This window comes from Pantoea sp. Ap-870, assembly GCF_011752515.1.
GTDB classification, from domain to species: domain Bacteria; phylum Pseudomonadota; class Gammaproteobacteria; order Enterobacterales; family Enterobacteriaceae; genus Pantoea; species Pantoea dispersa.
The window spans coordinates 170,728-223,279 of the sequence record NZ_VWXG01000009.1; the positions used below are offsets into that span (position 1 = coordinate 170,728).

At 58.2% G+C, this 52,552-nt stretch carries 46 protein-coding genes, 4 tRNA genes and 2 rRNA genes (1 of these 52 cut by a window edge); 24 read left to right on the forward strand and 28 right to left on the reverse strand.

Annotated elements, in window-relative coordinates; genetic code table 11:
* The 7 genes from hflX to nnr form a co-directional block, all read right to left on the reverse strand.
* Window positions 1–150, reverse strand: partial view of a ribosome rescue GTPase HflX gene (gene hflX / locus F3J41_RS19635; RefSeq protein WP_021509763.1) — the 5' portion only. The gene continues 1,131 nt to the left of window position 1, outside the view; the window shows 150 of its 1,281 coding nt (coding positions 1–150); it begins with the start codon at window positions 148–150; its stop codon lies beyond the left edge, outside the window.
* An 80-nt stretch (window positions 151–230) separates the two neighbouring features.
* A complete protein-coding gene (hfq, locus tag F3J41_RS19640; protein ID WP_010618006.1) occupies window positions 231–545 on the reverse strand; it encodes an RNA chaperone Hfq in 315 nt (104 codons plus the stop codon).
* Between the two features lie 110 nt (window positions 546–655).
* Window positions 656–1,597, reverse strand: a complete 942-nt coding sequence (miaA, locus tag F3J41_RS19645) for a tRNA (adenosine(37)-N6)-dimethylallyltransferase MiaA (protein ID WP_031280158.1) — start codon at window positions 1,595–1,597, stop codon at window positions 656–658.
* A complete protein-coding gene (gene mutL, locus F3J41_RS19650) occupies window positions 1,590–3,449 on the reverse strand; it encodes a DNA mismatch repair endonuclease MutL (RefSeq protein ID WP_166712165.1) in 1,860 nt (619 codons plus the stop codon). Before mutL ends, miaA begins: the two co-directional genes overlap by 8 nt.
* A gap of 42 nt (window positions 3,450–3,491) precedes the next feature.
* The gene (gene amiB / locus F3J41_RS19655) at window positions 3,492–5,150 is read right to left on the reverse strand and encodes an N-acetylmuramoyl-L-alanine amidase AmiB (protein ID WP_166712167.1); all 1,659 of its coding nucleotides are present in this window, start codon (window positions 5,148–5,150) and stop codon (window positions 3,492–3,494) included.
* On the reverse strand, window positions 5,147–5,623 hold the full coding sequence (tsaE, locus tag F3J41_RS19660; RefSeq protein WP_059012451.1) for a tRNA (adenosine(37)-N6)-threonylcarbamoyltransferase complex ATPase subunit type 1 TsaE: 477 nt from the start codon (window positions 5,621–5,623) through the stop codon (window positions 5,147–5,149). Before tsaE ends, amiB begins: the two co-directional genes overlap by 4 nt.
* Before the next feature lie 6 nt (window positions 5,624–5,629).
* The gene (gene nnr / locus F3J41_RS19665; RefSeq protein WP_166712170.1) at window positions 5,630–7,144 is read right to left on the reverse strand and encodes a bifunctional ADP-dependent NAD(P)H-hydrate dehydratase/NAD(P)H-hydrate epimerase; all 1,515 of its coding nucleotides are present in this window, start codon (window positions 7,142–7,144) and stop codon (window positions 5,630–5,632) included.
* Here nnr and queG point away from each other — a divergent pair.
* Window positions 7,143–8,282: a tRNA epoxyqueuosine(34) reductase QueG gene (queG, locus tag F3J41_RS19670; protein ID WP_166712172.1), complete on the forward strand. Its 1,140-nt coding sequence runs from the start codon at window positions 7,143–7,145 to the stop codon at window positions 8,280–8,282. The two genes, nnr and queG, sit on opposite strands and share 2 nt — an antisense overlap.
* A gap of 431 nt (window positions 8,283–8,713) precedes the next feature.
* Here the strand turns inward: queG and F3J41_RS19675 are convergent.
* The 4 genes from F3J41_RS19675 to orn all read right to left on the reverse strand — a co-directional run bounded on the left by F3J41_RS19675 (window position 8,714) and on the right by orn (window position 10,016).
* Window positions 8,714–8,789 (reverse strand) — tRNA-Gly (locus F3J41_RS19675).
* A 199-nt stretch (window positions 8,790–8,988) separates the two neighbouring features.
* A tRNA-Gly gene (locus tag F3J41_RS19680) sits at window positions 8,989–9,064 on the reverse strand.
* A 91-nt stretch (window positions 9,065–9,155) separates the two neighbouring features.
* A tRNA-Gly gene (locus F3J41_RS19685) sits at window positions 9,156–9,231 on the reverse strand.
* 236 nt (window positions 9,232–9,467) lie between these two features.
* Window positions 9,468–10,016, reverse strand: a complete 549-nt coding sequence (gene orn, locus F3J41_RS19690; RefSeq protein ID WP_166712174.1) for an oligoribonuclease — start codon at window positions 10,014–10,016, stop codon at window positions 9,468–9,470.
* Window positions 10,017–10,118: 102 nt separating this feature from the next.
* Between orn and rsgA the strand changes: the two genes are divergently transcribed.
* The 3 genes from rsgA (at window position 10,119) to mscM (ending at window position 15,511) form a co-directional block, all read left to right on the forward strand.
* The gene (rsgA, locus tag F3J41_RS19695; protein ID WP_031279822.1) at window positions 10,119–11,168 is read left to right on the forward strand and encodes a small ribosomal subunit biogenesis GTPase RsgA; all 1,050 of its coding nucleotides are present in this window, start codon (window positions 10,119–10,121) and stop codon (window positions 11,166–11,168) included.
* 93 nt (window positions 11,169–11,261) lie between these two features.
* Window positions 11,262–12,158 (forward strand): archaetidylserine decarboxylase, encoded by an 897-nt coding sequence (gene asd, locus F3J41_RS19700; protein ID WP_021508134.1) that lies wholly within the window; start codon window positions 11,262–11,264, stop codon window positions 12,156–12,158.
* Between the two features lie 17 nt (window positions 12,159–12,175).
* On the forward strand, window positions 12,176–15,511 hold the full coding sequence (gene mscM, locus F3J41_RS19705) for a miniconductance mechanosensitive channel MscM (RefSeq protein WP_127834644.1): 3,336 nt from the start codon (window positions 12,176–12,178) through the stop codon (window positions 15,509–15,511).
* Window positions 15,512–15,557: 46 nt separating this feature from the next.
* Here mscM and mdh read toward each other — a convergent pair whose 3' ends face one another.
* The gene (mdh, locus tag F3J41_RS19710; RefSeq protein WP_132464060.1) at window positions 15,558–16,493 is read right to left on the reverse strand and encodes a malate dehydrogenase; all 936 of its coding nucleotides are present in this window, start codon (window positions 16,491–16,493) and stop codon (window positions 15,558–15,560) included.
* A 420-nt stretch (window positions 16,494–16,913) separates the two neighbouring features.
* Here mdh and argR point away from each other — a divergent pair, with 420 nt between their 5' ends.
* The 4 genes from argR to yhcN (F3J41_RS19730) all read left to right on the forward strand — a co-directional run bounded on the left by argR (window position 16,914) and on the right by yhcN (F3J41_RS19730) (window position 18,867).
* Window positions 16,914–17,384: a transcriptional regulator ArgR gene (gene argR / locus F3J41_RS19715; protein WP_021508137.1), complete on the forward strand. Its 471-nt coding sequence runs from the start codon at window positions 16,914–16,916 to the stop codon at window positions 17,382–17,384.
* A 492-nt stretch (window positions 17,385–17,876) separates the two neighbouring features.
* Complete coding sequence (gene yhcN, locus F3J41_RS19720; RefSeq protein ID WP_021508138.1) at window positions 17,877–18,140, forward strand: peroxide/acid stress response protein YhcN; 264 nt, start codon at window positions 17,877–17,879, stop codon at window positions 18,138–18,140.
* A gap of 90 nt (window positions 18,141–18,230) precedes the next feature.
* Window positions 18,231–18,497, forward strand: coding sequence for a YdgH/BhsA/McbA-like domain containing protein (locus F3J41_RS19725; protein WP_021508139.1), 267 nt, complete (start codon window positions 18,231–18,233; stop codon window positions 18,495–18,497).
* 103 nt (window positions 18,498–18,600) lie between these two features.
* On the forward strand, window positions 18,601–18,867 hold the full coding sequence (gene yhcN / locus F3J41_RS19730; protein WP_021508140.1) for a peroxide/acid stress response protein YhcN: 267 nt from the start codon (window positions 18,601–18,603) through the stop codon (window positions 18,865–18,867).
* 59 nt (window positions 18,868–18,926) lie between these two features.
* On the opposite strand, the gene F3J41_RS19735 is transcribed toward yhcN (F3J41_RS19730), so the two are convergent.
* The 5 genes from F3J41_RS19735 to aaeX all read right to left on the reverse strand — a co-directional run bounded on the left by F3J41_RS19735 (window position 18,927) and on the right by aaeX (window position 23,883).
* Complete coding sequence (locus F3J41_RS19735) at window positions 18,927–19,196, reverse strand: hypothetical protein (protein WP_021508141.1); 270 nt, start codon at window positions 19,194–19,196, stop codon at window positions 18,927–18,929.
* A gap of 15 nt (window positions 19,197–19,211) precedes the next feature.
* Complete coding sequence (locus F3J41_RS19740) at window positions 19,212–20,666, reverse strand: NAD-dependent succinate-semialdehyde dehydrogenase (protein ID WP_166712176.1); 1,455 nt, start codon at window positions 20,664–20,666, stop codon at window positions 19,212–19,214.
* A 111-nt stretch (window positions 20,667–20,777) separates the two neighbouring features.
* Entirely contained in the window at window positions 20,778–22,730 is a 1,953-nt protein-coding gene (gene aaeB, locus F3J41_RS19745) for a p-hydroxybenzoic acid efflux pump subunit AaeB (RefSeq protein ID WP_150059491.1), read from the reverse strand.
* An 11-nt stretch (window positions 22,731–22,741) separates the two neighbouring features.
* Entirely contained in the window at window positions 22,742–23,671 is a 930-nt protein-coding gene (gene aaeA, locus F3J41_RS19750) for a p-hydroxybenzoic acid efflux pump subunit AaeA (RefSeq protein WP_058759877.1), read from the reverse strand.
* A gap of 8 nt (window positions 23,672–23,679) precedes the next feature.
* A complete protein-coding gene (gene aaeX, locus F3J41_RS19755) occupies window positions 23,680–23,883 on the reverse strand; it encodes a p-hydroxybenzoic acid efflux pump operon protein AaeX (RefSeq protein ID WP_021508145.1) in 204 nt (67 codons plus the stop codon).
* 258 nt (window positions 23,884–24,141) lie between these two features.
* Between aaeX and aaeR the strand changes: the two genes are divergently transcribed.
* Window positions 24,142–25,059, forward strand: a complete 918-nt coding sequence (aaeR, locus tag F3J41_RS19760) for an HTH-type transcriptional activator AaeR (RefSeq protein WP_031279824.1) — start codon at window positions 24,142–24,144, stop codon at window positions 25,057–25,059.
* Window positions 25,060–25,209: 150 nt separating this feature from the next.
* Here the strand turns inward: aaeR and tldD are convergent, their stop codons facing one another.
* From tldD to csrD, 8 genes are all read right to left on the reverse strand, one after another.
* Window positions 25,210–26,655: a metalloprotease TldD gene (gene tldD, locus F3J41_RS19765; protein ID WP_021508147.1), complete on the reverse strand. Its 1,446-nt coding sequence runs from the start codon at window positions 26,653–26,655 to the stop codon at window positions 25,210–25,212.
* A gap of 64 nt (window positions 26,656–26,719) precedes the next feature.
* The gene (yhdP, locus tag F3J41_RS19770) at window positions 26,720–30,538 is read right to left on the reverse strand and encodes an AsmA2 domain-containing protein YhdP (protein ID WP_166712178.1); all 3,819 of its coding nucleotides are present in this window, start codon (window positions 30,536–30,538) and stop codon (window positions 26,720–26,722) included.
* A gap of 47 nt (window positions 30,539–30,585) precedes the next feature.
* Window positions 30,586–32,055, reverse strand: coding sequence for a ribonuclease G (gene rng / locus F3J41_RS19775; RefSeq protein WP_021508149.1), 1,470 nt, complete (start codon window positions 32,053–32,055; stop codon window positions 30,586–30,588).
* Window positions 32,045–32,638, reverse strand: coding sequence for a nucleoside triphosphate pyrophosphatase (locus F3J41_RS19780; protein ID WP_058775723.1), 594 nt, complete (start codon window positions 32,636–32,638; stop codon window positions 32,045–32,047). Before F3J41_RS19780 ends, rng begins: the two co-directional genes overlap by 11 nt.
* A gap of 8 nt (window positions 32,639–32,646) precedes the next feature.
* Window positions 32,647–33,135, reverse strand: coding sequence for a rod shape-determining protein MreD (mreD, locus tag F3J41_RS19785; RefSeq protein ID WP_031279826.1), 489 nt, complete (start codon window positions 33,133–33,135; stop codon window positions 32,647–32,649).
* Window positions 33,132–34,166, reverse strand: a complete 1,035-nt coding sequence (mreC, locus tag F3J41_RS19790; RefSeq protein WP_021508152.1) for a rod shape-determining protein MreC — start codon at window positions 34,164–34,166, stop codon at window positions 33,132–33,134. Before mreC ends, mreD begins: the two co-directional genes overlap by 4 nt.
* Before the next feature lie 268 nt (window positions 34,167–34,434).
* The gene (gene mreB / locus F3J41_RS19795; protein ID WP_003855260.1) at window positions 34,435–35,478 is read right to left on the reverse strand and encodes a rod shape-determining protein MreB; all 1,044 of its coding nucleotides are present in this window, start codon (window positions 35,476–35,478) and stop codon (window positions 34,435–34,437) included.
* A gap of 311 nt (window positions 35,479–35,789) precedes the next feature.
* Complete coding sequence (gene csrD / locus F3J41_RS19800) at window positions 35,790–37,736, reverse strand: RNase E specificity factor CsrD (RefSeq protein WP_058759881.1); 1,947 nt, start codon at window positions 37,734–37,736, stop codon at window positions 35,790–35,792.
* Window positions 37,737–38,042: 306 nt separating this feature from the next.
* Between csrD and msrP the strand changes: the two genes are divergently transcribed.
* From msrP to F3J41_RS19875, 15 genes are all read left to right on the forward strand, one after another.
* Window positions 38,043–39,047 carry a protein-methionine-sulfoxide reductase catalytic subunit MsrP gene (gene msrP, locus F3J41_RS19805; protein WP_021508154.1) on the forward strand — a complete coding sequence of 335 codons (1,005 nt, stop codon included), beginning with the start codon at window positions 38,043–38,045 and terminating at the stop codon, window positions 39,045–39,047.
* Window positions 39,048–39,650, forward strand: a complete 603-nt coding sequence (gene msrQ, locus F3J41_RS19810; RefSeq protein WP_021508155.1) for a protein-methionine-sulfoxide reductase heme-binding subunit MsrQ — start codon at window positions 39,048–39,050, stop codon at window positions 39,648–39,650.
* Window positions 39,651–39,882: 232 nt separating this feature from the next.
* Window positions 39,883–40,335: a type II 3-dehydroquinate dehydratase gene (aroQ, locus tag F3J41_RS19815; protein WP_021508156.1), complete on the forward strand. Its 453-nt coding sequence runs from the start codon at window positions 39,883–39,885 to the stop codon at window positions 40,333–40,335.
* A 21-nt stretch (window positions 40,336–40,356) separates the two neighbouring features.
* Complete coding sequence (gene accB, locus F3J41_RS19820; protein WP_058759883.1) at window positions 40,357–40,824, forward strand: acetyl-CoA carboxylase biotin carboxyl carrier protein; 468 nt, start codon at window positions 40,357–40,359, stop codon at window positions 40,822–40,824.
* 11 nt (window positions 40,825–40,835) lie between these two features.
* The gene (gene accC / locus F3J41_RS19825; protein ID WP_021508158.1) at window positions 40,836–42,185 is read left to right on the forward strand and encodes an acetyl-CoA carboxylase biotin carboxylase subunit; all 1,350 of its coding nucleotides are present in this window, start codon (window positions 40,836–40,838) and stop codon (window positions 42,183–42,185) included.
* 71 nt (window positions 42,186–42,256) lie between these two features.
* Complete coding sequence (locus F3J41_RS19830; RefSeq protein ID WP_166712188.1) at window positions 42,257–42,499, forward strand: YhdT family protein; 243 nt, start codon at window positions 42,257–42,259, stop codon at window positions 42,497–42,499.
* A complete protein-coding gene (gene panF, locus F3J41_RS19835; protein WP_104093876.1) occupies window positions 42,489–43,934 on the forward strand; it encodes a sodium/pantothenate symporter in 1,446 nt (481 codons plus the stop codon). The genes F3J41_RS19830 and panF overlap by 11 nt, the downstream gene beginning before the upstream one ends.
* Before the next feature lie 12 nt (window positions 43,935–43,946).
* Window positions 43,947–44,828 carry a 50S ribosomal protein L11 methyltransferase gene (prmA, locus tag F3J41_RS19840; protein WP_021508161.1) on the forward strand — a complete coding sequence of 294 codons (882 nt, stop codon included), beginning with the start codon at window positions 43,947–43,949 and terminating at the stop codon, window positions 44,826–44,828.
* Window positions 44,829–45,023: 195 nt separating this feature from the next.
* Window positions 45,024–45,752 (forward strand): carbonic anhydrase, encoded by a 729-nt coding sequence (locus F3J41_RS19845; protein WP_031279827.1) that lies wholly within the window; start codon window positions 45,024–45,026, stop codon window positions 45,750–45,752.
* A 308-nt stretch (window positions 45,753–46,060) separates the two neighbouring features.
* A complete protein-coding gene (gene dusB / locus F3J41_RS19850) occupies window positions 46,061–47,026 on the forward strand; it encodes a tRNA dihydrouridine synthase DusB (protein ID WP_040679767.1) in 966 nt (321 codons plus the stop codon).
* 24 nt (window positions 47,027–47,050) lie between these two features.
* Window positions 47,051–47,347, forward strand: a complete 297-nt coding sequence (gene fis / locus F3J41_RS19855; RefSeq protein WP_003855228.1) for a DNA-binding transcriptional regulator Fis — start codon at window positions 47,051–47,053, stop codon at window positions 47,345–47,347.
* A gap of 537 nt (window positions 47,348–47,884) precedes the next feature.
* The gene (locus F3J41_RS19860) at window positions 47,885–48,910 is read left to right on the forward strand and encodes an amino acid ABC transporter substrate-binding protein (RefSeq protein WP_058759887.1); all 1,026 of its coding nucleotides are present in this window, start codon (window positions 47,885–47,887) and stop codon (window positions 48,908–48,910) included.
* A gap of 66 nt (window positions 48,911–48,976) precedes the next feature.
* On the forward strand, window positions 48,977–50,155 hold the full coding sequence (locus F3J41_RS19865) for an amino acid ABC transporter permease (protein WP_166712180.1): 1,179 nt from the start codon (window positions 48,977–48,979) through the stop codon (window positions 50,153–50,155).
* Window positions 50,156–50,170: 15 nt separating this feature from the next.
* Entirely contained in the window at window positions 50,171–51,271 is a 1,101-nt protein-coding gene (locus tag F3J41_RS19870; protein WP_021508166.1) for an amino acid ABC transporter permease, read from the forward strand.
* 8 nt (window positions 51,272–51,279) lie between these two features.
* Window positions 51,280–52,041, forward strand: a complete 762-nt coding sequence (locus F3J41_RS19875) for an amino acid ABC transporter ATP-binding protein (RefSeq protein ID WP_058759889.1) — start codon at window positions 51,280–51,282, stop codon at window positions 52,039–52,041.
* A 152-nt stretch (window positions 52,042–52,193) separates the two neighbouring features.
* Here the strand turns inward: F3J41_RS19875 and rrf (F3J41_RS19880) are convergent.
* The 3 genes from rrf (F3J41_RS19880) to rrf (F3J41_RS19890) all read right to left on the reverse strand — a co-directional run bounded on the left by rrf (F3J41_RS19880) (window position 52,194) and on the right by rrf (F3J41_RS19890) (window position 52,547).
* Window positions 52,194–52,309: ribosomal RNA gene (gene rrf, locus F3J41_RS19880) — 5S ribosomal RNA — on the reverse strand.
* 32 nt (window positions 52,310–52,341) lie between these two features.
* A tRNA-Thr gene (locus F3J41_RS19885) sits at window positions 52,342–52,417 on the reverse strand.
* 14 nt (window positions 52,418–52,431) lie between these two features.
* Window positions 52,432–52,547 (reverse strand): 5S ribosomal RNA (gene rrf, locus F3J41_RS19890).
* Window positions 52,548–52,552: the final 5 nt, after the last annotated feature.

A 52,552-nucleotide genomic window follows, 5' to 3' on the forward strand; every position in this document is an offset into this window, starting at 1 on the left:
TTTACGACTGCCGGTAATCACTTGCAGCGCATCGACGCCCGCAGAAGAGACAAGAGTTTCAAACTCCTGCAAATCTTCCAGCTCTTTGTCTTGGGAGAACCAGATGTGTACCAGTACGGCCTGCTCACCGGCATCATAACGGTCAAACAAGCTATAACCTCGCTAAAATAAAATAACCAGGACGGGAAAACGCACTCGCTCCCCAGCCCTGGCTTTACGGCCGTGCAGAATTACTCTGCGTTATCGCCGTCTTGTTGTGGCTGCGACTGAGCGCCCTGGTTGCTTCCGCCATGGTGGTAGTTACTGCCACCGCTGCCGCCCGCGTTGTTGCTATGGTGCGAAACCGGACGAGAAGGAACCACTGTAGAGATGGCGTGCTTATACACCATCTGGCTTACCGTGTTTTTCAACAGAATGACGAACTGATCAAAGGATTCAATTTGTCCCTGCAGCTTAATACCATTCACCAAATAGATCGAAACCGGTACACGTTCACGACGCAATGCGTTCAAAAACGGGTCTTGTAATGATTGCCCCTTAGCCATTCTATCTTTTCCTTATATGCTTGTTGTTTGTTACTTTGTGAACCGTGGTTCAGAAAAACTGCGTAAAAATTTGCGCACGATAACGGACCAATTGTACACAATCATCCCTGCTACGCACTAACAACCTGAAGCACCGCATTACGCGCTAATTCTGGCGCGTCACTGTCTAACCAGTGGACGTCGGGCCAGCCACGTAACCAGGTCATCTGGCGTTTAGCGAGCTGCCGGGTGGCGCAAATTCCCCGATAAACCATTTCGTCGTAATCGATTTCGCCAGACAGATAAGACCACATCTGACGGTAACCAACACAGCGAATGGAAGGCATGTCCGTATGCAAATCACCTCGTGCAAACAGTGCCCGAGCCTCCGCTTCAAAACCTGACGCTAACATCTGGTCGTAACGCAACGCGATGCGCTGGTGTAACAGTTCGCGGCTCGCCGGAGCGATAGCAAACTGGTACACATCGTAGGGTAACGCTTCACCGGCCGTTTTTGTCAGTTCCGTTAAAGTTTTACCCGAAATAAAAAAAACTTCCAGTGCTCGCGAAAGTCTCTGCGGATCATTCGGATGAATACGACTACCGGCGACCGGATCGATTTCACACAGCTGGCGGTGCAGGGCTTCCCAGCCTTTTTCCGCCGCCATTTGCTCTATTCGCTGACGCACTTCCGGATCGGCCGAGGGCAGCGGCGACAATCCTTCCAGCAACGCTTTGAAGTAAAGCATGGTTCCACCAACAAGCAGCGGAATCTTACCTTTTTGGGTAATCTCCGCCATTTCTGCCAGCGCATCGCGACGAAACTCAGCAGCGGAATAGCTCTCCGCCGGGTCGCGAATGTCCAGCAAGCGATGGGGTGCCTGCGCCAACTCCTGTGCCGACGGTTTCGCCGTGCCAATATCCATCCCGCGATAGATTAAGGCAGAGTCAACGCTAATAAGTTCCACCGGAAGTTGCTGACGCAGCGCAATGGCTAATGCCGTCTTACCGGAGGCGGTCGGCCCCATCAAAAAAATTGCCTTTGGCCGGCTAGCCTGGTTCAGTTCACTCATGCTTCAACGCGTTTAGCGCGCTCTCAATCTCAAGGGTCTGTAACAGACCTGAAGGCGGCGATTTCAGCAGATGCGGACAGAGCCGTTCGAGCTCTGCCAGCAGCGTGATCGCCTGCGAGTGATTCCAGTGAGGTTCTGCCGCATCGTCGCGTCGCGCCAGCCACTGGGCCAGTGCGGAAGCAGAAACCTCTTGCTGCCGGGCGAGATAGCCTAACAGGTCTGGAATCAAGATTTGTAAATTTTGTGTTCGTAACGGTAAAGGGACAGCGCGCAGCGTCACATGCTGTCCTTCCCGTTGTAAATCAATGCCCATCTGGCTTAACAGCGCCGCCTGGGCATCAATCACGCTTAACTCTTCGTGAGCGATTTTCAGCCGTACCGGGATCAGCAGCGGCTGCGGTTTGAGCCCCTCATCGCCGGGTTGCAGCTGGGCCTGTTTGAGCCAGCGCGCCGCCACGCTTAATGACAGCAGCTGCAACGTCTCCCCGCGCTCCAGCAGCGCATAGCGCTCGCGTACCACGCTGAGCACCCGGCCAAAACTTTGCGTATGGGCGGCCAGCGGCGCTTCACGCGCGGGTGCCGGGCGTGGCGCGGGCGCGGGTTCAGCGGCCGGTACGCGTGGCGTCTCCGCCGCCGGTGTTTTTATCAGCTGCTGATAAACCGCCCCTTCACGCGCGCGATAGCCCGGCTCTTTCGGCTGCCACTGGCCGCCCGTGCCGCCGGATGCCGCGCTGCCACCGCTGCGCGCGCCGGTTGCCGGCTGGGCAAAGTGATTCGCCCCGGCGGCCTGGCGGTTCTCTGGCTGCCACTGCGGCGGCGGCTCTTCGGCATGGGCCAGCGGCAATTCGGCGCTGCGACTGGCCTGCAGCACGCTCATCACGCCCTGCCAGATAAAGTCATGCACCAGACGCGACTGATGAAAACGCACCTCATGCTTCGCGGGATGCACGTTGACATCCACCTGGTGCGGGTCAATCTCCAGATACAGCACGTAGGCTGGCTGCTGATCTTCACCGAGCTGGGTTTGATAGGCCTGGCGGATGGCGTGATTAATCAGCTTGTCGCGCATCATGCGACCGTTAACGTAGCAGTACTGCAGGTCGGTAACCTGACGCGACCCCGCCGGATCGGCCACCCAGCCGCGCAGCGCCAGATCGTCGTGCTGCCAGTCAATGCGTAGCGCGTGCTGCATGAAAGGTGTCCCGCAGATGGCGCCCAGACGCCGCTCGCGCTGCGCCTCCTGCGTCACGCCGCGATACTGGCGCATCAGCTTGCCGTTGTGCGTCAGCGAAATGGCGACGTCGAAACGCGCCAGCGCAATGCGGCGAATCACCTCATCAATATGGGTGAACTCGGTCTTTTCGGTGCGCATGAATTTTCGGCGGGCAGGCGTGTTGTAGAACAGATCGAGCACTTCCAGCGAGGTTCCCACCGGGTGGGCGGCGGGTTTGACCGTCACCGCCATATCGCGCCCTTCGGCATAGGCCTGCCAGGCTTCCTGCTGATCGGCGGTGCGCGACGTTAGCGTCAGGCGCGACACCGAGCTGATACTCGCCAGCGCTTCGCCGCGAAAGCCGAGGCTGACAATCGCCTCCAGATCATCCAGCGAGGCGATCTTGCTGGTGGCGTGGCGGGCCAGCGCCATCGCCAGTTCATCTCGGGCAATGCCGCAGCCGTTGTCGCGGATGCGGATTAGCTTTGCACCGCCCTTCTCAATATCGACCTCAATGCGCGTCGCTCCGGCATCAAGGCTGTTTTCCACCAGCTCTTTTACGACCGAGGCCGGGCGCTCAACCACTTCGCCAGCGGCAATCTGGTTCGCCAGCTGAGGCGGTAAAATCTGTATTGGCATGGTGGTGATCCTTATCAGGTATGGGCTGCGCGCAGCCCCTCATCAGGATTGTGGAATCTTTAAATTTTGCCCCAGCATCACGTTGCTCGACTTCATGTTATTCGCCTGCATGATGGCTTTCGGGCTGACGCCGTACTTCGCGGCAATCGCCGTCAGCGAATCACCGCGCACCACTTTGTGCCGCGCCGGACGGCTGGCCGCGCTGCTGGCGCCGGAACCGGCCGGCACTTTCAGCCGCTGGCCGACCCACACCACATCGCGCTTCAGGTTATTCAGCTCGCGCAGCGTCGCCATGCTGACACCGTATCGCGCGGCAATACCAGACAGCGTCTCGCCGCGCGTCACGGTATGGCGCTGGGTAGCACCGGTGTACTGCACGGTGCCGGTCGCCGGGTTGCTGGCAACGCTAACCGCTGGTGCGCGATCCAGCGGCCGGTTTTCCTCCTTTGGGACCGATTGCAGCGGATGCGCGAGGAAATAGTTACGCAGTCCTTTGTAAATCGACTGGGCAATCTTTTCCTGATACGCGCTGCTGCCTAGCAGCCGCTCCTCCCCGGCGTTACTGATAAAGCCGGTTTCAACCAGTAAAGAAGGGATGTCCGGCGAACGCAGCACGCCGAGGCTGGCATGTTCCGGCAGACGTTTGTGCAACGGCGTCACGCCGCGCAGCTGCTGCAGCACTTTAACCGCCACGTCATAGCCGACGCGCTGTGAATGGCCAAACTGCAGATCCAGCACCGCCTGGCTCAGGTAGGGATCGGCCTGGCTGTTCGCCAGCAGATCGCCCGCGCCGCCCAGCAGCTCAGACTGTTTCTCTTTCTGCTCCAGCCAGTTAGCCATTTCGCTGTTGGCGCGACGGTTGGACAGCACCCAAACCGAAGCCCCGGTGGCAGAGTGATTCGGTGCGGCGTCGGCGTGAATCGATACCAGCAGGTTAGCGTTCTCTTTACGCGCCACCTCGGAACGGCCCATCACCGAAATAAAGTAGTCGCCGTTACGCGTCAGCACCGGTTTAAACATCGGGTCCTGATCCATCAGCGCCTTGAGCTTCCGCGCGATGGCGATGGTGACATTCTTTTCATGTAAGCCGTGCTGGCCCGACGCGCCAGGATCCTGACCGCCGTGACCGGCATCAATCGCCACGATCACCGCATCATTACGGCTGACAGCACCGCCCGGACGCACCGTGGTGTTGCTGCTGGTCACCGCCGTCACCGGATTGGCGTTGAACGGATTGCCCTGGCTGGTCGTAGCGCTGTCGCTCTGGCGCGCACGCGTCACCGGTGCCGCCGCGGTGCTGCGTCTGGCCGGCTGAGTGCCGCTGATGGTGAAGACCACGCGGTACTGATTGCCGTCGCGCTGCGTACTGGCGCGCGTTTTCGCCGCCTGGGTCAGCTCAAACACCAGCCGGATGCTCTGCTTATCCTTCGGCTGGCTATTACGAATCCGTTTAACGATGTTTTCGCCGCTAAAGTTGAGCGGCAGCCCCTGTATATTGCCGCTCTGGCGAATATCCAGCACCACCCGGTTCGGGTTGTGTAGCGGAAAGAAGCCATACACCGGCTGGCCGTTGAAGCTCAGGGTCACCGTCGCCTGGCTGTCGCCGTTATCGACTTTGATATCCGATAGTGTCGCGGCCAGCGCCGACGAGGAGAACAGACACAGCAGGGCGAGCATCATCCCGGTAACGCGTGACATCATGCCGGTTCCCTGCCCTGCTGAAACTGCTGCAGCAGCGTGTCGCCGAGCGGCGAATGCGCGCTGATTTCCGCTGCGCGCGCGCTGGCGACGTAGCTTAGCGTCAGTGCCAGATCTGGCTCTGGCAGCACACCTGCGCCCTGCTGCGGCCACTCAACCAGGCACAGCGCGTCGCCGCTGAAGTAGTCACGGATGCCCATAAACTCCAGCTCTTCCGGGTCGGCGAGGCGATAGAGATCGAAATGGTACAGGCTGCGGTCGCCCAGCTGATAGGGCTCAACCAGCGTATAGGTTGGACTTTTGACGTTGCCCTGATGGCCAAGCGCCTGCAAAAAGCCGCGGCTGAAGGTGGTTTTACCGGCACCCAGATCGCCATACAGATAGATCACCACCGCGCTGCTGCAAACGCGGGCCAGTTGCGCACCCAGATTCAGGGTTGCCGCCTCATCGGGCAAAGGAATAACACAGGTCTTCATGCTTTATTATTGGATCATCTCTGGATTAACAAACTGCCACAGCAGTGCGAACAAATCAGTGGCTAACATGCCGCGCGTCCCGCGCTGTCGCGCTACCGCATCCGCCGCGGCACCGTGCGCGACACAGCCCGCACAGGCGGCGTCAAACAGCGTGGCCTGCTGGCCCAGCAGGGCGGCGATAATACCGCTCAGCACATCGCCCATACCGCCGGACGCCATGCCTGCATTGCCGACATCCGCAATCGCCATGTCGCCCGTCGCGCTGGCAATTACCGTACCGGCACCTTTCAGCACCACCACGCCGCCATAGCGGTTTGCCAGGGTTTGCGCGGCGTGTAAGCGGTCACTCTCAATCTCTGCGGTTTTCACCCCGAGCAGGCGTGCGGCCTCGCCGGGATGCGGCGTAATGATGCGATTCTGACGGTTATCTGCATTGATTGCCAGCAGGTTAAGCGCATCAGCATCCCAAAGCATCGGCTTTTCACTCAGTGCCACCTTTTTCAGTGCCTTCTGAGCCCATTCACGCTGGCCAAGACCGGGGCCGATGGCGATGACATCCGCCCACGCCAGCGCGTCGTCCAGCCGCGCGTCGCTCAGGGCATCCACCATCAGCTCCGGCCGTGCGCTGAGAATCGGACCAATATTATCTTCATGCGTTAACACCCGCACAAGCCCGGCACCGCTGCGCAGCGCCGCTTCGCCGGTCATGCGGATCGCGCCGGCCGTGCCGCTGTCGCCGCCGACCACCAGCAAACGGCCGTGATCGCCCTTATGCGAGGTGGCTTTGCGCGGCTTCAGCCAGCGCGGTAAATCTGCTGCAGCGTAGCGATGAATCGGCGCCGGCTCGCCAGCCAGAAACGCGTCCAGGCCAAGCGTCGCGCAATGCAGCACGCCGACGTGGTCACGCGCTTTGCCGGTGAGCTGACCGGGCTTCAGCGCAATCATACTTAACGTGCAGTCCGCCACGACCGCCGCCCCTGGCGTGGTGCCGGTCGCGGCCACCAGCCCGGAAGGAATATCGACGGCAAACACCGGCGCGGCGTGCGCATTGATCTGTTCGATCAGCGACTGATAAGGCGCGGCAGGCGCGCGATTCAGCCCGGTGCCCAGCAGCGCATCAACAATCACGTCGATGTGTTCCGGCCAGGCAGCGTCGGCGGCATGAATCACGCCGCCCGCCGCCAGCCAGCCGTCGCGCGCCTGCTGTGCTTCTTCCGGCAGCGGACGTTCGCTGTCACAGGCCAGCAGCGTCACGCTTAGCCCGGCGGCCAACGCCAGCCGCGCCACCACATAGCCATCGCCGCCGTTATTACCGTGGCCGCATAAAATCAGCCAGTGCTGCGCCTGCGGCCACTGCTGGCGAATCCGTTCATAACTGGCCTGCCCGGCGCGCTGCATCAGTTCATACAGCGTCAGGCCCAGGCTATCGGCGGCGTCGCACTCCAGTTGCGGCATGGCCTGCGCAGGCCAGACAGAGTGTGGTAAACTGCGTGCGTTTGCTTCAATTGCCTGGTCTCTCATGTCATACCCTCTCGATCTTCAACAGCTCGCTCAACAGATTAAACAGTGGGGGCGCGAACTCGGTTTTCAGCAGGTGGGTATTTGCGATACCGACCTGAGCGCCGAAGAGCCGAAACTGCAGCAGTGGCTGGAGAAACAGTATCACGGCGAGATGGACTGGATGGCGCGTCACGGCATGATGCGCGCCCGTCCGCATGAACTGCTGCCCGGCACGCTGCGCGTGATCAGCGTGCGCATGAACTATCTTCCGGCCAAAGCCGCGTTTGCCAGCACGTTAAAAAACCCACAGCTGGGTTATGTCAGCCGCTACGCGCTGGGCCGCGATTACCACAAAGTATTGCGCAATCGACTGAAAAAGCTCGGAGAAAAAATCCAGGCCCACTGCGGCGAACTCAATTTTCGTCCGTTTGTCGACTCCGCGCCGATTCTGGAGCGGCCGATTGCCGTCAAAGCCGGACTCGGCTGGACCGGCAAACATTCGCTGGTGCTGAATCGCGAAGCCGGCTCGTGGTTTTTCCTCGGCGAACTGCTGATTGATCTCCCGCTGCCGGTGGATGAGCCGCAGCAAGAGCAGTGCGGCCGCTGCGTCGCCTGCATGACCATCTGCCCGACCGGCGCCATCGTCGAACCTTATGTCGTCGATGCGCGCCGCTGCATCTCCTATCTCACCATTGAACTGGAAGGCGCCATTCCCGAAGCGCTGCGTCCGCTGATCGGCAACCGCATTTACGGCTGTGACGACTGCCAGCTGATCTGCCCGTGGAACCGCTATGGTCAGCTGACCGATGAAGAGGATTTTTCGCCGCGCGCGGTGCTGCACGCGCCGCAGCTGGTCGAACTATTCGGCTGGGATGAAGCCCGTTTTCTGCGCGTCACGGAAGGCTCCGCCATTCGCCGCATCGGCCATCTGCGCTGGCTGCGTAACGTAGCGGTGGCGCTGGGTAATGCGCCCTGGGCACCCGAGAATCTCACGGCATTAGAACAGCGGCGCGGTGGACATCCGCTGCTGGATGAGCACATTGACTGGGCGATCGCGCAGCAGCGGCAAAAGCGCGCGGCGCAGGCGGTAGAGGTGCAATCGGCACAGCAGCAGCGGCTGGTGCGCGCCGTCGAGAAAGGGTTACCGCGTGATGCATGATTGAGCAATCGCGCAGGATATTATGCTTTTCCACATGCTGTGAATAAAATTATTTCCCCGAATAGTGACGTGGATCGTTATTTCGTCTAAAAGGGGCATTCACAGTCTGAAATATCATTTACCCAATAAAAAACATAGAGTTAGATAATTACTGTAAACATTTACGTCGGGTTTTGCGCGCAGGGGCTTGTCCAGAGCTTGTGGATAACTCTGTTCAAAACGGTTTTGCAGATAGGGTAAAACGCCGTCAGCACGTTGCGGGCGCATTGTGGATAACCTGTAAGATTACTGCAACAGACGCAGACATCCTGGGCACTCACGCGGCGTGCAAAATTTCCAGATAACAAACGGAACCGCACAGGTAAAACGACTGCAGCAGTTGTATGTCTGATTGTGCCCGCGGGCAAATAACTTTAGTGAATATGAAAATCTGGAGCGGGAAACGAGACTCGAACTCGCGACCCCGACCTTGGCAAGGTCGTGCTCTACCAACTGAGCTATTCCCGCATAATCTTCGTATTTTAGTCTGCCACGGCGTTGGCTGCCTTCGCTCACCCAGGTCACTTACTCGTGTAAGCTCCCAGGGATTCGCTCAGTTGCCGCCTTGTTGCAAACTCAAATACTCGATTATGTACCGGCATTCTTAAGTCACAACAACCGCAAAAAGACTAAATCCGTGATTTGGATGGCGTACTGCAACAGAGACTGGAGCGGGAAACGAGACTCGAACTCGCGACCCCGACCTTGGCAAGGTCGTGCTCTACCAACTGAGCTATTCCCGCATAATCGTCGTCTTTCATTGCGCTGCGGCTTTAACGGCCTGGACGCAGTTGAAATCCTTAATTCTGATGCATTACTTTTTACTGCACGTTCTGGAGCGGGAAACGAGACTCGAACTCGCGACCCCGACCTTGGCAAGGTCGTGCTCTACCAACTGAGCTATTCCCGCATCATTGTCTTTCAATCTGCTGCGGCGTTGACCGCCTTAGCGCAACTGAACTACCTGATTCAGAACATTTGTTACTTTTACTGCACCGTACCTGTTGTAAATTCTTCACCGGTACGGGGTGCGCATTATACGAGAAATCCTTCCCGCCGCAAGCGTTGCAAAGCAAAATTTTGCGCTTTGCGCGCGTTTGCTGTTTTAATCGGCAAACTGCTGCTTTCCTGCGCACCCGCGTTGATTTACAGCTGCAGGAAGTGCTCGCGGTAGTAGGCCAGCTCGGCAATGGACTCGCGAATGTCGTCCAGCGCCTGATGCGTACTGGCTTTTTTAAAGCCCGGCAGAATCTCTGGCTTCCAGCGGCGCGCCAGCTCTTTCAGCGTGCTGACATCGAGATAGCGGTAGTGGAAATAGGCTTCCAGCTCCGGCATGTACTTAAACAGGAAGCGGCGATCCTGGCCAATGCTGTTGCCGCAAATCGGTGAGGTGTTGGCCGGAACCCACTGCTGCAGAAACGCAATCGTCGCCTGCTCCGCCGCACGATCGTCATGCTGGCTGGCCTTCACGCGCGCAACCAGCCCGCTATTGGTGTGGGTGCGTACGTTCCAGTCATCCATCAGCGCCAGCTGCGCATCGGACTGATGCACCGCCAGTACCGGACCTTCGGCCAGAATATTAAGATTGGCGTCCGTTACAATCGTGGCGATCTCAATAATGCGATCGCGCTCCGGATCCAGTCCGGTCATTTCCAGGTCGATCCAAATCAGATTGTTTTCATTTCCCGCTGTCATGCATTTCCCGCCTGTTGCCAAAGTCGTCATTAGCCTGAATTAAGGTGTATCATAGACGTTTTGCCCAGCGGGGCGAAGCCTGGCGAAAGCGTGAGAGGATGCGTGAGCAAAAATAAATTGTCGAAGGGTCAACAACGTCGCGTCAGCGCCAACCATCAGCGTCGTCTGCAGCAACGGAACGAAAAGCCGGAACCGGACGACAGCCTGTTTGGTGAAGCCTCTGAGGGCGTAGTGATCAGCCGCTTTGGCATGCACGCGGATGTGGAAGACAGCGCCGGCGAGGTGCATCGCTGTAATATCCGCCGCACCATTCGCTCGCTGGTCACCGGTGACCGCGTGGTGTGGCGCGCCGCCGGCGAAAACGGTGGCAAAGGAATTGTTGAAGCCGTGCACCCGCGCCAGACGGTGCTGACGCGCCCGGACTTCTATGACGGCGTGAAACCGATCGCCGCTAACATTGATCAGATCATAATTGTGTCGGCGATCCTGCCGGAGCTGTCGCTGAACATTATCGATCGCTATCTGGTGGCCAGCGAAACGCTCGGCGTGGAACCGCTGCTGGTACTGAATAAAACCGATCTGCTGGATGACGACGCGCGGGCGTTTGTCGATGAGCAGATGGATATCTATCGCCACATTGGCTATCGCGTACTGATGGTGTCGAGCCGCGCCAAAGATGGACTGAAGGATCTGGAAGCGGCGCTCACCGGCCGGGTCAGCATTTTTGCCGGCCAGTCGGGCGTGGGTAAATCCAGCCTGCTGAACAACCTGCTCGGCCTCGACCTGGCAGGCGATGAGATCCTGACCAATGATGTATCGGATGTGTCCGGCCTCGGCCAGCACACCACCACCGCCTCACGGCTGTATCACTTCCCGCACGGCGGCGATGTCATCGATTCACCTGGCGTGCGCGAGTTCGGTTTGTGGCATCTGGAGCCGGAACAAATTACCCAGGGATTTGTCGAATTTCGTGAATTTCTCGGCGGTTGCAAGTTCCGTGACTGCAAGCACGACAACGACCCAGGCTGCGCCATCCGCGAAGCGGTGGAGAACGGGATCATCGACATTTCACGCTTCGATAACTACCACCGTATTCTGGAGAGCATGGCGCAGGTAAAAACGCGTAAAAACTTTTCCGCCAGCGAAGATTAACGGGTACAACGGCACATTCGCCAACTGACCGGGGCGCTGCTACAATCCGCCCCCTTTTGTGTAAACCAAACGTTATTAAGCCAGGAGGCAACGGTGTTTGATCGTTTTAAACTCGGCCTGAATCACATTCTGCCTAAAAAAGCGCTGACCGAACTCGCCGGTTGGGGCGCCAGCCGCCGCGCTGGCTGGCTGACCAAAGCGGTCATCGACATTTTTGTCTGGTTCTACAAAGTGGATATGGCGGAAGCCAGCAAGCCGCACACCGGCAGCTACCGCACCTTTAACGACTTCTTTGTACGCCCGTTAAAAGAGGGGGCACGCCCTATCGATCCGGACGCTTCGCTGCTGGCCTTGCCAGCGGATGGCGCCATCAGCCAGCTGGGCCGTATTGCTGGTGATCAGATCTTCCAGGCCAAAGGCCACACCTACTCGCTGCAGGCGCTGCTGGCCGGCAATGACGATCTGGCGGAAAAATTTGTCGACGGTGAGTTCGTTACCACGTACCTTGCGCCGCGCGACTACCACCGCGTGCACATGCCGTGTAACGGCATCCTGCGCGAAATGATCTACGTGCCGGGCGATCTCTACTCGGTTAACCCGCTGACCGCGCGCAACATCCCGAACCTGTTTGCCCGTAACGAACGCGTGATCTGCGTATTCGATACCGATCACGGCCCGATGGTGCAGATCCTCGTGGGCGCCACCATCGTCGGCAGCATCGAAACCGTCTGGGCCGGCACCGTGACGCCGCCGCGCGAAGGGGTGATCAAACGCTGGCGCTACCCATCGGCCGATCATGATGGCGCGGTCGTGCTGCTGAAAGGTCAGGAGATGGGCCGCTTTAAGCTGGGCTCGACGGTGATCAACCTGTTCGCGCCGAACCGCGTTAAGCTGGCTGAAAGCCTTGAAGCCGAAAGCAAAACCCGCCTGGGTCAGCCGCTGGCTATCGCCCTGCCGCAGCCCGGCGACAGCGCTCCGCTCATCGACTAATTCCGGGAAACACCGCCGTGCGCGCCTCTCTTTTTCTGCTGCTGAGCCTGGTGCTCAGCAGCACCGTCTTTGCCGCCACCGTTCCACCCGCCAGCCAGCTGAAACAGGATCTGGAAACGGCGAAATCCGCGAAAAGCTCGCCCAGCCAGGCCGAACAGGTGCAGGCGCTGGAAGCAGCAATTAACTTCCTGTCCGAACGCGACGACTCGCTGGAACGGGCGAAACAGTATCAGCAGGTGATCGATGATTTCCCGCGGCTGGCGCGCGAGCTGCGTCAGCAAATCGCCACGCTGACTGACAGCAGCAAGCCAGTGCGCAGCAACATGAGCAATGCCGAGCTGGATCAGGAGATCCTGCAGGTTAGCAGCCAGCTGCTGGAGGAGAGCCGCCAGGCGCAGCAGGAGCAGGATCGCGCCCGCGAAATCAGCGATTCTCTGTCGCAGCTGCCGCAGCAGCAGACCGATGCGCGGCGCGCCATGACCGAAAGCGAACGGCGCGCACAGGGCGTGGCGGCTGCCGCTACCCCGCTGGCACAGGCGCAGATTTATGCGCGTCAGACCGAGAGCGCTGCCAGTAAAGCGCGGGTAGACGAACTGGAGCTGGCGCAGCTGTCGGCCAATAACCGTCAGGAGCTGGCGCGCATGCGCGCGGAAGTGCATCAGCGCAAAGCGACCCAGCTGGATAACTATCTGCAGGCGCTGCGCAATCAGCTCAACAACCAGCGTCAGCGCGAAGCCGAACTGGCGCTGGAGCGCACCGAACAGCTGGCGGAAAACAGCGGCGACCTGCCGGCCTCCATCAGCGATCAGTTCCGCGTTAACCGCGAGCTCTCCGCCGATCTGAATCAGCAGGCGCAGCGTATGGATCTGGTGGCCTCGCAGCAGCGTCTCGCCACCAATCAGACATTGCAGGTGCGCCAGGCGCTGAGCACGCTGCGCGAGCAGTCACAGTGGCTGGGCGTGTCGAATCTGCTGGGTGAAGCGCTGCGCGCGCAGGTGGCGCGCCTGCCGGAGATGCCGAAATCCCAGCAGATCGACAGTGAAATGGGCCAGCTGCGCGTGCAGCGGCTGCATTATGAAGACCTGCTGGAGCGCCAGCAGGCGCTGCGCAAAGAGAAACAGGCGGACGGCACGCCGTTCACCAGTGAACAGACGCGCATTCTGGATGCCCAGCTGAAAACCCAGCGTGAACTGCTGAACTCACTGATTTCCGGCTGCGACACGCTGATTCTGGAAATCACCAAGCTGAAGGTTTCCAATACGCAGCTGCAGGACGCGCTGAGTGAAGTCAAAGAGGCGACGCACCGCTATTTGTTCTGGACCGCCGACGTCAGCCCGGTTGGCCTGAAATATCCGCTGGACGTGGCCACCGATCTGACGCGCCTGCTGTCGCTGGACACGCTGGGCCAGTTGGGCAAAGCGCTGGCGATGATGTTCACTAACCGCGAAACGGTGCTGCCGATCATCGGCGCCATTCTGCTGGTGGGCTTTAGCATCAGCACGCGTCGTCACTACAACGCCTTTATGGCGCGCGCAGCCAGCCGCGTGGGGAAAGTGACCCAGGACCGCTTCAGCCTGACGCTGCGCACCGTCTTCTGGTCGATTCTGGTCGCGGTGCCGCTGCCGGTGCTGTGGGCCGCGCTCGGCTTTGGCCTGCAGCACGCCTGGCCTTACCCGTTTGCCGTGGCGATTGGCGATGGCATCACTGCCACCCTGCCACTGCTGTGGGCATTCATGATCAGCGCGGCGTTTGCCCGTCCTGACGGCCTGTTTGTCGTGCACTTCCGCTGGCCGCAGGCGCGGGTCGCGCGCGCCATGCGTTATTACTCGCTGACGGTCGGCCTGATCGTACCGCTGATTATGCTGCTGATTGCTTTCGCCAATCTCGACGATCCGCAGTTCTCCGCCACGCTGGGGCGCCTGTGCTTTATTCTGATCTGCGGGGCGCTGAGCATTGTCACCGTCAGCCTGAAACGCGCCGGTATCCCGCTCTATTTAGATAAAGAGGGCGACGGCGACAACTTCGTTAACCGGATTCTGTGGAACCTGATGATCGCCATTCCGCTGGTGGCGGCGCTGGCCTCCTGCATTGGCTATCTGGCCACCGCGCAGGCGCTGCTGGCGCGTCTGGAAACTTCGGTCGGCATCTGGTTCTTCCTGCTGGTGATTTATCACATCATTCGCCGCTGGATGCTGATTCAGCGCCGCCGCATCGCCTTTGACCGCGCGCGTCAGCGTCGTGCCGATATGCTGGCCAACCGCGCGCGCAGCGAAGAGGAAAAAGAGCAGCAGTCTGCCGTCAGCACCGATACCGTGGAAGTCGAAGAGCCGATTATCGATCTGGATGCGATCAGCGCGCAGTCGCTGCGGCTGGTCCGCTCGATTCTGACGCTGATTGCGCTGGTGTCGGTGATTGTGCTGTGGTCTGAGATCCACTCCGCGTTCAGCTTCCTCGACAACATTCCGCTGTGGGATGCCAGCACCACGGTGCAGGGCGTCGAGAGCGTACAGCCCATTACGCTGGGTGCCGTGCTGATCGCCATCCTGATCTTTATCATTACCACCCAGCTGGTTCGCAATATGCCGGCGCTGCTGGAGCTGGCGCTGCTGCAACACCTCAGCCTGTCGCCCGGCACCGGTTACGCCATTACCACCCTGACCAAATACGCGCTGATGCTGGTCGGCGGTCTGATTGGCTTCTCGATTATTGGCGTGGAGTGGTCAAAACTGCAGTGGCTGGTAGCGGCGCTGGGTCTGGGACTGGGCTTTGGGATGCAGGAGATCTTTGCCAACTTTATCTCCGGCCTGATCATCCTGTTTGAGAAACCAATTCGTATTGGCGATACCGTGACCATTCGCGATTTGACCGGCAGCATCACCCGCATCAATACGCGCGCCACCACCATTACCGACTGGGACCGCAAAGAGATTATCGTGCCGAACAAGGCCTTTATCACCGAGCAGTTCGTCAACTGGTCGCTGTCGGACTCGGTGACGCGCGTGGTGCTGACCATTCCGGCACCGGCCCACGTTAACAGCGAAGAGGTGACGACCATCCTGAAGCAGGCGGCCGATCGCTGTACCTACGTACTGGATATGCCGGCGCCGGATGTGTTCCTGGTGGACTTGCAGCAGGGCATTCAGCTGTTTGAGCTGCGCGTGCACGCGGCGGAGATGGGCCATCGTATGCCGCTGCGTCATGAGCTGCATCAGCTGATTCTGCGCGGCTTTGAAGAGCATGGCATTGAGATGCCGTTCCCGCCGTTCCAGGTACGGATGGAAACGCTGGGGCGCAAAACGCCGGCCAGCAACGGTTCGGCTGCCAGCCGGACCTTCAAATCCGGTGGCCTGTAAAACAAAACGCCCGGCATGCGCCGGGCGTTTTTTCTTTACGCGCGGGTTACTTCACAAACTCTTCGCCCTGCGCGATATCTTTTTTCAGCGTCTCCAGCATGCCGTTGAGCGCCTGCTGTTCGAAATCACTGAGCGGCCCGAGCGGACGGCGTTCGGCGATACCGTTTTTGCCCAGCAGCAGCGGCTGCGAGAAGAAGCGCGCGTACTCGCCGTCGCCTTCCACATAGGCGCACTCTACGACATTGGCTTCGCCCTGCAGGGCACGAATCAGCGACAGACCAAAGCGCGCAGCCGCCTGGCCCATTGACAGCGTCGCCGAGCCGCCACCGGCTTTGGCTTCCACCACTTCGGTACCGGCATTCTGAATACGTTTCGTCAGGTCGGCGATCTCCTGCTCGCTGAAGCTGACGCCTTTAACCTGCGACAGCAGCGGCAGAATTGTCACGCCTGAATGCCCGCCGACCACCGGCACTTCAATCTCCGTAGGCTGTTTGCCCTTCAGGGCAGCGACAAAGGTGTTGGCGCGAATCACATCCAGCGTCGAGACGCCAAACAGCCGGTTTTTATCGTACACCCCGGCTTTTTTCAGCACTTCGGCGGCAATCGCCACCGTGGTATTTACCGGGTTAGTGATGACGCCAATCAGCGCTTTTGGCGCAGAGGTTGCCACCTGTTCAATCAGGTTACGCACGATACCGGCGTTGACGTTAAACAGATCGGCGCGGTCCATGCCAGGTTTGCGTGCCACACCGGCCGAGATCAGCACCACATCGGCGCCGTGCAGAGCCGGCGTGGCATCTTCGCCACTGAACCCTTCGACTTTCACGGCGGTAGGAATGTGGCTGAGATCAACCGCGACGCCTGGCGTCACCGGGGCAATGTCATACAGTGAGAGGGCTGAACCTGCGGGTAATTGGGTCTTGAGCAGCAGAGCGAGTGCCTGGCCAATACCACCAGCTGCACCGAGAACGGCAACTTTCATCCTGAACTCCTTATTAAGGTGGGGCAGAGATATGCCGGAAATCCATCAGGTTACGAGTTTAATCAACTTCTCAGGCGATAGCGACACACCTGTCGCGCAATAACATTACGCCGCAATCGGCTCCCGAGACATCTCCACTTCAGAAGTCGCCTGAATGATCCAGTCGCAGCCAGAAGACTATGGACGGCAATGATCATCGTTTTGTTGTTACCACTTCAATAATATAACAACTTTGCAACCTTCGCTTTGCGCGCCAGCGCGCGATTTTGGTGCAGGATAAAACTCTGTTATCATGCCCGCCCCACACGCGCATGCCGTGAATTCACGCATCCGCTTATTGCATAAAAATTCATCTAAATGCATAATAATTTATCTGCGACGGGCCTGTTGCCTGCTGCAACCCTCTTTTATTGGTAGCTTATGCGAAACCCATCTAAACAAGACGATCTGATAAAGGCGTTCAAAGCCTTACTGAAAGAAGAAAAGTTCAGCTCTCAGGGCGAAATTGTCCAGGCGCTGCAGGAAGACGGCTTCGGCAACATCAACCAGTCAAAAGTTTCTCGTATGCTGACCAAGTTTGGTGCGGTGCGCACGCGTAACGCCAAAATGGAGATGGTGTACTGCCTGCCAGCCGAACTGGGCGTGCCCACCACCACCAGCCCGCTGAAGAATCTGGTGCTGGATATCGACTATAACGATGCGCTGGTAGTGATTCATACCAGCCCGGGCGCGGCCCAGCTGATCGCCCGCCTGCTCGACTCCCTCGGCAAAGCCGAAGGCATTCTCGGCACCATCGCCGGTGACGACACCATCTTTATTACGCCAGCGCGCGCCTTTACGGTGAAGCAGCTGTATGACGCCGTGCTGGTGTTATTCGAACAGGAACTATAAAACCCTGTCTGTTACCGGCGGTTTACCTGCCGGTAACCTTGCCTGCCCGCCCGCGCTTCTCCCGCTGTTTTACCGCCAACACCTTACAAAATAACTGCTTAGCCATATTCCGCCGGGTTCTCAATGCGCGAAATTATTGGTACGACCTTTTCGCCTGCTTAACCCTTTGCGCTATTTTACGCTGCTTTACAATTAGTGCTTAGCGGTTATCTCTTGCTTTTAGCGCACAGCCAGCTTGATCAACCACATTGTTTCGCACAAAAAGATAATTTGATGCAGATCATTGTTTTTGCATGGAAATACACCCTCCCGGTTAAGATCCAGGCGGTTTTAATAACTTTGCGTTATAAAAATGTGCCATAAGGATAAAGAATTACAACCAATCATTATTAGCGGGATATTAATTTCATGGGTGATTAGATCTATACTTCTTTTCGTGATGCAAATCACACGAAATCAAAAAGAGAAAAACAGAAGACGAGGAAAAATACCATGAACGTTAAAACTACTATCGCCACCCTGAGTGTTCTATCTGCCCTGTCATTTGGTGCTTTCGCCGCAGATTCTATCAACGCCGAACAGGCAGCGAACCTGCAGCCGGTCGGTACCATCAGCGTCAGCGGCATTGGCGGCTCACCGATGGATATCCATCAGCAGCTGAACGCCAAAGCTGAAGCGCAAGGTGCTAAAGCCTATCGCGTTGTTGAGGCTTATAACGACAACAGCTACCACGCAACCGCGGAACTTTATAAATAAGTTTGCCGGAACAAGATGCAGTGTGAACGGCGACCCGTTTGAGAGGCGTTTGCCTCTCAGGTTGCCCACCCCATTTCAGGAGAGTGAATCATGAAAACCAAATTATCTATTGCTGTACTGAGTCTGGCTTCCGTTCTGTCTTTTGGCGCCAGTGCTGCCACCCTGGTAACCAACACCCAAGCTGAAAATCTGCAGCCGCTGAATCAGACCATTAGCGTGAGCGGCGTCGACGGCGACCAGACCAATATCCGTCAGGAACTGTCCCAGAAAGCCGATGCTCAGGGTGCCAGCCATTACCGCATCATTGAGAACAATCAGGACAACACCTTCCACGTGACGGCTGAACTGTACAAATAAACTTTAACTATCGATCCGGCGTTATGCAGTCGCCGGGAGAAGATCGACGACCCGCTTACCCTCTTAGTGCCGCAGGTTGTTGATTCTAATGAGGAGACGAATTATGAAAATCAAAACAACCATCGCAACCGCTACGCTGCTTTCTCTGTTCGCTTTTGGCGCTTCAGCTGCCCAACTGGTAACGGATGAATCCGCGCAGAATCTGCAATCTACCGGCCAGACCATTACCGTTAGCGGAACAGGCGGCTCACCTATGGATTACCGCGCTCAGCTTTCTCAGAAAGCCGATGAGCAGGGTGCCAGCGCGTATAAAGTGATTGAAGCGCGCACCGGTGACAGCTATCACCTGACTGCAGAGCTGTACAAATAATTCCTCGTCAATTCTGACGAACCCTTTGGCCCCGCCTGCCGGGGCCCTTTTTGGTTGTGCTACTGAACATTAAAGCGGAGCTGGCCTTCCAGCTCCTCTTCTGCCTCATCGAATAGCAATATCAGCGCACCATAGCGGCGTTTCTGCCCTTTCCCCAGATTGATAAACGCAATTTCCAGCGGCAGCGGGATCTGCTCGCCGATGATCATTTCCCACAGATCGTCCAGATCGTGAATGGTGCGATCCGCCAGCGCGAAACGTTCGCAAAACTGACGGTAGAAATGAGCCTGATCGACGATTTCATTGAAGTCGAAACGCTCGGTTCTCATGGTGACATCCTCTCGCTACGCCAGACCGCCGAGATGCAGCGCTTTGACTTCCAGATACTCTTCCATGCCCAGCACCGATCCTTCGCGTCCCAGTCCGGACTCTTTCACGCCGCCAAACGGCGCCAGCTCGGTCGAGACCGCGCACTCGTTGATGCCAATCATGCCGGCTTCCAGCGCCGCCGAAACGCGGAACACGCGCTGCAGATTCTGCGTATAGAAGTAAGCCGCCAGACCGTATTCGGTATTGTTGGCGCGCGCGATCACCTCAGCTTCATCGTCAAAGCGGAAGCAGGCGGCCACCGGACCGAAGGTCTCTTCCTGCGCCAGCTGCATCTCTTCATGCGCATCGGCAATCACCGTCGGCTGCCAGAAGTTGCCGCCCAGCGGATGGCGCTCGCCGCCCACCAGCAGTTTCCCGCCTTTGCTCAGCGCATCTTTGACATGCTCCGCCACTTTCTCCACGGCGGACGCCTCAATCAGCGGCCCGACCACCACGCCCGGCTCCACGCCGTTGCCCACTTTCAGTTTGCCCACCGCCTCAGCCAGCTGATGCACAAAGCGGTCATATATTGCGTTGTGGATATAGAAGCGGTTAACGCTGACGCACACCTGGCCGGCGTTACGGAATTTGTTGGCAATAGCGCCCTGCACCGCCGCGTCGATATCGGCATCGTCAAACACGATATAGGGCGCGTTGCCGCCCAGCTCCATCGACACTTTTTTCATGGTTTCTGCCGCGTTCCGCATCAGCGTTTTTCCCACTGCGGTGGAACCGGTGAAGGAGATTTTACGCACCGCGCGGGAAGCCATAATGGCGTCGCTGATGGCGTGCGTATCGCCAGCTACCGCGTTCAGCACGCCGTCCGGCACGCCCGCTTTTTGTGCCAGCGCCACCAGCGCAAAGGCGCTGAGCGGGGTGTTATTGGCTGGCTTGATGATGCCGGTGCAGCCGGCCGCCAGCGCCGGGCCGAGTTTGCGCGTCAGCATCGCCATCGGGAAATTCCACGGCGTGATGGCCGCGACCACGCCAATCGGCTCGCGCGTCGCCAGAATGCGCGAACCGGCTTTGGCCGGCGGGATAATTTCGCCGTTGGCGCGCTTCGCCTGCTCGGCAAACCATTGAATAAAGCTGGCGGCGTACTCTACTTCACCCTCGGCTTCGTTTAGCGGTTTGCCCTGCTCGGCGGTCATCAGCTGGCCCAGCCAGCTTTTGTGCTCAATGATCAGCTGGTACCAGCGATAAAGGATTTCGCTGCGCTGTTTGGCGGTTTTGTCGCGCCACGCCGGAAAGGCGCGCTGCGCGGCGGCAATCGCCTGTTCGGTTTCAGCCTTACCGGCTTTCGCCACCTGCGCCAGTACCTCGCCGGTGGCCGGATTGGTGACATCAAAGGTGCTGCTGGCGGTGTGCCACTGGCCGTCAGAGAAGTAGCCAGTGTTGAACAGTTCGTGTTGTTGCAGGGAAGTGGACATCGTTATTCTCCTGTCAGTAAGCATCCTGTCAGGAAAGTATAGATGGCAATAATCGGGCAATGAGGGTCAGCGTGGCATCAGGCCAGCCGCTGCGCCAGGCAGCGGCCAGTTTCAGATTTGGATGAGGGTGTTCTGGTACTTATCCAGCATCATCGACAGCCGTTTCACCGGTTCAGTCACACTGGCCGGGGCGGCATAGTGCTGCAGCTTCTGCTGATAAACGTCCAGCTCCTGCAGCAGGCGCTCAAAGTAGTAGCGCCGTTTATCATCGCTGCTGGCCGCAATAATGCGGTCGGCGGTGGCGCGCAGCTGGCGGTGATACGCCGACAGGTCGGCATTGACCGGTACCTCTGCGTTGCGCAGGCGCTGATGACCAATAATCAGCGTGAGCGCAATCCGGTATTTGTCGATATCGCCCGGGAACAGGTTAAGCAGCAGGAACAGCTGCTGATAAAGCGCCGGTAAATGGTTTTCCCGCCGGCGCGCCTGATTGGTGGTCAGCGCTGCCACCGCAGCATACATAAAGCGATTCAGCAGCTTGCGTCCGGTGCGGGCTTTGGATTTGTCACGAATCAGCAAAATCACCATCATCGCCACAAAGCTGCCAATCCACTGACCGAGCGCGTTGTCGAGAAACACGTTGAACTCAAACTTCATCGGGTTATCCAGCACCAGCACGTTGATGGTGCCGATCAGCGCGCCCAGCGTACCAATCTGCCGCCGCTGTACAAAGATGCCGCCGATAAAGCCGAGTGCGCCAATCGCGATACACAACAGCAAGGCACTTTGCTGGGTGCCCGGCAATACCCAGATGAAGTAGAGCATGCCCAGCGGCACCGCAAAGGCCATGCCGTAGAAGAAGTCTTTCGCCATCATCAGCGGATTCGGCATACGCATCGCCAGCGCGGTAATCACCGCCAGCATCACCATGCAGCCGCTGCCGGAAGTCCAGCCGGTATACAGCCAGAACAGCGAACCGAGCGCGGTGGCGACAAAAGTGCGCACGCCATTGATCATCGCATGATGCGTCTCCGCTGAGCGCGCCTGGATCACCACCTCACGCTGCAGAATGCTCTCCTCCAGCGTGGTGATACGGCTGTTACTTTTGACGCCATTGATCAGCAGCAGATATTCGGTCGCGGCGCCGACCCAGCTGGCGAGGGTAAACGGCACGCTTTTACTGCTGACACCAATAACGCGGCGCATCAGCTTCATGCGCTTATGCACGTCGCTGACGCTGGTTATCTCTTTTTCAATCAGCAGACGATACTGCGGCGGGATGTAATCCGGGCGCGAATTCTGAATCAGGAAGGTCTCAGCGGCCTGAGTAATCAGCGTCAGCGATAGCGTGTTGAGCATTTGCAGCCGGCGGCTGGTGTTGCTCCAGCGCGACGACTCCATCAGCAGCTGGCTGCGCATACCGTTGAGCGCGGTCGTGCGGCGCACCAGCGCGCTCCAGGCTTTGTCGACTTCCTCTTTATCCTCGTGCGCCACGCACAGCTGCAGCAGGCGGTAGTGCGCCACCAGCAGCGCATCCACTTCCGCATCAATCACTTTCTTGATCGAGCGCGGAGAGAACAGCATGTCGGCGAGAATAGCGCACAGAATACCGAGCACAATTTCGCTGCAGCGCTCCACGGCGAACTGCGGCGCCAGCGTCAGGCCGCCGCTGGCATCCGCGGTCACCACGATGATCAGCGCGGTGTAGCCGGCGAGGCCCAGCGCGTAGGAGTTTTCGACTTTAATCAGCGATGAGAGCCAGACGCACATGCCGGCCCACAGGCAGCACAGCAGCAGCATCACCACCGGCGCGCGCACCGTCGCAATCATGATGGTGAGTGCCGCGATACAGCCGATAAAGGTGCCGATAATACGCAGAACGCCACGGTAGCGCAGTGCGCCAGAGTAGGGATCGCCGCCCGCGGCAAAGGCGGTGCCGCCAGCCACGATGCCGGCGGTCATCACCGCCCAGCGCGGCGTTTCCAGATTGAAGTGAAAGCCAATCATCAGCGCTGCCACCAGCGCGAAGGTCAGCTTTACCGGGAAACGCAAAAACTCAATCATATCGCCCCCGCTTAACCAAACTCACGCAGGCGGTTGAACAGCTGCGCCATCGGCGACACTTTGGTCTGGCGGTCTTTGTCACCGGTGATCACCACGGTGGCGGTGGTCCCCGCCGGGAAGCGGTTGCCGGGTTGATCGTCAAGGCGAATACGCACCGGTACGCGCTGCGCCAGACGCACCCACTCAAGGTTGGAGTCCACGGTGGCCATGCCTTTGCTGTCGACGCTGCTGCTGCTGTTGGTCACGCCAGCCGCGATGCTGTCAACCGTGCCGCGCAGCACCGTGTTGCTGCCCAGCGGAGTGATTTCCGCACGGAAGCCGGGACGCACGCCATCCAGCTTGGTCTCTTCCATGTAGGCCAGCACGTAGAACGAGTGCTGCTGCACCAGCGCCACGGCCACCGAGCCGCGCGTGATGAATTCACCCTGATAGACGTTGAGGTTGGTGACCCAGCCGTCGGACGGCGCTTTGATGGTGGTGCGATCGAGGTCGATCACCGCCAGATCGCGCGTCGCCACCGCTTTGGCCAGCTGATGTTCACTGGTCTGCAGGTCGCTATTCGACTGCTCAATAGCTTCACGCGACATCGCGCTGGTACCGAGCTGGTTACGGCGCGCCGCTTCACGGCGTTTTTCACTAACCAGCGCCTGGTAATATTCGACATCCGCCTGCGCCTCATCCAGCGCTTTCTGGTAGCGCGGACGGTCGACGATAAACAGCGTATCGCCTTTTTTCACCAGCTGGTTGTCGTGTACCGGGACGTCGGTGATCAGTCCGGTCACGTCCGGGGAGATCGCCACCACGTCGGCGGAGAATTTGGCGTCACGCGTCCACGGCGACTCGGTATAGAACACCCAGGCGCGGAAGATGATAACAACAGCGATGATAACCAGCAGGAGCGTAATGGCGTAACGCGCGATTTTTCTTATAAGCGCTTTCACTTAAAACCTCAGACGAATAGACGGGATACAAGGTAAAACACACAGCAATACAGCGCTGTGTTAAAAAGTGCCGGATGCCACACCAGATCGTAAATCCCGCTGGGCGTCAGCACGCGTTTCACCAGCCAGAACAGCGCCAGCGAAACCAGTAGTTCAATGAAGATGGGCGGAAAAGACAGCCCGAATACGACAAATACCGGAAGCACACTCATTTCGGTTCCTTAGTTCGACCTTGCCGGATTGCACCGATACCTGTCCTCATGCCCTCTGGCACGTCGGGTTGATGATAGTGGGGTGACGGATAATCTGATGACAACATTCAGGCCGCGTTGAGCTAATCATAGCGTATCATCGGGTAAACACTGCCGTGTTCAGGTGCGGTGAAGAGACCCAGCGTGCGTATAGTAACGCGCTTGACTATACGTTTTCTACATATTGTGAGCTAAATCACTTTTTAGCCAGAGTAAACAATGGAACGACTCAAAGGCATGTCCATTTTCGCCAAAGTGGTTGAATTGGGCTCATTTACCGCCGCCGCACGCCAGCTGCAGCTCAGCGTCTCGTCAATCAGCCAGATTGTTGCCAGACTGGAAGATGAGCTGCAGGTGAAACTGCTTAACCGCAGCACCCGCAGTCTGGGCCTGACCGAAGCCGGTAAGATTTATTATCAGGGCTGCCGCCGCATGCTGGCAGAGGCCTCACAGGTGCACGAACAGCTGTACGCCTTCAACAACACGCCGATCGGGATTTTACGCATCGGCTGCTCAACCACCATGGCGCAAAATGTCCTCTCCGCCATGACCAGCGAGATGCTGCACGAATACCCGGGACTGAGCGTCAACCTGATGACCGGCATACCGGCGCCGGACCTGATTGCTAACGGGCTGGATGTGGTGATACGCGTCGGTGAGCTGCAGGATTCCAACCTGTTCTCGCGCCGGCTGGGCGCCATGCCGATGGTGGTATGCGCGGCGAAGAGCTACCTGGCCCAGCACGGCACGCCGGAAAAGCCGGCTGAAATCGACAACTTTTCCTGGCTGGAGTACAGCGTGCGCCCGGATAACACCTTCGAGCTGGTGGCGCCGGAAGGCCAGGTGACGCGCCTGACGCCGCAGGGCCGTTTTGTCACCAATGATTCTCAGACGCTGATTCGCTGGCTGAAAGCGGGCTGCGGTATCGCCTATGTGCCGCTGATGTGGGTGATTGATGAGATTAACGCCGGAGAGATCGATATTTTGTTCCCGCAATATCACTCGGAGCCGCGCCCGGTGTATGCCGTCTATACCGAGAAGGATAAGCTGCCGCTCAAGGTGCAGGTGTGTATCAATTATCTGACCGAGTATTTCAGGCAGGTGGCGAGGCAGTATCAGCAGCACCGCAAAAGTTAGCCGGGGTGGCGCGCGGGTATGGCCGGCCTTGAGGGCGCAGACGGGAAAGTGCTGTTCAGTGATGCATGGCAGGTCACCACGAAGGGTGACCCTGCAGGAAGAGTGGCGCGGTTTTGACAGGGTGCGCACTGATGCGCACCAGCATGAACCTTAAGCCGTTCCGCCCACGGTAATTTTATCCAGCTTCAGCGTGGGCTGACCTACGCCGACCGGCACGCTCTGGCCCTCTTTACCGCACACGCCGACGCCCTTATCCAGCGCCAGATCGTTACCGACCATGGAAATCTGCTGCATCGCCTCAATGCCGGAGCCGATCAGCGTCGCGCCTTTCACCGGTTTGGTGACTTTGCCGTTCTCGATCAGATAAGCCTCGGAGGTCGAGAACACAAACTTGCCGGAGGTGATATCGACCTGGCCGCCGCCAAAGTTAGGGGCATACAGACCATACTCCACACTCTCAATGATCTCCTGCGGCGTCGATTTGCCTGCCAGCATATAGGTGTTGGTCATGCGCGGCATCGGCAGGTGCGCATAGGATTCACGACGCCCGTTACCGGTAGGCGGCACGCCCATCAGACGCGCATTAAGCTTGTCCTGCATGTAGCCTTTCAGCACGCCGTTTTCGATCAGCACGTTGTACTGTCCCGGCACGCCTTCATCATCCACCGCCAGCGAACCGCGCAGCCCTTGCAGGGTACCGTCGTCAACCACGGTGCAGAGTTCGGACGCCACCAGCTGGCCCATCTTACCGCTGAAGACGGAAGTCTCGCGGCGGTTGAAATCCCCTTCCAGACCGTGGCCCACCGCTTCGTGCAGCAGCACGCCTGGCCAGCCCGCACCCAGCACCACCGGCAGTGTACCGGCTGGCGCCGCGACGGCAGACAGGTTAACCAGCGCCATGCGCACCGCTTCGCGCGCCCAGACATCGGCCCGTACGTCGCCGCTCTCATCGGCGAGGAAAAATTCGTAGCCGGTACGCGCACCGCCGCCGCTGGCGCCGCGCTCGCGTTTACCCTGATCTTCCACCTGAACGCTAATGGACAGGCGCACCAGCGGACGAATATCCGCCGCCAGCGTACCGTCGGTGGCGGCGACCAGCACCTGCTCGTAGACGCCGCTCAGGCTGGCATTCACTTCCTGCACGCGCGGATCGGCGGCGCGTGCCACTTTATCAACCCGGTGCAGCAGCGCGATTTTGTCTTCGCGCGTCAGGCTGTCCAGCGGATTGACCGGCGCGTACAGTGAACGGTTAAGCACCGCGGAGAGCGCGTGCGCTTTGCCGTTGCCCTGCTCGCGCACAATACTGCGCGCCGCTTCGGACGACTGGCGCAGGGCGTTGAGGCTGATTTGATCGGCATAGGCAAAACCGGTTTTCTCCCCGCTTACCGCGCGGACGCCCACGCCCTGATCGATGTGATAAGAGCCATCTTTAATGATTTTGTCTTCCAGCACCCAGGATTCATGGAAGCTGGACTGAAAATAGAGATCGGCATAGTCCAGACGACGTTCTGAAAGCTGCCCTAACAGGGAAAAAAGGTCCTGCTGATTAATGCTGTTCGCAGCTAGTAACTGCTCACTTACCAGATTCAGAGTCATCGTTTCTCACTCATTATGTGCTCGGATAGTCATAGCCTGCGGCAATTCCCCGACGGCGTCAAATTCACTTCTTATCGGCTTCGCGCGGTTTGCGCAGCACTTCATTGATTTCCGGCTTATCCAGCGGTCCGCTGATGTGATAGCGCAGCAGCGAAATCTTATTCCATAATGGTGCCAGCACCTTGCTGGCGGCAAATACCGCCGCGCCGACCACCGGGTTAATCACAAACGCGGTGGCCACGCCAACCGAGGCGCCGATCTCCGGTGCCACCACCGCTTCCATGTCGATTTGCCGCTGCACCAGATCTACTTTGCCCTGCATGGCGATATCCGCTTCGAGGCCATCCACCAGCAGGTTATCGGTGCGCATCACGCCGTTTTCAATCCACGCCGTGCCGTTGATCGAATCAAACCAGAAACCTTCATTAAAGGTATCGCTAAAATCGAAGCGCAGCTTACGCAGCAGGGCATCGAAGCTCACCAGCCGCAACAACTGTCCGGCACGACCGGTGTTCACATCCGCAATCTGCCCTTTGCCGAAATGGGTTTTCAGCGTGCCGCTCAGCGTCTTTTCTGAAGGCTGCCACGGTGCGGAGCGCCAGTGCAGGTCATAATTAATTTTGAACGGCGCATCGCGCAGCGGCGTGTTCATGCCAAACCAGTTGGTGGCATCATTGATATTTTTGCCGCTCAGGCTGCCTTTTAACGAGGTGCGCTGCTCGCCCGCTTTGTTCACCCATTCACCCGCGACATTGAGCTTCGAGCTGCCGGTATCGACGCTGCCGTTAGTGAGTGCTAACGTCTCTCCCTGCGGCTGGAGCCTGGCCTGGATGTGGCCGAACTTCTGCCCGCGCAGCCAGCACTCAGCACAGTTGAGCTGCAGCGCTGGCCAGCTGCGGAAATCAATGCCGCTGTCACCGCTGAACGGCGAGGAGGCCTTGCCCGCTTCGTCGTCACTCCATTGCGGATTGTAATAAAGATAGCTCAGGTCGATTTGCCACGGCGCGTGTTGTGCGGTTCGCAGGCTGCCGCGCGCTTCGCGGCTCTCCAGCTGCAGCTGCGTGCTGCCGCCCGCGCCCTGGGTCACCGTGGCATTAACATCGTGCCACTGCTGGCCGCCGAGCGTCAGGGCCGGAGTGCGCAACGTCACATCGCCCGGCAGCAGTGCGCCGCCGATGTCCGTCTCGCCCTGCGCATTGCGTGAACCCGTCGTGCCGGTCATCAGCCCCAGCCAGGCTTCGCCGTCCAGCGCCGGCAGATTAAGCACCATCCCGCGCCGATCCGGTAGCGCCGGCGTGCTTTTGGCATCATTCAGCCAGATACCGCGATCGACGCGCAGCTGCGGCTCCAGCAGCCAGCGGCTGTTAAAGCGATGGTGCTCACGTACGCTACCGCTGAGGTTAAAACTGTGCAAATCGCCGCTGGCATTAATGGCGATGGGCAGTGCCTCACCGGCTTCTTTATCCAGTGGTGGAGGTAAGTGACTGCTCACTGTCTTGCCGTCACCGTTAATATCAACCTTGTAGCGCGCCCCACCCTGATGCGGCAGCGTGATGTCGACATTGCCCTGCCACGCCAGACTGCCGCCCAGCTTACTGCTTATACTAGCAGGCAGCATGGCCAGTTTTGCCGGCTGCCAGTCGCCCAGCAGTTTGACGTTAACGCCAAAATCATCGGGATTTTCCGTGGTGGTGAAACGCACGCCGGTGGGCTGACCGAACCAGTTGGCCTGCAGCTCTTCACTCTCCAGGTTTCCGTTGTTGTAGCGGAAACGTCCGGTCAGGTTTTTCAGCGTGGTGTTGAGCGGCTTAATGTGCAGGCTGTTGTTATTCAGCACCACGTTACCGCTGGCGTGCACCAGTTCCCCATCCAGCGGAATATCCAGGTTGAGCGAACCACGCACGTTGCCGCCAATCTGCAGCTGCTCCAGCGCCGCACCCAGCGTGGATTTGAGCGGCGTGCGGGCGAAATAGTCGGCGATATCTTTACCTTCGCCGCTCAAATCACCGTCAATGATCAGCTTCTCTTTCAGGTAATCCGGGATTACCGCACTGACGTTGCGCGCGCCCACCGCACCCAGCCGGGTTTGCGCCGCCTTCATCCACAGACCGTCGTTGATAAAATCGAGGTCGATATCGAGGTTTTGCAGCGCCGGCCAGCCTGGCTGGAACTGGAAGGTAGCATTGCGCACCGGCACGGCCACTTCAAACATGCCGTCGTGGTGCTTAAACGGGAACAGACGCGGATCGCCGGCAAACAGCAGCGTGGCATTCTCCACCTGGCCGCCTTTGACCGCTTCGCTGAGATACTGCGTCAGGTCGTGGCCCATCAGCGGCTCAGGGAAGTAGCGCCACGCATCACCGGCGTCGGTGACGCGAATCCCGGCAAGAATGTCGAGGCGCGGCGCTTTACCGACATTTTGCTGATAGCGGAAATCGCCGCGCGCCCATAGCGAACGTGCCTGCACGTCCAGCTGCTGGCCATCCAGCGTCAGGCCGTTGCCATCGCGCAGCCAGTTAATTCTGCCGGTGACCTGCTGAATCTGTAACGGCGCCTGGAACATATCGCCGTACGGCACTTCGGCCTGGCCCATCTGCACATCCAGCTGGCCGTGGTTCAGACTGCCGCTGGCGCTGCCGCTCAGATTGCTGATGCCCGGCAAAAGCTGCCAGTGCTGCCACGCCAGATCGCGCCAGCGCGCCTGCAAACGCGTCTGCTCCGGCTGCGCCAGCGGAATATCCAGCGCCAGCGCGTCGATATAGCCGCGCGGCTGCAGCGCCCGCCAGTTGTCCAGCAGCGTGGGCGAGAGCGGCGCAAACAGCGGCACCAGCGGTGCCAGACGCTGCAGATCGAGCCGGGTGGCACGCACCCGCACTTCCGCTGCACTGTTCGCGCCGATCATCTGTTTATCTTCCGGCTTCCACAGCAGGGCGATATGGCCGGCATCCCAGGCCACGCCGTCAGTCATCAGCCGGGTTTGCGGCACCGTCAGGCTCCAGCCATTCTGGTAGCGCGCCAGATGCGCGGTCAGGCCATCCACCTGCAGTTGATGATCACCCTGCTCGCCGCGCCAGCGTGCGCCGCCTTTGCTCAGCAGCAGATCGCCCGCGTACACCTCACCGTCGCGCAGATTGACCCACGCGGCCAGGCTGAAACGCGCGCTTTGCAGGCTGGTATTATCACGCAGCCAGCGGCCAATCCACGGGCGCACGTCCACGTCGTCGGCCTGCATCCAGATGCGGCCGTCGTTGAGTAACCCGTTAGTATCGTTAAGATCGAGCCGTACCTGCACCACGCCGTGCTGGCCGGTGAAGCTGGACAGGCTCACTTCGCCTTCGGCGCGATGGCGGTTGTCCTCGTTCAGCCAGGTAAGACGGGGAATCGCCAGTTCGGCATGCTGGCCGGAAGGCGTGAGAAAACGGATGCTGCTGTCACGCAGATCGAAATGGTCAAACTGGCGTAAGAACAGATCGTTGATTTGGGCCGGTTTGAAGCTGTTTTTTTGCTCGTCGCTGGTGAGCAACGGACGGTTGGTTGCCAACCGCAGCTGCCAGAAGGTGAGATCGCGGAACTGCCAGCGCCAGTGCAGCAGCGACTGCCACACATTGAGCGCCAGCGTAACGCGGCCAATCTGCAGCTCGCCATCTTTTTCCATGTCGATACGCAGATCGCGTACCTGCAGGGTCGGGCCAAAATTCTCCCATTTTCCCTGAACTTCACTGGCATCGATGGTGACGCCGCTGACGCGCGAAAGGGTGTGCAGCACCTCGCCGCGATAGCTGTTGAGATGCGGCATCACAAGGCGCAGCCCGCTGACCAGCAGCGCCACAATGACGATGATTGCGGCGAGCAGCAGTAACAAAATCCCCGGCAACCGCCTCACACACCTCTCCTTGCTTTCCGTTGGGTTACGGCGTTCAACCTCACGACTTACATCATGACGACGTCAAACTGCTCCTGCGTGTAGAGCGGTTCAACCTGTACTTTGACCTGCTTGCCGACAAAAATTTCCACTTCGGCCAGCGCGTGCGACTCATCGCTTTTCAGCGCTTCACCCACTGCGGGCGACACGTACACCAGGAAGCTGTCGGAGTCGTAAGCGTGATGGACGCGGACGATTTCACGCATGATTTCATAGCACACGGTCTCCACCGTCTTCAGCGAACCGCGTCCCTGGCACACCGGGCAATCGGCACACAGCACGTGCTCAATGCTTTCGCGCGTGCGTTTGCGCGTCATCTCGACCAGCCCCAGCGCGGAGAAGCCGTTGATGCTGGTTTTGACGCGATCTTTGCTCAGCGCGCTCTCCAGCGAGTGCAGCACGCGCCGGCGATGATCGTCATTATTCATGTCGATAAAGTCGATGATGATAATGCCGCCGAGATTACGCAGCCGCAGCTGGCGCGCAATCGCCTGCGTGGCTTCGATATTAGTATTAAAAATGGTTTCGTCGAGGTTGCGGTGGCCGACAAACGCACCGGTGTTAATGTCCACCGTGGTCATCGCTTCGGTCTGGTCGATAATCAGGTAACCGCCAGATTTCAGTTCCACCTTGCGCTCCAGCGAGCGCTGAATCTCGTTCTCCACGTCATAGAGATCGAAAATCGGCTGCTTGCCGTTGTACAGCTCCAGCTTGCTGGCCATCTCCGGAATATATTCGCTGGTAAATTCCACCAGCAGATCGCAGGTCAGGCGCGAATCGACGCGGATGCGATCCAGCGCTGCGCCGGCGAAATCGCGCAGCACGCGCTGTGCCAGCGCCAGCTCGCCGTACAGCAGGCAGCGCGTCTGGTTGCGCTTCTTACGCTCGCTGACTTTGGTCCACAGGCGCTTTAAAAATGCCGCGTCCTGCGCCAGCTCTTCTGCGCCAATGCCTTCTGCGGCGGTACGAATAATAAAGCCGCCGAGATCGTCACAGTAAGCGGCAACCACCGCTTTCAGCCGCTCACGTTCGGCTTCGCTTTCAATGCGCTGTGAGACGCCCACGTGCGAAGCCCCCGGCATAAAGACCAGGTAACGCGACGGCAGCGTAATATCGGTGGTGAGACGGGCGCCTTTGGTGCCGAGCGGATCTTTCACCACCTGCACCATTAAATCCTGTCCCTGTCGCACCAGCTCGGCGATATCGCGCACGATAAAGTTCTTCTTCTCATCACCCGCCACGCATTCGGTGTGCGGCATGATGTCCGAGGCGTGCAGAAAGGCCGCTTTGTCCATCCCGATATCGACAAACGCCGCCTGCATGCCCGGCAGTACCCGGCTGACGCGCCCTTTGTAGATATTGCCGACAATACCGCGCCGCGCTTCGCGCTCAATATGGATTTCCTGCAGAATGCCGCCGTCAATATAGGCAACACGGGTTTCAGAAGGTGTCACATTTACCAGCAGTTCAGCCGTCATCTTGTCCCCTTAACGCACGCAGCGACTGAAAATGGCTCAGCAGTTCGCTGGTTTCCACCAGTGGCAATCCCACTACGGCGTGATAACTTCCATTGATGCGGCGCACAAAGTTGCCGCCCAGGCCCTGAATACCGTACGCGCCGGCTTTATCCATCGGCTCGCCGCTGGCGATATAGTGCGAAATTTCCTCTGCCGTGATAGTGCGGAATGTCACGTCTGTGGTCACCAGGCAATCCAGCTCGCCCTGCGCATCGGCCAGCGCCACGGCCGTCATGACCTGATGGGTTTGCCCGGCCAGTTTACCCAGCATCTGCGCGGCATGCGCCGCATCGCGCGGTTTCTCCAGCACTTCGCCATTTAGCACCACGATGGTGTCAGCGCCCAGCACCGGCAGATCCTGCGGTGCTATCTGCACGCCGGCCCGCGCCTTATCGCTGGCCAGACGCCGCACATAAGACTCCGCCGCTTCGCCCGGCTGACGCTGCTCTTCAACATCGGTAATCAGGCGCTCAAACTGCAGGCCAAGCTGCGTTAACAGCTCGCGCCGACGCGGTGAGCCGGAAGCCAGGTAGAGGGTTATCATTGTATTCCTTATTGCACAGCAAACTGACGGCGAATCTTTCTCATCAGTAAGAATAGCCAGGGCCACAGGATACCGTCGACCACGCTACTCCAGAAGATTTCCGGGCGGAAGGAGACGTTGATGACCAGAAATTCTGCCCAGAAAACAATCACATCAACCGCCAGCGACAGCACCATAACCATTAATGCCTGCTGCCACAACGCCAGATTACGGAATAGCTGAAATTTAAAGGCCACCAGATAGGCGATAATGCTGAACGCCAGCGCACGCACGCCCAGCGTTGAGCCGGCGACCAGATCCATAATGGCGCCGAGGAAAAAGCCGGTGCCCACATTGACCCGGTGCGGCAGCGCCAGCACCCAGTAGATCAGGATCAGCAATAGCCACGATGGCCGGAACATGTAAATCTGATCCGGCCACGGCATGATTTGCAGGATAAGCGCAACAAGGAAGGACAGCCAGATCACCCAACGCCCCTGGCTGCGATATCGACTCAAGGCTGGCCTCCGCGCGAGTTCGCCGGATTACCCTGCGAACGGCTGCTGGCGGCGGGCTGTGGCGGCCCCATCTGCTGATTTTGCTGCATCATGGCGGGTGCCGGCGGCCCCATTTCGCCCGCGGGCGGCAGCACCTGCGGCATCATCTGCATCAGGCGCTCGTTGGCCACGCGATGCACTTCATCCGGTGCCATCGGCATGTCGCCGTTCTTATCCGCACCCCACAGCAGCAGCAGGTAGCGCAGACGCTGCAGACCGGCGGTCGGACGCGCCTGAATCACGGTATAGGCACGCTGCGTATCCACTTTCACTGACGACACCACGCCGACCGGATAGCCTTCCGGGAAGCGTCCGCCCAGGCCTGACGTCACCAGCACATCACCGACGCGAATATCCGTATTGCCCGGCAGATGCTCCAGCTGCAGATCTTCGCTGCAGCCGTTACCGGCGGCGATGACGCGAATATCGTTACGCAGCACCTGAATCGGCAGGGCGTGCGAGGCATCACAAATCAGCAGCACGCGGCTGGTCATCTGCCCTACCGCCACCACCTGGCCGACCACGCCTTTATCGCTGATCACCGGCTGGCCTTCATACACGCCGTTGACGCTGCCTTTATCGATGATCACCTGATCGGTGTAAGGATCGGTGCCGGTGGAGATCACCTGGGTCACCATTTTGTGCTCATCCTGACGCAGCGGCGAGCCGAGCAGCTCGCGCAGACGCGCGTTTTCCTGCTTGTATTGCCCCAGCATCAGCAGGTCACTGTTTTTCAGGAAGAGCTCACGGCGCAGCGCTTTGTTTTCCAGCTCCAGCTGCTGGCGCGAGGCCAGCGTTTCGGAAACGCCGTCAAGAAGCTGTCGTGGCCCGTTGGCCAGGAAGTAAAATGGACTGACCGACGTGTCCAGGTAGTTGCGGATCTGGGAGAACGTGCTGATCCGGCTATCGGCGACAATAATCGCGATAGCCACAATCACGGCCAGAAACAGGCGCAACTGCAGGGAAGGTCCCCTGCTAAAAATCGGCTTCATAAATTCTGCGAATTCCTCGACATCAGGGAAGAAGCGTGAGTGTCAGCACTCACGCCTCCAGGGCTGGACGCTATACGCCGTCGTGCGCAGCGTCGCCAGTTACCCCGCATCCTGCAAACCGCAGTGACGATGTTGTGCCGCTGCTGCCCGGTGCCTGCTGCTGAGGCTGCCGTGCGGCATGCGATGGCCATCGTCCTGCCGTTGTGCTGATTTTGGGTATCGTCGCTATTCCCTGCGCAATTTGACCACGGTCTCAGCCGGAGAGGAATTACTCCTCGCTGAACAAATCGCCGCCATGCATGTCGATCATTTCCAGTGCTTTACCGCCGCCGCGCGCTACGCAGGTCAGCGGATCTTCTGCGACCACCACCGGAATACCGGTCTCTTCCATCAGCAGACGATCCAGGTTACGCAGCAGCGCGCCGCCACCGGTCAGCACCATACCGCGCTCGGAGATGTCAGACGCCAGCTCCGGCGGGCACTGCTCCAGCGCGACCATCACGGCACTGACGATACCGGTCAGTGGCTCCTGCAGCGCTTCAAGGATTTCATTGGAGTTCAGCGTAAAGCCACGCGGCACGCCCTCAGCCAGGTTACGGCCGCGCACTTCGATCTCGCGCACTTCGTCACCCGGATAAGCAGAACCGATCTCATGCTTGATACGCTCAGCGGTGGCTTCACCAATCAGCGAGCCGTAATTACGGCGCACGTAATTAATGATAGCTTCATCGAAGCGATCGCCACCAATACGCACAGAAGAAGAGTAAACCACGCCGTTCAGGGAGATAACTGCGACTTCGGTCGTACCGCCACCGATATCCACCACCATCGAGCCGGTCGCTTCTGACACTGGCAGACCCGCGCCGATTGCCGCGGCCATGGGTTCTTCAATCAGGAACACTTCACGGGCACCGGCGCCCTGCGCCGATTCGCGGATGGCACGACGCTCAACCTGGGTCGCACCAACCGGCACGCACACCAGCACGCGTGGGCTGGGGCGCATAAAGCTGTTGCTGTGCACTTGCTTGATGAAGTGCTGGAGCATTTTTTCAGTCACGAAGAAGTCGGCGATAACGCCATCTTTCATCGGACGGATAGCTGCGATGTTACCCGGCGTACGGCCAAGCATCTGCTTTGCATCATGACCAACAGCCGCTACGCTCTTTGGGGAGCCGGCGCGATCCTGACGAATGGCAACCACAGAAGGCTCGTTCAGCACGATGCCTTGTCCTTTTACGTAAATCAGGGTATTCGCGGTACCCAGGTCAATGGACAAGTCATTGGAAAACATGCCACGAAATTTTTTAAACATACTAAGGGATAATCCTGCAAGCTGGGGGCGGAAAATAAAATCCGCCTACTTTACCAACCACGCGAAGCCGCTACAAGGCGCAAAAACGTTCTGCTTCGGTGAAAAACCAGGCTGAATAATTTTTCGCGGCGGTGCTGCCGTCCGACACCGGCGTTAAACGGCGCTAAGCTGCCGCTCTAAACGCAAATTCACCCGCCGGTCGCGGGTGAATTCCGACATAAAATCTAACATTTCCCGCCGCCGATCGCGCCGGCTGCGCACGGCATAAAGGCGAAAAATAGCCGCCTGCTGCCGTATCTGTGGCTGACGCGCTAAATCCGGTAACGTTGCGAGTGTTTCTTCACGTTACTGTTCACCGGCAGCGAAGGAGCAAAAAAGTCGCCCTGGCCGCCCGCGACGCCCAGCCCGGCCAGCGTTTGCCACTCCGCGCGCGTGCGTACACCGGCGGCAAAGACTTTGGTGGGCGTGGATTTACACACTTCCAGCAAACTTTGCACGAACAGCTGATTTTCTGTACGGCGCTCAATGTTGCGAATCAGACCCGGATCGAGCTTGATCAGCTCAATCGGGAACTGCTTGATGTAAGCGCTACTCACCACCGTTAATCCGGCCTGATCTACCGCAATCCGACAGCCAAACGCGGTCAGCATACGGAAAACCGGCACTAAACGATTGATGTGTTGACAAACATCCGCCTCAGCAAGTTCAAATAAAAATCGTTTTCTTTGCGATTTACTGCACTGCAGCAGCAATTTTTGCAGCCAGCGCTGGAACGGCCGTTGCAGCAGCGAATCGATATTCACCGGCAGCGCCAGCGTTTCATCCGGCCAGACCTCCGACAGCGCCGCAATACGCATGACCAGCTGACGATCCCAGCTGTCGGCCATGCCAAGCTGCAGCACCAGCGGCATGAACTCTGCCGACACCACCTCTTTATCGCCGTCGAACACGCGCGCCAGCATTTCACGGTGATGCACTTTGCCGTCCAGCAGCACCGCCGGTTTCTGGTACAGACGCGGGCCGCCGCGGTTTACGGTGTTTTCCAGCAGGGTGCGCCAGCGCACGCTGCCGCGCCCCATCTCCAGCGTATTGCCCTCGCCTACCGACCAGTTGTTGCCGCCCTGCAGCGCCGCCCGGCGCGTGGCCAGTTCGACATTCTCCATCACCTGCGACACCGACTCGCCGCTGCGCCAGGCGCTGATGCCAATGTGGATTAGGTCATCACGATCCACCATGCGCATCGGCGGCAGTGAATCCACCGCGTTGATCAGCTGGTCGGCAATGCTGTTGGCCTCTTTCAAAGTGCGGTGCGGCAGCAGTACGGCAAAGTCGCTGCGGAAATAGCGCGCCAGCAGCGCACCCGGATAGCGCAGCACGAAGGTGGAGAGCATGTTCACTAGGTCGAACAGGTATTCATCAACCAGCGTCGGTCCGAGGGTTTCATGCAGGGTGTCGAGGTCCGGCAGCCGCACCATCATCACCACACCGTGCGTGCCAACGTCTTCCTGGTCTTCCAGCAACGTGGCCAGCTGGTTATCGAAAAACAGGCGATTATTCAGGCCGGTGCGCGAATCCTGCGCGGCAAAGGTGCGGATTAAGGTGTCGATACGCAGACGCTGCTCGCCGGCCTCCTGTAAATCCCCCAGCAGCAGATCGATAGCGCGGCTGGCTTTCGGCGGCCATTCGGCGATGGTATCGCTGCGCGGCGCGCGCTCGCCAGCCAGAATGCGCTCCGCGCGCGCCTCCAGCCGCTCCATATGCTGCCAGCGGCGGTTAAGCCAGCGGTGCGTCATCACCAGCAGCGCCGACATGATCGCCACCACCGTCAGCAGGATAATCAGCGTGTAGGCACCGGTGAACGAGCGGAACCAGGTTTTGGCGGGATCGAGCACCACCACGCGCAGCGCCATGCCCGGCGCGTGCACCAGCGGCACATCCAGTTGAATGAAACGGTTGGGCTCGTCTTCCAGCATCGGATTTTCATGACGCGCGAGGCGGAACAGCACGGTATCATCGTGATGCAGTTCCAGCTGCTCGGCATTGATGACGGGCATCAGGCGCGTCAGCCACTGCGTCAGTTCCTGCGGTGACTGGCTGGCCAGCGCTTTATCGACTTCCGTCGCCAGCGTCTGCACACGGTTCTCTACGCGCTGCTGCGACAGCCAGATAAAACTAAAAGCGCAGCCTACCAGCATCAGTAACATCGCCAGTAAGCTTAATAAAGTAATAAACGCAGAAAACTTGGTTGTTAATCGCATCCCTGTGCCTGTATCACTGCGGTTTATGAACGCCAGCCAACGGTTCGCGCCAGCCGCGCTGGTGCAAACCTGAGCAAATTATCACAATTACCGATCCAAATCAGCGCCCGCCCGGCGCCGGGTTTCGCCACCCTGCGGCGCGAGTATAACGTCAAAGTGTGAAGCGCTGGCTTCCGGGGCGGCTTTTTCGTCCTATTCTCAACAGAACGCACCGGCCAGGAAATTTCACATTTTGCCAGCGAAAGTGGCGCGCCGGGCAGCGTTTGATCATGCTAGCTGCAGTTAATCGATTTGCCGGAGAACGCCATGAAGCGCACGCACATCCTTACCGAAGCCGATGTTACGCCGGAAAGCATTTTTAATCTGCGCCGCCGCCAGGTGCTGAAAGCGCTGGGGCTTGGCGCTGCCGCAGCCAGTCTGCCCGGCGGCGCACAGGCCGATGTGCTGAGCTGGTTTAAGGGCAATGACAGGCCGCCAGCGCCTGCCGGACGCGATCTGCAGTTCAGTAAACCGGCCCAGTGGCAGGCGGACCTGCCGCTGACGCCGTTTGATAAAGTCGCTGGCTACAACAACTTCTACGAATTTGGTCTCGACAAAGCCGATCCCGCCGCCAATGCCGGCACGCTAAAAACTGACCCGTGGCAATTGCGCATTGAGGGTGAAGTGGCGAAGCCGATGACGCTGGATATGGACGACATCTTCAAACGTTTCGCCATGGAGCAGCGTATCTATCGCATGCGCTGCGTTGAAGCCTGGTCGATGGTGATTCCCTGGGTAGGCTTTGAACTCAACAAGCTGCTGAAGCTGGCTGAACCCACCAGCAATGCCCGCTATGTCGCTTTCCAGACGTTATACGCGCCCGATCAGATGCCGGGACAAAAGGACCGCTTTATCGGCGGCGGGCTGGATTATCCCTATGTTGAAGGCTTGCGGCTGGACGAAGCGATGCATCCGCTGACGCTGCTCAGCACCGGCGTTTACGGCAAAGCGCTGCCGCCGCAAAACGGCGCGCCGATTCGCCTGACGGTGCCGTGGAAATATGGCTTTAAAGGGATTAAGTCGATCGTCAAAATTACCCTGACGCACGATCGTCCGCCTACCACCTGGAGCCAGATCGCCGCTAACGAGTATGGCTTCTACGCTAACGTGAATCCGCACGTCAACCACCCGCGCTGGTCGCAGGCGACTGAGCGCTTTATCGGTGCGGGCGGCATTCTCAAGGTGGAACGCCAGCCGACGCTGCTGTTCAACGGTTATGCTAAAGAGGTGGCCTCGCTGTATCGCGGTCTCGATTTACGGGAGAACTACTGAGTGCGCCTGACATTACGCCACGTTACGCTGCTGAAAGTGGTGCTGCATCTGGCGGCGTTTCTGCCGCTGGTGTACCTGTTTCTGGCGGCAAATCAGGGCTGGCTGAGCGCCGATCCGGCGAAAGATATCCAGCATTTTACCGGCCGCATGGCGCTGAAGCTGCTGCTGGCGACGCTGCTGGTAAGCCCGCTGACGCGTTATCTGAAGCAGCCGCTGCTGATTCGTACCCGCCGGCTGCTCGGCCTGTGGTGCTTTGCCTGGGCCTGTCTGCATCTCACCAGCTACTATCTGCTGGAACTGGGCTACGATCATCTGCGATTACTCGGCAGTGAGATTGTCTCGCGCCCCTATTTGTTACTGGGCATGATCAGCTGGATTATTCTGTTTGCTCTCGCCATCACCTCTTTTCAGCGCGCCCAGCGCAAACTGGGACGCCGCTGGCAAACGCTGCACAACGGCATCTATCTGGTCGCGATCCTCGCGCCTGTCCACTATCTTTGGTCAGTAAAAGTGCTGTCACCGCAGCCGTGGATTTATGCACTACTGGCGCTGGCGCTGTTAGGCTGGCGTTACAATAAGTTGCGTAAACTTCTGCGCCGATAATCCCCGCAAGGTTGTTTTCCTGCTGCGAGATCTGTTAAAAGGTGTGGCCTTCGGGCCTCGCCGGATCAACTTCGCAGATAAGACCAGTATTTTGCTGCGAATTGCCTCGAAACGGATATAATGCCCGGCTTTATTGCAAGCGAAGTCTTCTTTTTCACTCTGAAGAGTGACAAATGAAGGATGTCGCGGTATTTTACGCGATGCCTCACTGATTGCAGGAGATAGCCGCAAGATGGCGCATAAATTTCACATACTGCTGTTAAACGGACCCAACCTGAACCTGTTGGGAACGCGCGAGCCTGACAAGTATGGTCACACCACGCTGGCGCAGATTGTCAGCGATCTGACGCAACAGGCCGACCAGCACCATGTGAAATTGAGTCATTTGCAATCGAATGCGGAATACCAGCTGATTGATCGTATTCACGAAGCCCGCGGCAACGTCGATTACATCATCATCAACCCGGCTGCGTTTACGCACACCAGCGTTGCCCTGCGCGATGCGCTGTTGGCGGTTAGCATTCCTTTTATTGAGGTGCATCTCTCAAATGTGCATGCACGCGAACCGTTCCGACATCACTCCTATCTTTCCGATGTATCTGCCGGCGTCATCTGTGGACTGGGCGCCGACGGCTACTCGTGGGCTTTACAAACGGCCGTAAAACGCCTGTCACATTCCAATTAAACAGAGTACGGAACCACACTCATGGATATTCGTAAAATTAAGAAACTGATCGAACTGGTTGAAGAGTCCGGCATCGCTGAGCTGGAAATCTCTGAAGGCGAAGAGTCAGTTCGCATCAGCCGTTCACCTGCCAATGTCGGTTACCCTATGATGCAGCAGGCTTATGCTGTTCCGGCTCCACAGCCTGCGCTGGCTGCTGCGGTTGCACCTGCTGCTGCGCCTGTCGCTGCAGAAGCGGCTAAACCTGAAGTCAGCGGCCACATCGTGCGTTCGCCGATGGTCGGTACCTTCTATCGTACCCCAAGCCCGGACGCTAAAGCATTTGTGGAAGTGGGTCAGAAAGTGAACGCTGGCGACACCCTGTGCATCGTTGAAGCGATGAAAATGATGAACCAGATCGAAGCCGATAAATCCGGCGTTGTGAAGGCGATCCTGGTGGAAAGCGGCCAGCCGGTTGAATTCGACGAGCCGCTGGTCGTCATCGAATAACGAGGCGAAGCATGCTGGATAAAATTGTCATTGCTAACCGTGGTGAGATTGCGCTGCGCATTCTGCGTGCCTGTAAAGAACTGGGCATCAAGACTGTGGCGGTGCACTCCACGGCAGACCGCGACCTGAAGCACGTGCTGCTGGCGGACGAAACCGTCTGCATCGGCCCGGCGCAGTCGGTCAAAAGTTATCTTAATATCCCGGCGCTGATCTCCGCCGCCGAAATCACCGGCGCGGTTGCGATCCACCCGGGCTACGGCTTCCTCTCTGAGAACGCCGATTTCGCCGAGCAGGTTGAGCGCTCTGGCTTTATCTTCATCGGTCCGAAAGCCGACACCATTCGCCTGATGGGCGACAAAGTGTCAGCGATCAACGCGATGAAAAAAGCCGGCGTACCGACCGTACCAGGCTCTGACGGTTCGCTGACCGACGACATGGAGAAAAACCGTGCCATCGCCAAGCGCATCGGCTACCCGGTCATCATCAAAGCCTCTGGCGGCGGCGGCGGTCGCGGAATGCGCGTTGTGCGCAGCGACAAGGATCTTGAGCAGTCCATCAACATGACGAAAGCGGAAGCCAAAGCGGCTTTCAACAACGACATGGTGTACATGGAGAAATTCCTCGAGAATCCACGCCACATCGAGATTCAGGTTCTGGCCGACGGTCAGGGCAACGCCATCTATCTGGCCGAACGTGACTGCTCCATGCAGCGCCGCCACCAGAAAGTGGTCGAAGAAGCGCCAGCACCCGGCATCACGCCGGAACTGCGTCGCTACATCGGCGAGCGCTGCTCTAACGCCTGCGTGGAGATCGGCTATCGCGGTGCCGGTACGTTCGAGTTCCTGTATGAAAACGGTGAGTTTTACTTCATCGAGATGAACACCCGTATTCAGGTGGAACATCCGGTCACCGAGATGATTACCGGCGTCGACCTGATCAAAGAGCAGCTGCGTATTGCTGCCGGTCAGCCGCTGTCCATCAAACAGGAAGATGTGGTGGTGCGCGGCCATGCGGTCGAGTGCCGTATCAACGCCGAAGACCCGAACACCTTCCTGCCGAGCCCGGGCAAGATCACCCGTTTCCACGCGCCAGGCGGTTTTGGCGTGCGCTGGGAATCGCACATCTATGCCGGCTACAGCGTGCCGCCGTATTACGACTCAATGATTGGTAAGCTGATTACCTACGGCGAAAACCGTGACGTGGCTATTGCGCGCATGAAAAATGCGCTGGCAGAACTGATCATCGACGGCATCAAGACTAACGTCGATCTGCAGATGCGCATCATGACCGACGAAAACTTCCAGCAGGGTGGTACTAACATCCACTATCTGGAGAAAAAACTCGGCCTGCACGAGAAGTAAGCGCAGCGCAGAGCAATGCAGAGGCCGGTTAAACCGGCCTTTTTCATTTTTGTTGCCTTTGAGGTTGCATGATGGATGGGCGTTTTTTGCAAGCTAACAAAGAGGCGCGCTGGTCGCTGTACCTGACGCTGGCGTACCTCGCCGTCTGGGGCGTGTCCGCATGGCTCGGCGGCACACAAAGCGGTTTCACCGGTTTACCGCGCTGGTTTGAACTCTCCTGCGTGTTCGCGCCCGTGCTGTTCATTGGCCTGTGCTGGCTGATGGTGCGCGTGGTGTTCCGCGATATGTCTCTGGAGGACCACGATGGAAACTGAAATCATTCTGCCACTGCTGGCCTATCTGGTGCTGATTGCCGGGCTGTCGGTGTTTGCCATGCGCAAACAGCGCCACGGCAACTTCCTGAGTGAGTATTTCCTCGGCAGTCGCTCGATGGGCGGTTTTGTGCTGGCGATGACCATCACCACCACTTACATCAGCGCCAGCTCATTTATTGGCGGGCCGGGCGCGGCGTATAAATACGGGCTGGGCTGGGTACTGCTGGCGATGATTCAGGTGCCGGCGGTCTGGCTGTCGCTCGGCGTGCTGGGCAAAAAATTCGCGATTCTGGCGCGACGCTACAACGCGGTGACGCTCAATGACATGCTGTACGGCCGCTACCGCAGCCCGCTGCTCATCTGGCTGGCCAGTATCAGCCTGCTGGTGGCGTTTATTGGTGCCATGACGGTACAGTTCATCGGCGGCGCGCGCCTGCTGGAGACGGCCGCCGGTATTCCTTATGATACCGGGCTGTTGATTTTTGGCGGCACCATCGCGCTGTATACCGCGTTTGGCGGCTTTCGCGCCAGCGTGCTTAACGATGCCATGCAAGGGCTGGTGATGCTGATTGGCACCTTCCTGCTGCTGTTTGCCGTCATCCACCAGGCGGGCGGTCTGGCAACGGCGGTCACCAAACTGCGCAGCATCGATCCGCAGCTGGTGTCACCGGAAGGCGTCGGCAACGTCATCAATCCAACCTTCCTCAGTTCGTTTGCCGTACTGGTGTGCTTTGGCGTGATTGGGCTGCCGCATACCGCCGTGCGCTGCATCTCCTACAAAGACAGCAAAGCGATGCATCGCGGTATCATACTCGGCACCATCGTGGTGGTGATACTGATGCTCGGTATGCATCTGGCCGGCGCACTCGGTCGCGCGGTACTGCCGGATCTGGCGATTCCGGATCGCGTGATCCCGACGCTGATGATCACCGTGCTGCCACCGATGGCGGCTGGCGTGTTCCTCGCGGCGCCAATGGCGGCGATCATGTCGACGATTAACGCGCAGCTGCTGCAATCGTCCGCTACGCTGATCAAAGATCTTTACCTGCGTATCGCGCCGCAGCACAGCGAGAACGAGGCGCGTCTGCGGCTGCTCTCCGGCACCATCACCTTTGTGCTCGGCCTGCTGCTGCTGCTGGCGGCCTGGAATCCGCCAGATATGATTATCTGGCTCAACCTGCTGGCGTTCGGTGGCCTTGAAGCGGTCTTTCTGTGGCCGCTGGTGCTGGGACTGTACTGGGAGCGCGCCAATGCGGCGGGCGCCATCAGTGGCATGGTGGTGGGAGCCGGATGCTATACGCTGCTTGCCAGCCTGAAAATCGAACTGTGGGGCTTTCACCCTATCGTGCCATCGTTGACATTAAGCCTGCTGGCCTTTCTGGTGGGTAATCTGTTCGGCAGCGCGCCTGACGCTCGCGATGCTGCCCTGGAATAAAAGAGAAACGCTATGCCATGGATTCAAATCAAAATTAACAGCACCGGCGAGCACGCCGAAACCCTCAGCGACGCGCTGATGGACGCCGGTGCGGTGTCGGTCACCTTTCAGGACACGCACGACAACCCGGTGTATGAGCCGCTGCCCGGTGAAACCCGCCTGTGGGGCGATACCGATGTGACTGGCCTGTTCGACGCGGAAACCGCCATGGATGATGTGGTGGCCGAACTGAGCCAGCATCCGCTGCTGGGATCGGGTTTCCGCCATAAGATCGAACAGATCGAGGATAAAGACTGGGAGCGCGAATGGATGGATAACTTCCATCCGATGCGCTTCGGTGAACGCCTGTGGATCTGCCCCAGCTGGCGCGACGTGCCGGATCCGGATGCGGTCAACGTGATGCTTGATCCCGGTCTGGCCTTTGGTACCGGCACCCATCCCACCACGTCGCTGTGCCTGAGCTGGCTGGATGGTCTCGATCTGCAGGGCAAAACGGTGATCGATTTCGGCTGTGGCTCCGGCATTCTGGCCATCGCCGCGCTGAAACTCGGTGCAGCCCAGGCGATCGGCATAGATATCGATCCGCAGGCGATCCAGGCCAGCCGCGATAACGCCGAGCGCAACGGCGTGGCCGACCGCCTGTCGCTGTATCTGCCGCACCAGCAGCCGGAAAACCTGCAGGCGGATGTGGTGGTCGCCAATATCCTCGCCGGTCCGCTGCGCGAACTGGCGCCGCTGATTGGCGTGCTGCCGAAAGCCGGCGGCCATCTCGGTCTGTCCGGCGTGCTGGCCAGCCAGGCGGAAAGCGTGTGTGAAGCCTATGCGGAGCGCTTTGCGCTGGACGCCGTGGCGGAAAAAGAGGAGTGGTGTCGCATCACTGGCGTGCGCCGCTAACCGACGCATGGGCCAGCGACTGCTGGCCCGATTTTCCCCGCCTGAGACCTGTCTCAAATCCCCGCCAGCCCCGTTTTCCTGCCGTTTCTTTACATTGAAATCAGTAGACTGCTGCACCAGGCGATAGCGCTATCCCTGTTAACCGTGCCGTGCGCGGCACATAACATTGATATATCGCTTAGTGAATAAATGATGATGAAAAGCAAACACACACTGATCGCTCTGCTGCTGGCAGCAGCGCCTTTTGCTCACGTTCAGGCTGCCGCCTGGGATTATGCTCAGCCACAGCAGTGGGGTGACCTGTCCCCTGATTTTCACGTCTGCAAGCAGGGCGTGAATCAGTCGCCGATTGATATTCGCCAGGCGCTGCATGCCAGTCTGCCGGCGCTGACGCTGGAACTGCAGGCGCGCCAGGCCGCGATTGTTAACAACGGCCACACCGTGCAGATCAACCTGCAGCAGGGCGATACGCTGACGCTGGACGGCGAGACCTTCACGCTGAAGCAGTTCCACTTCCATACTCCGAGCGAAAACCTGATCGACGGCAAACGCTATCCGCTTGAGGGCCACTTTGTATTCAGTGACGAGCAGCAGCAGCTGGCGGTCATCGGGGTGATGTTCGAAGCCGGTGCGGCAAATCCGGTACTGACGACGCTGCTGGATACGCTGCCGGCGCAGGTCAATCAGCCGGCCACGCTGCAGCAGGATGTCGATATTACGCCACTGCTGCCCGCCGATCGCCGTTACTACCGCTTCAGCGGTTCGCTCACCACGCCACCGTGCAGTGAAGGCGTGCGCTGGCTGGTGATGAAGCAACCGGTAACGGCTTCCGCACAGCAGCTGCAGGCCTTTAGCGCGGTGCTGGGTGAACACGGTAACAGCCGCCCGGTGCAGCCGCTCAATGGCCGACTGGTGGTTGAGTAACGAAATACTCACCAAACGTAAATAAAGCGTTCACTTTTCAATCAAATCACCGCCATTTCTCTTGCCGATTAGCGGAAGTGGCGGTTTTTATGTTGTGATTCAGCGCATATTTTTGGAAAAACTTTTGCTCACAATTTCAGCGTATTTTTGTAATACACTGAATTTAAACAAGTAATGATGAATACCGCGCTGTTAAGCCCCATTTCCCTGATCTTAAACGGCGAATTGTTCAAAGTTTGGCCTTTCATCTTCCGGAAAAAATGCGTAATATACGCCGCCTTGCGAACAGTTAGGGTCACTTCTTTTTCATGCGCATTGGACATCACCAGCTACGTAATCGACTCATCGCTGCGCCTATGGCCGGAGTATCCGACAAGCCATTTCGCACCCTGTGTTATGACAACGGCGCCGGTATGACTGTCTCCGAGATGCTGTCATCGAACCCGGAAGTCTGGGCCAGTGACAAATCGCGTTTGCGTATGGTGCATAGTGACGAGCCCGGTATTCGCGCCGTGCAAATTGCGGGTTGCGATCCCGATGAGATGGCCGCCGCCGCGCGCATTAATGTTGCGTCCGGTGCACAGGTTATCGACATCAACATGGGCTGCCCAGCTAAAAAAGTGAATCGTAAGATGGCAGGTTCAGCGCTGCTGCAGCATCCGCAGCTGGTGGAGTCAATCCTCCGTGCGGTGGTGAACGCAGTCGATGTACCGGTTACGCTGAAGATTCGCACCGGCTGGGACAAAGAAAATCGTAATTGTGTAGAGATTGCCCAATTGGCTGAACGCTGTGGTATTCAGGCCCTGACCATTCATGGCCGCACGCGCGCCTGTTTGTTTGAAGGGCAAGCTGAATACGACAGCATTCGGACAGTTAAGCAGAGCGTCGCTATTCCGATTATCGCGAATGGTGACATTACTGACCCGCACAAAGCCAGGGCAGTGCTCGACTACACCGGAGCCGATGCTCTGATGGTGGGACGCGCTGCTCAGGGAAGACCGTGGATCTTCCGGGAAATCCAGCATTATCTGGACACAGGGGAGCTGCTGGCACCGAAGCCGCTGGCTGAAGTGAAGCATATGCTGATTGGACACATACGGGAGCTGCACGACTTTTACGGTCAGCGCAAGGGATACCGTATTGCCCGAAAACACGTTTCCTGGTATTTGCAGGAAAGTGCCCCTGACGACCAGTTTCGGCGCACATTCAACGCCATAGAGGATGCCAGCGAACAGCTGGAGGCGTTGGAGGCATACTTCGAAAATCTTGCGTAAACGAAATAAAGAGCTGAAAGAACTATGTTCGAACAACGCGTAAATTCTGACGTACTGACCGTTTCTACCGTTAACTCACAGGATCAGGTGACGCAAAAGCCTCTGCGTGATTCGGTTAAACAGGCACTGAAGAACTATTTTGCTCAACTGAACGGTCAGGATGTAAGTGACCTGTATGAGCTGGTACTGGCTGAAGTCGAGCAGCCTCTGTTGGACATGGTGATGCAGTATACCCGTGGCAACCAGACCCGCGCTGCCCTGATGATGGGCATCAACCGCGGTACGCTGCGTAAGAAGCTGAAAAAATACGGCATGAACTAAGCGTTCTGGTTCCTTGCTGCGATAACGCCAGCCTTTGGGCTGGCGTTTTTGTTTGTATTTCCCGCCTGTTAACACCGCGTGAAACGATTATCGTCAAAATGGTAACGATAGTTGCAATCGCCGGCGTGATAGCTCATCTCTCTCAGGGCCGCTGCCCTGCCCTGTTTTTGCGCAGAAAAAATCCTTCTGATCGCCCCTCAACCCGCTTTGTTTGTGATCCTGAACCGCTTCAGCGGTAATTCCACTTTGCCGTACACCTGTTCATGAGCGTTAGCTCACACTGCTTCCATATAGTGAAACTTTTTGCACTATTTGTGATCGTGGCGACTCGTCATGCTGCCTTTTGGTGCGCGATAGTAGCGACAACTTTCCGGATACGTCCGTTTATTAAAAGATCTTTCCAGTGAATTCAGGATTCTGCAAACCTGGCATCAGCTTTGCAGTGTCGTGGATGGCTAAACGCCACAGAAAGAAATAAGCGCACAGTAAAGTGCGCGCAAACATAACAACACACGATCTCGCCACACAGGATGCTTTATGAAAAAGATGATGCTTTCCACCCTGATTGCTGCCGCCTCGCTGTTCGCCGTGACCCAGCAGGCGCACGCAGGCACCACGCTGGACGCCATTAAGAAGAAAGGGTTTATACAGTGCGGTATCAGCGATGGTCTGCCAGGGTTCTCCTACGCTGACGCCAGCGGCAAATTCACCGGTATCGATGTTGACGTGTGCCGCGCTGCTGCTGCTGCGGTCTTCGGCGATGCCAGCAAAGTAAAATACACCCCGCTGACCGCTAAAGAACGCTTCACTGCGCTGCAGTCAGGCGAGGTGGATATCCTGTCGCGTAACACCACCTGGACCTCATCACGTGATGGCGGCATGGGCTTCCTGTTCGCCGGCGTAAACTATTATGACGGCATCGGCTTCCTGACCCATAAGAAAGCCGGTCTGAAAAGTGCCAAAGAGCTGGATGGTGCCACCGTGTGTATCCAGGCCGGTACCGATACCGAGCTGAACGTGGCCGACTACTTTAAAGCTAACAAAATGCAGTACACGCCGGTCACCTTCGACCGCTCTGATGAGTCTGCTAAAGCGCTGGATAGCGGCCGCTGCGATACCCTATCTTCTGACCAGTCACAGCTGTATGCGCTGCGCATCAAGCTGGGCAAGCCTGATGACTTTATCGTACTGCCTGAAGTGATTTCAAAAGAGCCGCTGGGGCCGGTCGTGCGTCGCGGTGATGATGACTGGTTCACCATCGTGAAATGGTCGCTGTTCGCCATGCTGAATGCGGAAGAGATGGGCATCAGCTCAAAGAACGTTGATGAGATGGCGGCGAAGCCAACCACGCCAGATATGGCACACCTGCTGGGCGCAGAGGGTGATTTCGGTAAAGACCTGAAGCTCGACAACAAGTGGGCGTACAACATCATCAAGCAGGTTGGCAACTATCAGGAAGTGTTCGATCGTAACGTTGGTAAAGACAGCGCGCTGAAAATTGCACGCGGCCAGAATGCGCTCTGGAACCAGGGCGGCATCCAGTACGCTCCACCAGTGCGTTAATTGTCTCCTGCCAGTCGGGCACCGCATCCTGCGGTGCCCACGCGTATTCTTCACTGAGGTTTTAACATGTCGCAACGCCCAACCGTGAAAAGGGATTTTTCGTTCGGTAATCCTACGGTTCGCGCCTGGCTTTACCAGATTGTCGCGATTGTGGCGGTGTTTGCTGTGGTGGGTTATCTGATCCACAACACGGTGATCAACCTTGCCAATCGCGGTATCACCTCCGGCTTTGGCTTTCTTGAGCGCAACGCCGGTTTCGGCATCGTCCAGCATCTGATCGATTACAGCGAAGGTGATACCTACGCGCGCGTGTTTATGGTCGGGTTAACCAACACCCTGCTGGTCTCCGCGCTCTGTATTGTCTTCGCCTCGATCCTCGGCTTCGCCATCGGTCTGGCGCGCCTGTCGGATAACTGGCTGCTGCGCAAGCTGTCGACCATTTATATCGAGACGTTCCGTAATATCCCGCCGCTGCTGCAAATCTTCTTCTGGTACTTTGCCGTGCTGCGCAATCTGCCGGGCCCGCGTCAGGCGCTGAACGCGTTCGATCTGGCTTTTGTCAGCAACCGCGGTCTGTATATACCGTGGCCGGAGTATGCGCCCGGCACCTGGCCATTCCTGATCGCGCTGGCGATTGCCATCGCCGCCAGCGCCGCGCTGTTCCGCTTCAACCGCAAGCATCAGCTGAAAACCGGTCAGCTGCGCCGCACCTGGCCCGCTGCGGCCGGTTTAATTGTGCTGCTGCCACTGATCGCCCATACGCTGTTTGGTGCCGCCACGCACTGGGATGTGCCCGAGCTGCGCGGCTTCAACTTCCGCGGCGGCTTTGCCATGATTCCGGAACTGGCAGCGCTGACGCTGGCACTGTCGATCTACACCTCTTCCTTTATTGCTGAGGTGATTCGCGCCGGGATTCAGTCATTACCACATGGTCAGAGCGAAGCGGCACGTTCGCTCGGGCTGCCCAACCCGGTTACGCTGCGTCAGGTGATCATTCCGCAGGCGATGCGCGTGATTATCCCGCCGCTCACCAGCCAGTACCTTAACATCGTAAAAAACTCCTCGCTGGCGGCCGCGATCGGCTATCCGGATATGGTGTCGCTGTTTGCCGGCACCGTACTGAATCAGACTGGCCAGGCAATTGAAACCATTGCCATCACCATGGCGGTTTATCTGATTATCAGTCTGCTCATTTCGCTGCTGATGAACCTCTATAACCGCAAAATTGCGCTGGTTGAGCGTTAAGAGAACGGAACCATTATGTCTGTAACCACACACGAAACGCCGCCGGTGTCGGGCAATCCACTGGGTAAAGCCTGGCTCTGGGCGCGTAAAAACCTGTTCTCCAGCTGGCTGAATACGCTGCTCACGTTACTCAGCCTGTGGATTATCTGGAGCGTTATCCCGCCGGCGCTGAACTGGTTGATCTTCCAGGCTAACTGGATTGGCGAAACCCGTGCGGACTGTACGAAAGCGGGCGCCTGCTGGGTCTTTATCCACGCACGCTTTGGCCAGTTCATGTACGGGCTCTATCCGCATGAGCTGCGCTGGCGCATCAATCTGGCGCTGGTGATTGGCCTGCTGTCGATTGTGCCGATGTTTATCAAATCCATGCCGCGCCGCGGCCGCTATATCGCCTGCTGGGCGGTGATCTATCCGGTCGTCGTCTGGCTGCTGCTGTATGGCGGCTATTTCGGGCTGGATCGCGTGGAAACGCGCCAGTGGGGCGGCCTGACGCTGACGCTGATTATCGCATCTGTTGGCATTGCCGGGGCGCTGCCGCTCGGCATTCTGCTGGCGCTGGGCCGGCGCTCAAAAATGCCGGTGGTGCGCACCCTGTCGGTGATTTTCATTGAGTTCTGGCGTGGCGTACCGCTGATCACCGTGCTGTTCATGTCTTCAGTGATGCTGCCGCTGTTTATGGCGGAGGGCACCACCATCGATAAACTGGTGCGAGCACTGGTTGGCGTGATCCTGTTCCAGTCGGCGTATGTCGCGGAAGTGGTGCGCGGCGGGCTGCAGGCATTGCCGAAAGGCCAGTACGAAGCAGCCGAGTCGCTGGCGCTTAGCTACTGGAAAACCCAGGCGCTGGTGATTTTACCGCAGGCGCTCAAGCTGACCATTCCTGGTCTGGTGAACACCATCATCGCGCTGTTTAAAGATACCAGCCTGGTGATCATCATCGGCCTGTTCGATCTGTTCAGTAGCGTGCAGCAGGCAACCGTCGACCCTACATGGCTGGGTATGTCGACCGAAGGCTATGTCTTCGCTGCACTGGTTTACTGGATTTTCTGTTTTAGCATGTCGCGCTATAGCCAGTATCTGGAGAAGCGCTTCCACACCGGGCGTAAATCGCACTGAGGTTTTACATGACACAAACAATGACAACGGCGGCTAACGCCATGATGATTACGCTCGAAAACGTGAACAAATGGTACGGGCAATTCCACGTGCTGAAAGATATCAACCTGCAGGTGAAACCGCGCGAGCGTATCGTGCTGTGCGGCCCTTCGGGTTCCGGTAAATCTACCACCATTCGCTGCATCAACCATCTGGAAGAGCATCAGCAGGGACGGATTGTCGTTGACGGCATCCACCTGAATGATGATGTGCGCAATATTGAACGCGTGCGCACTGAAGTCGGCATGGTATTTCAGCACTTCAATCTCTTCCCGCATCTGACCGTTCTGCAGAACTGCACGCTGGCACCGATGTGGGTACGCAAGATGCCAAAGAAAGAGGCCGAAGAGCTGGCGATGCACTATCTGCAGCGCGTGCGCATTGCTGAACATGCCCATAAGTTTCCCGGGCAGCTCTCTGGCGGACAGCAGCAGCGCGTGGCCATCGCCCGTTCGCTGTGTATGAAGCCGAAGATTATGTTATTCGATGAACCCACCTCCGCGCTCGATCCTGAGATGGTTAAAGAGGTGCTGGATACCATGATCGGTCTGGCGGAAGATGGGATGACGATGCTGTGTGTGACGCATGAGATGGGCTTTGCGCGTACGGTTGCCGATCGGGTGATCTTTATGGATCGCGGTGAAATCGTGGAGATGGCGCCGCCGGAGGAGTTCTTTGCGAATCCGAAATCCGAGCGGACCCGGGCGTTTCTGTCGCAGGTTATCCACTAAGCGAACACGATTCGCCGCATCATTCAGCCCTTGCCAGCATGGCAGGGGCTTTTTTTATGCCTGTGGATTTTATTGAGGGTTTTTATTGCGATAAAGGTCATGGCAGAAAACAAAAAAGCCCTGAACAGATGTTCAGGGCTTTCGTGTTTGATGCCTGGCAGTTCCCTACTCTCGCATGGGGAGACCCCACACTACCATCGGCGCTACGGCGTTTCACTTCTGAGTTCGGCATGGGGTCAGGTGGGACCACCGCGCTGTTGCCGCCAGGCAAATTCTTTTAAACCGAACTCATGCCATAACTGGTGCTGATACCCAGAGTCGAACTGGGGACCTCACCCTTACCAAGGGTGCGCTCTACCAACTGAGCCATATCAGCACACTAAATTTGATGCCTGGCAGTTCCCTACTCTCGCATGGGGAGGCCCCACACTACCATCGGCGCTACGGCGTTTCACTTCTGAGTTCGGCATGGGGTCAGGTGGGACCACCGCGCTGTTGCCGCCAGGCAAAT

Coding starts and splice junctions, on each gene's coding strand:
- orn (WP_166712174.1), bottom strand. CDS start 10,016: ATGACAGCGGGAAATGAAAACAATCTGATTTGGATCGACCTGGAAATG.
- accC (WP_021508158.1), top strand. CDS start 40,836: ATGCTGGATAAAATTGTCATTGCTAACCGTGGTGAGATTGCGCTGCGC.
- accB (WP_058759883.1), top strand. CDS start 40,357: ATGGATATTCGTAAAATTAAGAAACTGATCGAACTGGTTGAAGAGTCC.
- csrD (WP_058759881.1), bottom strand. CDS start 37,736: ATGCGATTAACAACCAAGTTTTCTGCGTTTATTACTTTATTAAGCTTA.
- yhcN (WP_021508138.1), top strand. CDS start 17,877: ATGAACGTTAAAACTACTATCGCCACCCTGAGTGTTCTATCTGCCCTG.
- mdh (WP_132464060.1), bottom strand. CDS start 16,493: ATGAAAGTTGCCGTTCTCGGTGCAGCTGGTGGTATTGGCCAGGCACTC.
- F3J41_RS19735 (WP_021508141.1), bottom strand. CDS start 19,196: ATGAGAACCGAGCGTTTCGACTTCAATGAAATCGTCGATCAGGCTCAT.
- aaeX (WP_021508145.1), bottom strand. CDS start 23,883: ATGAGTGTGCTTCCGGTATTTGTCGTATTCGGGCTGTCTTTTCCGCCC.
- F3J41_RS19740 (WP_166712176.1), bottom strand. CDS start 20,666: ATGTCCACTTCCCTGCAACAACACGAACTGTTCAACACTGGCTACTTC.
- hfq (WP_010618006.1), bottom strand. CDS start 545: ATGGCTAAGGGGCAATCATTACAAGACCCGTTTTTGAACGCATTGCGT.
- F3J41_RS19845 (WP_031279827.1), top strand. CDS start 45,024: ATGAAAAGCAAACACACACTGATCGCTCTGCTGCTGGCAGCAGCGCCT.
- mreC (WP_021508152.1), bottom strand. CDS start 34,166: ATGAAGCCGATTTTTAGCAGGGGACCTTCCCTGCAGTTGCGCCTGTTT.
- F3J41_RS19875 (WP_058759889.1), top strand. CDS start 51,280: ATGACACAAACAATGACAACGGCGGCTAACGCCATGATGATTACGCTC.
- argR (WP_021508137.1), top strand. CDS start 16,914: ATGCGAAACCCATCTAAACAAGACGATCTGATAAAGGCGTTCAAAGCC.
- panF (WP_104093876.1), top strand. CDS start 42,489: ATGGAAACTGAAATCATTCTGCCACTGCTGGCCTATCTGGTGCTGATT.
- F3J41_RS19865 (WP_166712180.1), top strand. CDS start 48,977: ATGTCGCAACGCCCAACCGTGAAAAGGGATTTTTCGTTCGGTAATCCT.
- rng (WP_021508149.1), bottom strand. CDS start 32,055: ATGACGGCTGAACTGCTGGTAAATGTGACACCTTCTGAAACCCGTGTT.
- yhcN (WP_021508140.1), top strand. CDS start 18,601: ATGAAAATCAAAACAACCATCGCAACCGCTACGCTGCTTTCTCTGTTC.
- tldD (WP_021508147.1), bottom strand. CDS start 26,655: ATGACTCTGAATCTGGTAAGTGAGCAGTTACTAGCTGCGAACAGCATT.
- aroQ (WP_021508156.1), top strand. CDS start 39,883: ATGGCGCATAAATTTCACATACTGCTGTTAAACGGACCCAACCTGAAC.
- F3J41_RS19830 (WP_166712188.1), top strand. CDS start 42,257: ATGGATGGGCGTTTTTTGCAAGCTAACAAAGAGGCGCGCTGGTCGCTG.
- F3J41_RS19870 (WP_021508166.1), top strand. CDS start 50,171: ATGTCTGTAACCACACACGAAACGCCGCCGGTGTCGGGCAATCCACTG.
- aaeB (WP_150059491.1), bottom strand. CDS start 22,730: ATGATTGAGTTTTTGCGTTTCCCGGTAAAGCTGACCTTCGCGCTGGTG.
- F3J41_RS19725 (WP_021508139.1), top strand. CDS start 18,231: ATGAAAACCAAATTATCTATTGCTGTACTGAGTCTGGCTTCCGTTCTG.
- queG (WP_166712172.1), top strand. CDS start 7,143: ATGTCATACCCTCTCGATCTTCAACAGCTCGCTCAACAGATTAAACAG.
- F3J41_RS19780 (WP_058775723.1), bottom strand. CDS start 32,638: ATGATAACCCTCTACCTGGCTTCCGGCTCACCGCGTCGGCGCGAGCTG.
- nnr (WP_166712170.1), bottom strand. CDS start 7,144: ATGAGAGACCAGGCAATTGAAGCAAACGCACGCAGTTTACCACACTCT.
- mutL (WP_166712165.1), bottom strand. CDS start 3,449: ATGCCAATACAGATTTTACCGCCTCAGCTGGCGAACCAGATTGCCGCT.
- mreB (WP_003855260.1), bottom strand. CDS start 35,478: ATGTTTAAAAAATTTCGTGGCATGTTTTCCAATGACTTGTCCATTGAC.
- fis (WP_003855228.1), top strand. CDS start 47,051: ATGTTCGAACAACGCGTAAATTCTGACGTACTGACCGTTTCTACCGTT.
- msrP (WP_021508154.1), top strand. CDS start 38,043: ATGAAGCGCACGCACATCCTTACCGAAGCCGATGTTACGCCGGAAAGC.
- amiB (WP_166712167.1), bottom strand. CDS start 5,150: ATGATGTCACGCGTTACCGGGATGATGCTCGCCCTGCTGTGTCTGTTC.
- aaeR (WP_031279824.1), top strand. CDS start 24,142: ATGGAACGACTCAAAGGCATGTCCATTTTCGCCAAAGTGGTTGAATTG.
- miaA (WP_031280158.1), bottom strand. CDS start 1,597: ATGAGTGAACTGAACCAGGCTAGCCGGCCAAAGGCAATTTTTTTGATG.
- prmA (WP_021508161.1), top strand. CDS start 43,947: ATGCCATGGATTCAAATCAAAATTAACAGCACCGGCGAGCACGCCGAA.
- tsaE (WP_059012451.1), bottom strand. CDS start 5,623: ATGAAGACCTGTGTTATTCCTTTGCCCGATGAGGCGGCAACCCTGAAT.
- F3J41_RS19860 (WP_058759887.1), top strand. CDS start 47,885: ATGAAAAAGATGATGCTTTCCACCCTGATTGCTGCCGCCTCGCTGTTC.
- dusB (WP_040679767.1), top strand. CDS start 46,061: ATGCGCATTGGACATCACCAGCTACGTAATCGACTCATCGCTGCGCCT.